The sequence below is a fragment of the Nostoc sp. MS1 genome (assembly GCF_019976755.1).
In the GTDB taxonomy this organism is placed as follows: domain Bacteria; phylum Cyanobacteriota; class Cyanobacteriia; order Cyanobacteriales; family Nostocaceae; genus Trichormus.
In genome coordinates, this window is record NZ_AP023441.1 from 634,385 (window position 1) to 692,055 (window position 57,671).

The 57,671-nt window shown below is 40.6% G+C and carries 53 protein-coding genes and 1 pseudogene (1 of these 54 cut by a window edge); 32 read left to right on the forward strand and 22 right to left on the reverse strand.

All coding sequences use genetic code 11. The annotated features are described in order from the left end of the window. The 5 genes from NSMS1_RS02725 to NSMS1_RS02745 all read right to left on the reverse strand — a co-directional run. A protein-coding gene (locus NSMS1_RS02725; RefSeq protein WP_224090739.1) for an ATP-binding protein crosses the window boundary here: on the reverse strand, positions 1-58 show its start. It extends 392 nt beyond the left edge of the window; only the first 58 of its 450 coding nucleotides appear in the window; its start codon is at positions 56-58; the stop codon falls past the left edge of the window. 26 nt (positions 59-84) lie between these two features. Then, positions 85-1,470 carry a 3' terminal RNA ribose 2'-O-methyltransferase Hen1 gene (locus tag NSMS1_RS02730; protein WP_224090741.1) on the reverse strand — a complete coding sequence of 462 codons (1,386 nt, stop codon included), beginning with the start codon at positions 1,468-1,470 and terminating at the stop codon, positions 85-87. A 140-nt stretch (positions 1,471-1,610) separates the two neighbouring features. Further along, on the reverse strand, positions 1,611-2,180 hold the full coding sequence (locus NSMS1_RS02735; protein WP_224090743.1) for a hypothetical protein: 570 nt from the start codon (positions 2,178-2,180) through the stop codon (positions 1,611-1,613). Beyond that, positions 2,177-2,731, reverse strand: a complete 555-nt coding sequence (locus NSMS1_RS02740) for a restriction endonuclease (RefSeq protein ID WP_224090752.1) — start codon at positions 2,729-2,731, stop codon at positions 2,177-2,179. Before NSMS1_RS02740 ends, NSMS1_RS02735 begins: the two co-directional genes overlap by 4 nt. Positions 2,732-2,816: 85 nt before the next feature. After that, complete coding sequence (locus NSMS1_RS02745) at positions 2,817-4,466, reverse strand: DUF3352 domain-containing protein (protein WP_224090762.1); 1,650 nt, start codon at positions 4,464-4,466, stop codon at positions 2,817-2,819. Positions 4,467-4,598: 132 nt separating this feature from the next. Here NSMS1_RS02745 and NSMS1_RS02750 point away from each other — a divergent pair, with 132 nt between their 5' ends. The 4 genes from NSMS1_RS02750 to NSMS1_RS02765 all read left to right on the forward strand — a co-directional run bounded on the left by NSMS1_RS02750 (position 4,599) and on the right by NSMS1_RS02765 (position 8,282). Beyond that, positions 4,599-4,958 carry a rhodanese-like domain-containing protein gene (locus tag NSMS1_RS02750; RefSeq protein ID WP_224090763.1) on the forward strand — a complete coding sequence of 120 codons (360 nt, stop codon included), beginning with the start codon at positions 4,599-4,601 and terminating at the stop codon, positions 4,956-4,958. 415 nt (positions 4,959-5,373) lie between these two features. After that, positions 5,374-6,447 carry a heat-inducible transcriptional repressor HrcA gene (gene hrcA, locus NSMS1_RS02755; RefSeq protein ID WP_224090764.1) on the forward strand — a complete coding sequence of 358 codons (1,074 nt, stop codon included), beginning with the start codon at positions 5,374-5,376 and terminating at the stop codon, positions 6,445-6,447. Between the two features lie 12 nt (positions 6,448-6,459). Beyond that, positions 6,460-7,131 (forward strand): DUF2834 domain-containing protein, encoded by a 672-nt coding sequence (locus tag NSMS1_RS02760; protein WP_224090768.1) that lies wholly within the window; start codon positions 6,460-6,462, stop codon positions 7,129-7,131. Positions 7,132-7,271: 140 nt separating this feature from the next. After that, a complete protein-coding gene (locus tag NSMS1_RS02765; protein ID WP_224090769.1) occupies positions 7,272-8,282 on the forward strand; it encodes a glutathione S-transferase family protein in 1,011 nt (336 codons plus the stop codon). 7 nt (positions 8,283-8,289) lie between these two features. Here the strand turns inward: NSMS1_RS02765 and NSMS1_RS02770 are convergent, their stop codons facing one another. Continuing rightward, complete coding sequence (locus NSMS1_RS02770) at positions 8,290-8,520, reverse strand: hypothetical protein (protein WP_224090771.1); 231 nt, start codon at positions 8,518-8,520, stop codon at positions 8,290-8,292. A 270-nt stretch (positions 8,521-8,790) separates the two neighbouring features. Here NSMS1_RS02770 and NSMS1_RS02775 point away from each other — a divergent pair, with 270 nt between their 5' ends. After that, positions 8,791-8,994, forward strand: a complete 204-nt coding sequence (locus tag NSMS1_RS02775; RefSeq protein ID WP_224090772.1) for a hypothetical protein — start codon at positions 8,791-8,793, stop codon at positions 8,992-8,994. Positions 8,995-9,048: 54 nt separating this feature from the next. On the opposite strand, the gene NSMS1_RS02780 is transcribed toward NSMS1_RS02775, so the two are convergent. From NSMS1_RS02780 to NSMS1_RS02790, 3 genes are all read right to left on the reverse strand, one after another. Then, positions 9,049-9,600 carry a YsnF/AvaK domain-containing protein gene (locus NSMS1_RS02780; protein WP_224090773.1) on the reverse strand — a complete coding sequence of 184 codons (552 nt, stop codon included), beginning with the start codon at positions 9,598-9,600 and terminating at the stop codon, positions 9,049-9,051. A gap of 134 nt (positions 9,601-9,734) precedes the next feature. Beyond that, a complete protein-coding gene (locus NSMS1_RS02785) occupies positions 9,735-10,700 on the reverse strand; it encodes a DUF2382 domain-containing protein (RefSeq protein ID WP_224090774.1) in 966 nt (321 codons plus the stop codon). Positions 10,701-10,929: 229 nt separating this feature from the next. Continuing rightward, positions 10,930-11,775: a DUF2382 domain-containing protein gene (locus NSMS1_RS02790; RefSeq protein ID WP_224090775.1), complete on the reverse strand. Its 846-nt coding sequence runs from the start codon at positions 11,773-11,775 to the stop codon at positions 10,930-10,932. A 336-nt stretch (positions 11,776-12,111) separates the two neighbouring features. Between NSMS1_RS02790 and bchI the strand changes: the two genes are divergently transcribed. Together bchI and NSMS1_RS02800 are read left to right on the forward strand one after the other, a co-directional pair. Next, a complete protein-coding gene (bchI, locus tag NSMS1_RS02795; RefSeq protein WP_224090776.1) occupies positions 12,112-13,236 on the forward strand; it encodes a magnesium chelatase ATPase subunit I in 1,125 nt (374 codons plus the stop codon). A gap of 129 nt (positions 13,237-13,365) precedes the next feature. Further along, positions 13,366-13,665, forward strand: coding sequence for a hypothetical protein (locus NSMS1_RS02800; protein WP_224090777.1), 300 nt, complete (start codon positions 13,366-13,368; stop codon positions 13,663-13,665). A gap of 62 nt (positions 13,666-13,727) precedes the next feature. Here NSMS1_RS02800 and NSMS1_RS02805 read toward each other — a convergent pair whose 3' ends face one another. Beyond that, complete coding sequence (locus NSMS1_RS02805; protein WP_224090778.1) at positions 13,728-14,825, reverse strand: DNA polymerase beta superfamily protein; 1,098 nt, start codon at positions 14,823-14,825, stop codon at positions 13,728-13,730. 99 nt (positions 14,826-14,924) lie between these two features. Then, complete coding sequence (locus tag NSMS1_RS02810) at positions 14,925-15,170, reverse strand: DUF2281 domain-containing protein (RefSeq protein ID WP_224090780.1); 246 nt, start codon at positions 15,168-15,170, stop codon at positions 14,925-14,927. Between the two features lie 431 nt (positions 15,171-15,601). Here NSMS1_RS02810 and rplU point away from each other — a divergent pair, with 431 nt between their 5' ends. Together rplU and rpmA are read left to right on the forward strand one after the other, a co-directional pair. Next, positions 15,602-16,000 carry a 50S ribosomal protein L21 gene (gene rplU / locus NSMS1_RS02815; RefSeq protein WP_224090782.1) on the forward strand — a complete coding sequence of 133 codons (399 nt, stop codon included), beginning with the start codon at positions 15,602-15,604 and terminating at the stop codon, positions 15,998-16,000. 27 nt (positions 16,001-16,027) lie between these two features. Continuing rightward, positions 16,028-16,306 (forward strand): 50S ribosomal protein L27, encoded by a 279-nt coding sequence (rpmA, locus tag NSMS1_RS02820; protein ID WP_224090786.1) that lies wholly within the window; start codon positions 16,028-16,030, stop codon positions 16,304-16,306. A gap of 51 nt (positions 16,307-16,357) precedes the next feature. Here rpmA and NSMS1_RS02825 read toward each other — a convergent pair whose 3' ends face one another. After that, positions 16,358-16,807, reverse strand: a complete 450-nt coding sequence (locus NSMS1_RS02825) for a hypothetical protein (protein ID WP_224090787.1) — start codon at positions 16,805-16,807, stop codon at positions 16,358-16,360. Positions 16,808-17,171: 364 nt separating this feature from the next. On the opposite strand from NSMS1_RS02825, the gene cruF reads away from it, so the two are divergent. Together cruF and cruG are read left to right on the forward strand one after the other, a co-directional pair. Further along, entirely contained in the window at positions 17,172-18,077 is a 906-nt protein-coding gene (cruF, locus tag NSMS1_RS02830; protein WP_224090788.1) for a gamma-carotene 1'-hydroxylase CruF, read from the forward strand. 273 nt (positions 18,078-18,350) lie between these two features. Next, a complete protein-coding gene (gene cruG, locus NSMS1_RS02835; RefSeq protein ID WP_224090789.1) occupies positions 18,351-19,541 on the forward strand; it encodes a 2'-O-glycosyltransferase CruG in 1,191 nt (396 codons plus the stop codon). Between the two features lie 136 nt (positions 19,542-19,677). On the opposite strand, the gene rnhA is transcribed toward cruG, so the two are convergent. Genes rnhA through NSMS1_RS02855 form a run of 4 tightly spaced genes read right to left on the reverse strand, consistent with a single transcriptional unit; the run spans position 19,678 to position 25,614 of the window. Next, positions 19,678-20,577 (reverse strand): ribonuclease HI, encoded by a 900-nt coding sequence (rnhA, locus tag NSMS1_RS02840; RefSeq protein ID WP_224090794.1) that lies wholly within the window; start codon positions 20,575-20,577, stop codon positions 19,678-19,680. Between the two features lie 33 nt (positions 20,578-20,610). Next, on the reverse strand, positions 20,611-21,963 hold the full coding sequence (locus tag NSMS1_RS02845) for a hypothetical protein (RefSeq protein ID WP_224090796.1): 1,353 nt from the start codon (positions 21,961-21,963) through the stop codon (positions 20,611-20,613). Between the two features lie 37 nt (positions 21,964-22,000). Further along, positions 22,001-22,384 (reverse strand): hypothetical protein, encoded by a 384-nt coding sequence (locus tag NSMS1_RS02850; protein WP_224090798.1) that lies wholly within the window; start codon positions 22,382-22,384, stop codon positions 22,001-22,003. Then, complete coding sequence (locus NSMS1_RS02855) at positions 22,381-25,614, reverse strand: tetratricopeptide repeat protein (RefSeq protein ID WP_224090800.1); 3,234 nt, start codon at positions 25,612-25,614, stop codon at positions 22,381-22,383. Before NSMS1_RS02855 ends, NSMS1_RS02850 begins: the two co-directional genes overlap by 4 nt. Positions 25,615-25,712: 98 nt before the next feature. Here NSMS1_RS02855 and NSMS1_RS02860 point away from each other — a divergent pair, with 98 nt between their 5' ends. The 3 genes from NSMS1_RS02860 to NSMS1_RS02870 are packed head-to-tail and all read left to right on the forward strand — an operon-like array spanning position 25,713 to position 26,494. Then, positions 25,713-25,865 (forward strand): hypothetical protein, encoded by a 153-nt coding sequence (locus NSMS1_RS02860; RefSeq protein WP_224090802.1) that lies wholly within the window; start codon positions 25,713-25,715, stop codon positions 25,863-25,865. Continuing rightward, entirely contained in the window at positions 25,866-26,090 is a 225-nt protein-coding gene (locus tag NSMS1_RS02865; RefSeq protein ID WP_224090804.1) for a hypothetical protein, read from the forward strand. Beyond that, complete coding sequence (locus NSMS1_RS02870; RefSeq protein ID WP_224090806.1) at positions 26,090-26,494, forward strand: type II toxin-antitoxin system VapC family toxin; 405 nt, start codon at positions 26,090-26,092, stop codon at positions 26,492-26,494. The genes NSMS1_RS02865 and NSMS1_RS02870 overlap by 1 nt, the downstream gene beginning before the upstream one ends. Positions 26,495-26,646: 152 nt before the next feature. Here NSMS1_RS02870 and NSMS1_RS02875 read toward each other — a convergent pair whose 3' ends face one another. Next, positions 26,647-32,355: an alpha-2-macroglobulin family protein gene (locus NSMS1_RS02875; RefSeq protein ID WP_224090808.1), complete on the reverse strand. Its 5,709-nt coding sequence runs from the start codon at positions 32,353-32,355 to the stop codon at positions 26,647-26,649. A gap of 247 nt (positions 32,356-32,602) precedes the next feature. On the opposite strand from NSMS1_RS02875, the gene pbpC reads away from it, so the two are divergent. The 13 genes and pseudogenes from pbpC (at position 32,603) to NSMS1_RS02940 (ending at position 46,133) form a co-directional block, all read left to right on the forward strand. After that, positions 32,603-34,993, forward strand: coding sequence for a penicillin-binding protein 1C (gene pbpC, locus NSMS1_RS02880; RefSeq protein ID WP_224090810.1), 2,391 nt, complete (start codon positions 32,603-32,605; stop codon positions 34,991-34,993). 140 nt (positions 34,994-35,133) lie between these two features. Continuing rightward, entirely contained in the window at positions 35,134-36,297 is a 1,164-nt protein-coding gene (locus NSMS1_RS02885) for a DUF58 domain-containing protein (RefSeq protein WP_224090812.1), read from the forward strand. Positions 36,298-36,614: 317 nt separating this feature from the next. Then, positions 36,615-36,980: a ferredoxin thioredoxin reductase catalytic beta subunit gene (locus NSMS1_RS02890; protein WP_224090814.1), complete on the forward strand. Its 366-nt coding sequence runs from the start codon at positions 36,615-36,617 to the stop codon at positions 36,978-36,980. Next, entirely contained in the window at positions 36,977-37,369 is a 393-nt protein-coding gene (locus NSMS1_RS02895; RefSeq protein ID WP_224090816.1) for a DUF309 domain-containing protein, read from the forward strand. The genes NSMS1_RS02890 and NSMS1_RS02895 overlap by 4 nt, the downstream gene beginning before the upstream one ends. Before the next feature lie 351 nt (positions 37,370-37,720). Further along, positions 37,721-38,218: an LptA/OstA family protein gene (locus NSMS1_RS02900; RefSeq protein WP_224090818.1), complete on the forward strand. Its 498-nt coding sequence runs from the start codon at positions 37,721-37,723 to the stop codon at positions 38,216-38,218. 28 nt (positions 38,219-38,246) lie between these two features. Then, a complete protein-coding gene (gene lptB, locus NSMS1_RS02905) occupies positions 38,247-38,975 on the forward strand; it encodes an LPS export ABC transporter ATP-binding protein (protein WP_224090820.1) in 729 nt (242 codons plus the stop codon). A 231-nt stretch (positions 38,976-39,206) separates the two neighbouring features. Next, positions 39,207-40,322, forward strand: coding sequence for an LptF/LptG family permease (locus NSMS1_RS02910; RefSeq protein ID WP_224095044.1), 1,116 nt, complete (start codon positions 39,207-39,209; stop codon positions 40,320-40,322). A 118-nt stretch (positions 40,323-40,440) separates the two neighbouring features. After that, positions 40,441-41,310 carry a glycosyltransferase gene (locus tag NSMS1_RS02915; protein ID WP_224090830.1) on the forward strand — a complete coding sequence of 290 codons (870 nt, stop codon included), beginning with the start codon at positions 40,441-40,443 and terminating at the stop codon, positions 41,308-41,310. 3 nt (positions 41,311-41,313) lie between these two features. Then, positions 41,314-41,613: pseudogene (locus NSMS1_RS02920) on the forward strand (LptF/LptG family permease); the annotation flags it as partial. 239 nt (positions 41,614-41,852) lie between these two features. Continuing rightward, entirely contained in the window at positions 41,853-42,941 is a 1,089-nt protein-coding gene (locus NSMS1_RS02925) for an SMI1/KNR4 family protein (protein ID WP_224090831.1), read from the forward strand. Between the two features lie 210 nt (positions 42,942-43,151). Next, a complete protein-coding gene (locus NSMS1_RS02930; protein ID WP_224090833.1) occupies positions 43,152-44,207 on the forward strand; it encodes an SMI1/KNR4 family protein in 1,056 nt (351 codons plus the stop codon). A 166-nt stretch (positions 44,208-44,373) separates the two neighbouring features. Continuing rightward, a protein-coding gene (locus NSMS1_RS02935; protein ID WP_224085966.1) for an IS630 family transposase occupies positions 44,374-45,428 on the forward strand; the annotation gives its coding sequence in 2 pieces (ribosomal slippage) (positions 44,374-44,766 and positions 44,769-45,428; 1,053 coding nt in all). 60 nt (positions 45,429-45,488) lie between these two features. Next, on the forward strand, positions 45,489-46,133 hold the full coding sequence (locus NSMS1_RS02940) for a hypothetical protein (protein WP_224090834.1): 645 nt from the start codon (positions 45,489-45,491) through the stop codon (positions 46,131-46,133). 220 nt (positions 46,134-46,353) lie between these two features. Here NSMS1_RS02940 and NSMS1_RS02945 read toward each other — a convergent pair whose 3' ends face one another. The 3 genes from NSMS1_RS02945 to NSMS1_RS02955 form a co-directional block, all read right to left on the reverse strand. Then, positions 46,354-47,034, reverse strand: coding sequence for an AMIN domain-containing protein (locus NSMS1_RS02945; RefSeq protein ID WP_224090836.1), 681 nt, complete (start codon positions 47,032-47,034; stop codon positions 46,354-46,356). Positions 47,035-47,115: 81 nt separating this feature from the next. After that, complete coding sequence (locus tag NSMS1_RS02950) at positions 47,116-47,586, reverse strand: hypothetical protein (RefSeq protein ID WP_224090837.1); 471 nt, start codon at positions 47,584-47,586, stop codon at positions 47,116-47,118. Positions 47,587-47,590: 4 nt separating this feature from the next. Further along, positions 47,591-49,753: a cation:proton antiporter gene (locus tag NSMS1_RS02955; protein ID WP_224090839.1), complete on the reverse strand. Its 2,163-nt coding sequence runs from the start codon at positions 49,751-49,753 to the stop codon at positions 47,591-47,593. A 633-nt stretch (positions 49,754-50,386) separates the two neighbouring features. Between NSMS1_RS02955 and ntrB the strand changes: the two genes are divergently transcribed. The 5 genes from ntrB to NSMS1_RS02980 all read left to right on the forward strand — a co-directional run bounded on the left by ntrB (position 50,387) and on the right by NSMS1_RS02980 (position 54,516). Further along, complete coding sequence (gene ntrB / locus NSMS1_RS02960) at positions 50,387-51,208, forward strand: nitrate ABC transporter permease (RefSeq protein WP_224090840.1); 822 nt, start codon at positions 50,387-50,389, stop codon at positions 51,206-51,208. 66 nt (positions 51,209-51,274) lie between these two features. After that, the gene (locus NSMS1_RS02965) at positions 51,275-52,069 is read left to right on the forward strand and encodes an ABC transporter ATP-binding protein (protein WP_224090842.1); all 795 of its coding nucleotides are present in this window, start codon (positions 51,275-51,277) and stop codon (positions 52,067-52,069) included. Between the two features lie 91 nt (positions 52,070-52,160). Beyond that, on the forward strand, positions 52,161-53,465 hold the full coding sequence (locus tag NSMS1_RS02970) for a CmpA/NrtA family ABC transporter substrate-binding protein (protein ID WP_224090851.1): 1,305 nt from the start codon (positions 52,161-52,163) through the stop codon (positions 53,463-53,465). A 32-nt stretch (positions 53,466-53,497) separates the two neighbouring features. Continuing rightward, complete coding sequence (locus NSMS1_RS02975) at positions 53,498-54,007, forward strand: pentapeptide repeat-containing protein (protein ID WP_224090852.1); 510 nt, start codon at positions 53,498-53,500, stop codon at positions 54,005-54,007. A 179-nt stretch (positions 54,008-54,186) separates the two neighbouring features. Then, positions 54,187-54,516 carry a DUF3011 domain-containing protein gene (locus tag NSMS1_RS02980; RefSeq protein WP_224090854.1) on the forward strand — a complete coding sequence of 110 codons (330 nt, stop codon included), beginning with the start codon at positions 54,187-54,189 and terminating at the stop codon, positions 54,514-54,516. 146 nt (positions 54,517-54,662) lie between these two features. Here the strand turns inward: NSMS1_RS02980 and NSMS1_RS02985 are convergent, their stop codons facing one another. Then, on the reverse strand, positions 54,663-56,828 hold the full coding sequence (locus NSMS1_RS02985; protein WP_224090856.1) for a DEAD/DEAH box helicase: 2,166 nt from the start codon (positions 56,826-56,828) through the stop codon (positions 54,663-54,665). 193 nt (positions 56,829-57,021) lie between these two features. After that, complete coding sequence (locus NSMS1_RS02990; RefSeq protein WP_224090857.1) at positions 57,022-57,399, reverse strand: hypothetical protein; 378 nt, start codon at positions 57,397-57,399, stop codon at positions 57,022-57,024. Between the last annotated feature and the right edge of the window lie 272 nt (positions 57,400-57,671).

The window sequence follows — 57,671 nt, forward strand, 5'->3', positions numbered from 1 at the left end:
CTCGATAAAAAGTAGACTTACCTACACCCTGAATACCAATAAAAATAATAGCTTCCATTTTTCATAATTCGTAATTCGTAATTTTTACTTAATTACAAACACTGCCATTTGTGTTGGTGAACCTAGTTCTGGATCTTCTTCTCCTATTGGTTGAAACTGTACATTGTAACTAAAGCGTTCTGTAATTTTATTTGCCCAGGTTTGGAATTGCGATCGCGTCCATTCAAACCTATGGTCTTTATGTCGTAGTTTCCCCGCCGGGAGGTTGACAAATTTGGCGTTATATTCAATATTTGGTGTTGTGACTATCACCGTTTTTGGTCGAGTAAATTCAAATAAAACTCGCTCAAATGCTCCTAAACGTGGTAAATCAAGATGTTCAATTACCTCAATTACTGTAGCTGCGTCGTAACCATGAAAGCGTTTATCTTGATAGGTAAGCGCACTTTGAATTAATTGCAAACGTTCCCATTGATTACGGGGAAGGCGCAAGCGGTCTAATCTTTCTTGAGCAATTTCTAATGACCTGTAGGAAACATCTACACCTGTAATTTGCTCAAAAAAGGCATCATTTAAGAGTATTTTTAATAAATTTCCTTGACCACAACCTAAATCAATTACACGCCTCGCATTACTTTGTTTTAACGCCGCAACTACCGCATTCATACGCTGTTGGTTGAGGCTAATTGGTTTTTCTAGAGCCGCTTCTTCCTGAGCGTGGGTTTCTTCGGTACTATCCGGGTCGGGGTTATCTTCCTCTGCTAACTGCGCTAAAGCTGTACGAGTTAAGCGGTGTTGTCTTTTAAGGTAACGACGAGTAATTTGTTCTCGTGCTGGGTGTTGCGATAACCAACCTTCACCATGACGTAGTAATTTTTCGATTTCTTCTTCGTTTACCCAGTAGTGTTTATCATCATCTAACACGGGAATGAGGACGTAGAGATGACTTAACAAATCACTCAAAGTTATGGTGTGGTGGAGTTCCACTGTAAAATAACGACTATCACCCCAATCTGGGAATTTTTCATCTAAAACATGACCTTGAGCTTTAACAGTGTAACCCAGAGGCTCAAATAATTGTCGCAGAAAACCTTCACCACCACGACAGGGTAAAACTGACAGTTTCGCCACTAAAGGTATAGGCGTTTGTGCTAATTCTGGTCGGTCTTTGCTGCGTCCACCTAAAGCTGTACTAAATACTTGCGCGATCGCAACACTCATAAATGATGATGCCACATAAGGGCGATCGCTCACATATTGTTCCAACGTCGTACCCCTCCCCCGCACCAACTTCACCGGGTCAACATCCAACAACAACGCCGCCGTACAACGTTCGTCATTCGCTTCCGGGTAAAAAACGTGCGCTTTTCCATAAGACAGGGAAAACGAATGGAAACGGTCTGGGTGTTTATGTAGTAAGTAGCCTAACTCTGTTGCTGGGGAGTGGGTGGTGGTGATGGTAAGCAGCATTCACTTAATATTCGTGTCAGTGATTAGTTAATAAATACTGTTCCAAGGTAAACGATTACGGAAAATTCGTCATTGGTAATCTTTTACCGTTTCACCTTCAGGCTTTCTCTCACAGTAGGTTTACTGTTAGGTAATTTTAGTTAAAAATTTACTGTTGCTGTTTCTTGTACAGACTGGAGAAATTTGATTAATTCTTGAATAAAAGGAGCTTGACGTAGAATTTTCAGATTCTCTGTAGTTAATGTTTTGTTGGTTAATAGATTTATAAATTTGGAGTAACTATCATACATGTGAGATTGTAAAAGCAATATTTCTAAGCTTTTACGAGGTTCAAAACCAGCCTGAGTAATTATATCTTGAGATGGTTTGTATTTTAATAGATGCGAAAGTAACCCAATATCCTGAAAAAAAATAATTTCCATTTCAGGTACAGCAGCAATTACTTTAAATGGTATATTTGCTGATACACTTTCAACTAGTTCTTCAATACTTTTGAGGCGTTCTTGAATTATCTCTGGTGCTACTGAATCTGCATCAATAACAATAGCAACTGGTACTTGTCTACGAACAATCAAAGAACGCGCCAGAGATTTGACGGCGGATAGTCCGCCAGCCGCAACAATTTCAACGTTGTTTAATAATTCTTCTGGTAGAACAATTTTAAGTAACTGTACATCTAAATTTCCTTCACAAACAATGTAAGCAATCATAAAATATATTTCTCCCTAACATCATAATCAGGTAGCCCATCTTCTACGCATACTTGATATTTAAGAGTTAACAATTCGCAAATTATTTCTTTCTCTAAAGCATATTTTATTTCTTCTCCAGTCCATAAAAGAATTGTCTGCGGTAATGAAAAATAGGAAAGATGGCGAGCCGGATCAGTAAAACCAGTTCGACTAAATACTAATCCAATTGTACTGGCGGGACGGCGTAAAAGTTGATTACGGAGTTTAGCAATAGGAGCAATATCAACGTTTGTTTTGTCTGCAAAATCCTTACTTTCAACTAGACAAGACAAACCACCGCAGTAAATAACACCATCAATTTGTTCAACTTCTTCCCCAAACAGTTTTACTCTGTATGGCCATCTTACTTTTGCGCCGTCTAGTTGAAATGCTCTTAAAATTAGGTATTCAAATGCTTTACCTGCATCCCATCCGGGAGTGTTACGATTCTCAATGTTATCCCATAGGTTTCGCAATCCATCCCATTGCAGCGATTGAATTATACTTTCGTATTGTGCTGCCCCAGTCAATTCATATCCTCCAAATACTTATACTGTTTCTTGATGTAGCTTGATTCTTCACTGTAGAGACGTTGCAAGTAACGTCTCCACATCATTAGCGTGTAAGTTGGAGAAATACGCCACCTTTCAACGTTCCCGCCTCATCACCGTAACTGCTGAAGGTGAGCGATCGCAAATTTTCAAAGAATGGTTTTCCTACTACTTCTATCAGCTTCAGTATGGGTATTTGTTGCTCTACTAAATTCTGACTTTTTGTCCAATCTACATATATATAACCTTGATTTGGTTGGGGAATAGCAGCAATACTATCTTGAAAATTACGGTTGTTAATGAAAGATTTATCTTTGTTGTTCACAACTTCATAGATGGTTGCTAAGTCAGAGGCAAAGATTTCGTAATTTCCTAAAGTTGTATGTACTCCTTTTACCTTTGCTTCCACTGTGAATGATGGGTTGTTTTTGCTGTCAGTTTTTGCAGTGGTTAATTCTGTCCAGGCGGAGACTTTTTGCTTATCTAAGGTAATTGTATTAATGCTGAATCCTTGTGATGATGCGATCGCATCTAAACGCGCAATTCCTTCTGGTACACTTTCTAGTTTCTCTGTAACAAAAATCCAGTCAGGGTTTGCTTGTCCAACACGGGGAACTAATGCAAGCGCATATTCTCCCTGTACCCAGTTAAATACATCTTGCTTTAAATCGATACCCTGTTGATTCTGCACATCTGCTAAGGGTTGCACTAATCTAGCAATAATATCTGTTCCTGAACCGGAGATGGCTGTTTTTGCTTGTGTCCAAAGTTTGGCTAAACCGCCGTTACCCAAATTATCTAAATGGGAACCGGAAATAACTAAACCTGCTGAAGCGGGAAGATATTGTAATGCGCCTACAGGTTTGGTTAACTGGGAAGATGTTGGTTCAATTTCCAAGTTAGTTAGGAAGTTGGTTTCTGCCAAGATGCCTTTAGAATTTAAGGTGAGGGCGACAATTTCACTATCATATGTTGGTTCTGGTAAGTTTAACCCTTGCCATTGTGCAACTAAAGGAAGATTGAGAAAAGCCGCAGCTAGAGAACCTTTAGGTAACTGTTGAGTAGCTTTTTGGTATTGGGGAGAACTCAACAAGTTTAAGTCAGGAGCCTGGACATTATTAATTGCATCACGTAAAACTTTAGGATTATTGGCGAATAGGACAAAGCCATCTACCACCGCACCCGCTAGAGAATCAGACTCCGGTAGGGAACTATCATAAATAATTTTTGCACCTTCATATTCCTCCGTCTCTAAGTTTGCTCCCGCTAACACCCGTTTGGAGAACAATAACTGGAGAAACTCCTGGCTTTTGGTTGGCTTGTCAGTAGCTAACGCCATCAGATATCCTGGTTGTTTACCGTTGTCCGGGTCACGGTCGATATCTAAGGTAGTAACAGCCAGTGTAATTTCATCTTTGAGCCAAGGTTGGATATCTTGCTTATAATCTATACCACTCTTAGTCAACAAACTATTTTTGAGTTTAGATAGTTCTCCCGAACTGTCGAAAGATTCCAATCTGTCAGGATTCACTAATAGAGAAACCGTCACCGGAGCCAGCTTCGACACAAATACAGCCGCGCTAGATTGAGAAGTAGACGCAACCAAGTTAGCCGGACTTTTAGCAAAGAACCAATAAAAGCTGGCGATCGCCGCTACAATTAATGCGATCGCTCCAGCAATAACAAAACCAGATAATGAGCGTTGTGTAGTCATTAGTTGTTAGTCATTAGTCCATAGTCATTAGTCATTAGTCCATAGTCCATAGTTTTTTCTACTTCCCCATCTCTCCCCACTCCTCCCATTTTCTGCCAACATAAATAATATAAGATTGATGACAAAAACCACATGACAGGCAATACTTCTGGGCAACCGATTACTCAAATTAGTGTAAATGAATTAGCTGAACGTCTGGCTAATAAAGAAGCAAATATTCAGTTCATAGATGTACGTGAACCGCAAGAATTAGCGATCGCGCAAATTGATGGCTTTGTCAATCTACCTTTGAGTGAATATGCTCAATGGTCAGAACAAGTACCAGCTATGTTCGATCCCCAAGCGGAAACTCTGGTATTGTGTCACCACGGAGTTCGTTCCGCTCAGATGTGTCAGTGGCTGGTATCGCAGGGATTTACTAATGTCAAAAATATTGCTGGTGGTATTGATGCTTACTCTGTGCGAGTTGATGCCTCAATTCCTCAGTATTAGTAACTAATTCGCTAAATAAAAGTATCTCTAGCTGGAGTTTAATATTCCAGCTAATTTGTGCTATTGTTGACAAAATTATTGCTAACAAAAATTACATAAATGACAGCCCAAATCTTCAGGTTAAATCTACCTTTAACTAGCATAATAGATGTATATAGTACCCCAGAAAATACGTATCTTACAATACAATTTCTTTGAGATAAATATGCAAAAATACTTAGACAATTAAATAAAACAATATCACATTTTTTCTTTTATCAATCTGGTAAATAGAATAGCAGCCAGAGAAAGTTAATAATAGTTATTACAATAGAAATATAGTTCTTAACTTTTTAATTAACTATTATTAATTTTTGGTTTAAAGCTTCACTTTTTTTAAAACTTACTTAAAATTTGCCTTCTGACAAATACACCTATGCAAGTTCAGTTGACTAATCGACAACAGCATATACTTTGGGCAACGGTACGTCATTATATAGCTACGGCAGAGCCAGTGGGTTCAAAAGCTTTGGTCGAGGAGTTCGGCCTGGGTGTTAGCTCTGCGACAATTCGCAATGTGATGGGCGTACTGGAAAAATCTGGGTTATTGTACCAACCACACACATCAGCCGGACGAGTACCATCTGACTCAGGTTATCGCATTTATGTTGACCAGCTAATTACACCATCGGAAGTGTTAGCCAAAGAGGTAGAGTTAGCCCTACAACAGCGTCTCCAGTGGGAAGATTGGAGCTTAGAGATTCTGTTGCAAGGAGCCGCGCAGATTTTGGCTAGCTTGAGTGGGTGTATTAGCTTGATTACCATGCCACAAACCAACACAGCCACAGTCCGACATCTGCAATTAATGCAGATAGAAGCGGGGCGCATCATGCTGATTTTGGTAACGGATAATTATGAAACTCATTCCAAGCTGTTGGATCTGCCTCCTGGTAGAAGCGAAAAACCCGATGCTGAGGTAATTGACAGGGAATTACAGATAGTTTCTAACTTCTTAAATAGCCACTTACGGGGGCGAAGTGTGCTAGAAATTAGCACCCTTGATTGGAGTCAATTAGACCGAGAATTTCAACGCTATGGCGAGTTTCTCAAAACTTCCGTAGCAGAGTTAGCTAACCGTACTGCTCCACCTGCGGCAACGCAAATTATGGTGCGGGGTGTAGCCGAAGTTTTACGCCAACCAGAATTTTCTCAGCTACAGCAAGTGCAAACCATCATCCAACTCTTGGAAGAAGAACAAGAGCAACTTTGGCGGTTAATATTTGAAGAGCCGGAGCTAGAAGATAGCAATAAATCGAAGGTAACAGTTCGCATCGGCGCAGAAAACCCCCTAGAACCAATTCGTACTTGCTCCCTCATTTCCTCTACCTATCGCCGGGGAGCAGTCCCCTTGGGTAGTGTGGGAGTTTTAGGCCCTACCCGCTTGGATTACGAAAATGCGATCGCAGTTGTAGCGGCGGCGGCTGATTACCTCTCAGAAGCGTTCAGTTAACTAGATGGAATCATGGTCAGAAAAATTGCCTTTGGGGTGCTGTGGTTAGGGTTTACATTTTATGCTTTTGTCCTTGCTCCTCCCAACCAACCAGATACATTCGAGCTAATCAAAGACTTGTCCACCGGACAATGGCAAGGCATTAACCCTCTAGTCATCACCTTATTTAACCTCATGGGCATCTGGCCGATGATTTACAGCGCCGTCTTATTTATTGATGGGAGAGGGCAGAAACTACCAGCTTGGCTATTTGCTAGCGCTTCATTTGGTGTAGGTGCATTTGCGCTGTTACCTTATTTAACTTTACGCAACGCCAATCCTCAATTCCCTGGCACGAAGAACGCCTTTATTAAACTACTAGATTCCCGTATTACTGGTATCATTCTCCTCGTAGGCACAGCAATTTTAGTCGCCTACGGTTTACTACAAGGAGATTGGAGCAATTTTATACAACAGTGGCAAAGCGATCGCTTCATCCATGTCATGAGCCTAGACTTTTGCCTACTTTGTCTATTATTCCCAGCCTTGTTAGGCGATGATATGGCGCGGCGCGGTTGGCAAACAGAATTATTTTGGCTATTCGCTCTAATTCCCCTATTTGGCCCCTTAATTTACTTGTGCTTACGTCCACCATTACCAGAGGAAACAATAAAAGTAGTATCTAAACAACAACTAAACGTATAGATTTCACCTAATGCAGAGGCTCTCCGCGTACCTCCCTCCGGGTTCACCAGTCGCCTGCGGAGGGAAACCCTCCTACAGCGCTGGTTCACCGCGCTAACCTCTGCGCCCCTCTGCGTTTAAAAATCCTCCCCTCAAACCTCATGAAAACACCCAAAAAAGGCAAATCTCTACCCCCCAAACTAATCATCAGCTTGGGCAAATTTGTCTGGACAACCATGTGGCAAATCATGATGTCCCAAATTGCCCCCCGCAGCAAATCAGGAGAGTATATTCGTCCTAGTAGCCAGTTTCGCAACTTCATCAAAACTGGGGAAGATAGCCCCTACCAACCAGCAGCCGGACGTTATACCTTATATGTTGGCTTAGGTTGTCCTTGGGCGCATCGTACCCTAGTTACCCGCACTTTGAAAGGATTAGAAGATGCGATCGCAGTATCTATTGTTGCTCCCTCTGCGACTACAGGCGGTTGGGTATTCAACAATCCAGAAGAAGGTTGTCAGACTCTAGCTGAATTATACACCCTTGCCCAACCAGGGTATACTGGACGCTCCACAGTACCCGTATTGTGGGATAAACAAACTAAGACAATTGTAAATAACGAGAGTGCAGACATCATTGTCATGCTGAACTCCGAATTTAACGAGTTTGCCTTAAATCCTTCGTTGAATCTTTATCCTGAAGAATTAAAAGAAAAAATAGATTGGTGGAACGATAAAATTTACACCAATGTAAATAACGGCGTATATCGTTGCGGTTTCGCGCAAACGCAAGAGGCATATAACAAAGCCTGCGATGAATTATTCACTACTCTAGATGAAATTGACGCAGCATTAGCTAATAGTCCCTACCTTTGTGGTGATAACGTCACCTTAGCTGATGTGCGTCTATTTACAACTTTGTTCCGTTTTGACATTGTTTACTACGGCTTATTTAAGTGTAACCGCCGCAGAATCCAAGACTATGAAAATTTAGGCGCTTATTTGTGTGACTTATATCAACTAAAGGGCGTTGCTAGTACCTGTGATTTAGACAGCATAAAACAAGATTATTATGGTAATTTGTTTCCTTTAAATCCAGGTGGGATTATACCTTCTGGGCCTGATATGGCTTATTTATCAAAAACGAGCGATCGCCCAACATCAGTAAAATAAAATAAGCTTATCCTGCACTCAAATTAGCAGATGTAATTTGGTGGTCTACAACTGTTGGTTGTTCAAAAGTATCATCAAGCCCAGGAATGGGAATATCAACATTTGCATCATCGTGAACAGAATCATTCAAGTCATCATGATTTCCCAAGTTAGCTTCCTGTTGCCAAGATTCCATCACACTTGGATCAGCAGATTCATGAACCGCTAAATGAATTAAATCTTTTGGATCTTGCTCCACTGTTCCTCACTGTGCAAATTGCCTAATTAATTTATCTAAATTATGATTAAGCTAAACAAATAATACTTCTAACAATTGGTATATTTACTAATATAACTATTTTATTTAGAGCATTTTATATTATGAGCAAAAGTAAGATTTTATTATTTAAAATGTATATCTAAAGTTCTGATTATTAAATTATTTATACGAGCCTTACGATAGGTATTACCTAACAGTAAAAGTAACTAAGCTAGGTGTAATTAGATAGCTATAATGAGGTGAAAGATTATGCCCGGTGGACATGCTAGTCATAAAGGAACTGGTGCTAAACCTAATATTAATTCCAATGGAGTAATCAGTGAAGCTGCTGATCAATCTTTAGAACCAGATGAGCTGCTACCTGAAGAGTTGACAAGAACAGAAACTCTCAGAACTGATGAGTACGTCGATTTTCCTCCAGCTACTCAACGTCCAGAGAATAAACCAGAATAATTTGTAATACCAATTCGTAATTCGTAATTATTTTATTAATTACGAATTACGCCTTTATATGAAGTGTTGATTAGAAGTTTCATCCTTGGGTAATTGACCTTGGGAACAACGGTCAAACCATTCTTGGTATTTTTGGCGGTGTTCTTCATCTACCACTGAAATGGTAACTTGTACTTGTAGACAACCTTGGTTGCGTTCTAAAGCGATCGCATTTAATAATAAACTAGCAATCTTAGCAGAGTCAAAGCTACTACTCACAGTTAAACCACTATTTAAACTAGCCAATTTATGATTACCATTTTGAGCTAATTCAATCCCAGGAATTTCCCCTCGGCCTAAATCAATCTCTGCAAGTTGTCTGTATTCTGAGCCTACTTGTTCCACAATCAGCTTTTCTCGTCGCACTGGAACTTGTACCATCTCAGTTTCAATAACCTTACGGACAATTACTTCACCAACTTTCTGCCTAATAGTGTCAACTACTAGCCTTTCTTCCAATAAACGAAAATTCTTATCTATCTCAACTATTTGGTCATGATTCGGCTCAATTGAATTATCAGATAACTGCTGATCAATTGGTGTTTGTGCGGCTAAATAGTCAGACATATAATTTACTTTTTGTACTTATATCTAAAGTTATTACAAATACAGGTAAAGCTGTTATTAATAATCAAAAGCCTTACCTGTAATAGATTAAATTGAGTTATTAGCTATTAATTAATAACTCAATGAATGAAAAATTAGCGTTCTTCGATGGGAAGACCAGAAGCGTTTACGTCTAACTCTTCACGACGAATTTGTTCTTGAGCTTCTACAGTTTCATGCTCAACAACTTTTTGCACTCTGACTTCCTCACGTACAAAGGCTTCTTTGCGAATGTCAGCAGTTTCTTCATGAAGTTCTACACGAGCAACTTCACCTTCACGGAAAGCGGCTGTACCAGGAGCAACAGCAGTACCAGCATCGTCTGGTGTCACTCGTTCAATTACAACACGTTCTCTTTCCACAGGTACTGCAACTCGCGCAGTTTCTGTTTCAATGTGCTTACCAACTGCTACTTCACCAGTTTTCTGACGACGTTTGTTAGCAATTAAGCGTTCTTCATACAGTCTCAAAGTTTGATGATCTTGGTCATTGAGTCCGAACAAAGAAGGTTCGTTGTCGTATTTGTAGGTGTCAGGGGTGTAAGTAGGAGTTGCAGGTACAGCAGGTATATTTGGTCTAACTGCTGGTGTACCTGTTTGATAGCTATTATCTAATGATGCGGAAGTTTCTAGAGGCGTTGCTGCTTCCAGAGGTGCGGAATTATCTAAGGTTGAGGATCTGCCTAAAGTTGTATTAGTGTCACCAGAGTTACGATATACTCCACGTACCCGTTCTTCGTAATCGTAATCAACAGCTAAACGGTCATTAAATTCAGGTAAATTTTCAGCTTGGTCTCTAGTCATACCAATTGCATAAACACGGCCTGCACCATAATCGATGCGAGAACGACCAACTGGTAATAAAACTTTTTTACCAAAAATCCAAAAACCTAAGTCAACAATCAAATAGCGGAAATGACCTTCATCATCCACTAAAACATCGCTGACAGTACCAATTTTCTCATCGCTTCTTTCTGTATAAACACCAAGACCCTTAATGTCGTTACCTTGAAATGAGTCTTGATAATTGGGGTCAAAATCGGCTAATTTGTAAAGTACCATGTGATTTCACCTCAAATATATAAAACATCTCTTAATGACCAATCTAAGAATTTATAACTAAGATTGCCTCTTTCTACCGAGTGAAATGATTTTTAAATCAAAAATCAAAAGTAATAGACAATTTTATTTGTATTTATAAAAAAAATAATAGCAAAGGTACAAATAGAAAATGCTTTTCCATTTGCACCTATCTTGATTATTCAAGAAATCAGAATTACTAAACTATTTATCAAACATTTCCATGTTTTTCGAGATTAGTTTCATTCACAAGTAAATTGCCTTCAGTATCGATATCCAATTCTTCTCTGCGAATTACTTCTTGTGCTTCAACTGTATCTTTCTCGATAATCTTTCTTACCCGGACTTCTTCACGTACAAAAGCTTCCTTACGGATTTCGGGAGTTTCTTCGTACAGTTCTATCCGCGCTACTTCACCTTGTTGAAACTGCAATTGATTTGAATCTACTACTGCATCGGTTGATGTAGGTGAGCTTCTTTCAATGACTACACGTTCCCTTTGAATGGGTACTTCCACCCGCGCAGTTTCTGTTTCAATGTGTTTACCAACTGCTACTTCTCCAGTTTTCACACGTTGCTTATTTGCAATTAATCTTTCTTCGTACAGCTTGAATGTTTCATGATATTGATCATTCAAATTATATAAAGCAGGCTCTTGCTGATAGTCATAGGTTTGACGATCATAAGCTAAATTGCTAGTTTGCTGACGAAATACACCGCGTACTCTCTCTTCGTAATCAGCATCAACTGCTATGTTGTTGTGATATTCAGGTAAGTGTGATACTTGTTCTTTACTCAGTCCATCAACGTAAACACGCTTTGCTGGATAATCAATATGAGATAAACCAATTGGTAGTAAGATTTTTTTGTTAACAGAATCTTCTAAATTGGTATCAATTACTAAATAACGAAAACGACCATCATTATCAACTAATACATCAGAAATTCCACCAACTCTGACACCACTTTGGGTATAGAGTTCTAAAGATTTAACATCATCACCGCCAAAAGTTTCCCGATAGTTAGGGTCAAATTCTTCAAGTTTATAAAGAGGCATACACAGTTACCAATTTCGTAAATAAAATAATCTACCTATCACATTAGAAATGTTTTGTCCGCTTTCCCTCTGGCTGACGACTGAAGTGATATAGAGTCAGATGAGAGATTTTACTGGGTAGTTATTTAGTCATTAGTCATTAGTTATAAGTCAGTTGTTTGTCTCCCTCATCCCCCGGTTGGTGAGCGTAGTCGTTCTCTACGAGAGGCTGCGCCAACGCGGAGCGTCTCGCAGAGAACCACATCTCCCCCGACTCACCAGATTTAATCTTCGCCGACCCCCCACCTGTGGCACAATAAAAAACTGTAATAAGAAAAGTATTGTTAAGGTAATTTAGTGACTCCAACAGCTCAATCCACGGCAAGTGCGCGTCGCGTGGTATTCCCATTTACGGCAATTGTGGGCCAGGAAGAAATGAAACTGGCGCTGCTGTTGAACGTGATTGATCCCAAGATCGGTGGTGTAATGATTATGGGCGATCGCGGCACAGGTAAATCCACAACAATCCGGGCATTGGCTGACCTATTGCCAGAAATCCCTGTGGTTGCCAATGACCCCTTCAACAGTGACCCCAGCGACCCCGAATTGATGAGCGATGAAGTCCGCCAAAAGGCCGCCGCCGGGGCAGAAATTCCCATCGAACTGAAAAAAGTCCAAATGGTGGACTTGCCCTTGGGCGCTACAGAAGACCGGGTATGCGGCACAATCGACATCGAAAAAGCTTTATCTGAAGGTGTCAAAGCCTTTGAACCAGGACTGCTGGCTAAAGCCAACCGGGGTATTCTCTACGTCGATGAAGTAAACCTCCTAGATGACCACCTCGTAGACGTACTCCTCGACTCAGCCGCCAGTGGTTGGAACACTGTAGAACGGGAAGGTATTTCTATCCGTCACCCAGCCCGTTTTGTTCTTGTCGGTTCGGGAAACCCAGAAGAAGGTGAGTTGCGTCCTCAATTACTTGACCGTTTCGGAATGCACGCCGAAATTCACACAGTTAAAGAACCAGCTTTGCGGGTGCAAATTGTGGAACAGAGGTCAGAATTTGACCAAAACCCCCCCTCATTTTTGGAAAAGTATAAAACCGAACAAGAAGCACTACAGCAAAAAATCGTCAATGCCCAAAAGTTATTGCCAGAAGTAAATCTGGACTATGACTTGCGGGTAAAAATTTCTGAAGTTTGTTCAGAGTTAGATGTAGACGGTTTACGTGGTGATATTGTCAGCAACCGCGCCGCCAAAGCCCTCACAGCATTTGAAGGACGCACCGAAGTTACAGTTGATGATATCCGTCGGGTAATTACCCTATGTCTGCGTCATCGTCTGCGTAAAGACCCCCTAGAATCAATCGATTCCGGTTACAAAGTAGAAAAAGTCTTCGGTCGCGTTTTTGGTGTAGAAATACCCGAAGATGATGCTTCACAAAGAAACGGTGCAGGTCAAGTTAAGACGGGTGTCCGGTAATTCCTATCAGTGAACAGTATTAATTAATAACTGTTCACTGAAATATTCAGTTGTCAACAGTCAAAACTCAACAGTCAAAACTCAGCACTCATCGCCCCGCTACCGCTAACATCACTCAGCACTGAAATTATGAGATATTGGAACTCTTGGTTAAATAGCTTGATTTTAGCTAGCCAATATAACCCACCTCGGTTTATAGAATTAGTGATGCTGATGCTAGCGATCGCTATGTTAGCCATTGCGACGATTTTACCAGCAGATAAACCATATATGGTGCTGGGTTTGAGTTTTGTAGTTGGTGCATCCATTTCTATTTTAGTGCGAGAAGCGATCGCTCCCTCCCCCGAACAAAAAGTTGCCCGACTCACAGCCTTACTTGCACTTTTCATCAGCCTGTACGGTTTCGCCGATTTACTCATCACTCTTTAAGTCAACAGTCAATAGTCCACAGTCCATACTGACCTTTAACTTTGTTTTCTAACTAATGACTATTAACTATTACCCCACCCCTCCATTTCCACTAACTCTATACACAAATCATTAATTTGCTCTAAATCAGGTCTATGAGGTAAAGTTGACTGATCATAAATAGCATCCATTTGAGCAACTAAATCATCAGCCATCTGCATCACTTCTTGATAAGAATAGTCACCCCTAAGAATAGCTTTTAAATCATCAACATCACCCGCAACTCTCCTATCTACAGTTATTTCACCCGTTTTTAATATTTCCAAACCACTGCGTAACAAACGAATGCAGTGCATCCCATGTTTTAAATCAAAACCAGACTTTCTTTCCATCTCTGCCCTAGCTGGGTTACGATTTTCTTGCCATGTTAAATAAGACTTCCATTCTCTTAAAGCTATTTGATAACTCTGGCTTTTCTGTAGTAATCGAATAAAATCCTTACGGCTATGAGTTAAATTTTGGGTATATTCTATACTTTTATCAGGTAAAGCATATTGTTTCAAAACACCCTTAAAATCAATATCAGCCGTTAATAACTTATATAATTGCTCCGCTTCTTCCAAAAACTCAATCCGACCTCTAATTAAAATATAGAGATACTCCAAAAAAGCATTTAACTCATCCTTAGTTAAAGGTACTTCATCTTCTATACCATAATCAGATGGGAGTGGTTTCTTCTCAGGTGGATTTAACAACCACTTACGATGAGTTTCCATCTTTTTGATTTGAGCAAAAGCATAACCTGAATAAGTATGTTTAACTTTCTTACTTAAAAATAATTTTCGATGCTGAATTAAATGCTGTCCTATCTCCGTTAAAAAAGGATATTCATTTAACCATAGCAACTCTAAAACATTGGGATTAGCTCCCGCTAACAACTGGAGTATTTTCCTTAATTCATAAATAACCGTGTCCTTATTCCCATCAAGAAAAGGAAATAAACCCGGTTCATCCCAACCACTATCTTTTTGTTCTACATTGTCAAAGCCTAAATAATATCTTTTAGGCGCAATAAATACACCGCGATAATCTAAATCAGAATCAGGACGATTTAACCCGTAACCGTGACTACCAGCTAAACCAACCAGAATAGTTCTTTGTTCAACAACAATTCTTTTCATATTTTCACAATATAAATAATGTATAAATATGACCCAGTTTCCCTACCTTTTCGGGATTTCCTGTTGACCAAATTAGTACATGGGTATCTAAAAGTAATCTCATACTTCACCTTCACCCAACCAAAACTCATCCGGTAAAGGATCATTAAAATCATCACTCATCCAAATTTCCCCTTGGTTTAAGCCTAGCACCCGTTTTTTTGGTGTTTGTTCAGTTTCTTGGGTTTGGGTATATTTCTGTGCTAAAAATTCCACAAAATCTAGCACCTGTTGCAACTTCTCTGGTGGTAGAGTTTGTAACTTGGCGATTAATTCTGACTTAGTATCTACAACTTGGGCAGTCATCTTAACCTTCTCCTAATTGGGTGTCTTAACTTTATGTTAGTCATTAGTCATTAGTCATTAGTCAACAGTCCATAGTCAAAACTTATTCTCCTCTGCTTTCCCCAACTTGCCACTTCTGTCATAAAAAGGGAAAATCTGAGCAAGGAGATTCCGTTGCTCAGACTTGTTGGTGCTGTTCTGTGTCACGATATAACTACATTCAGCACTTTTGGGATTTCGCAAATTCCACAGAAACTAATTGATAAATTCTGGATTTGAAATATTGGCGCTACAAGCTCAGAAATTATAGATATTAACTTGACTTAATACTTGCTCATAAAATAAGATTATAGATTGTCTGTCTAATTACCTGCTCGGATCAGGTAGACATACTGCAAAGGCTGATAAATCAAAATTCAGCTACCTGTACGGCAACCTTTAAGGACAATTTCATGGCATACGCGATTATTGAGACTGGCGGCAAGCAAGTGCGAGTTGAGCCTGGTCGTTTTTACGATATTGAACTCCTCTCTGCCCAACCAGATGAACAAGTTACAATAGATTCTGTATTACTAGTGCAGAATGGTGGTGAAGTCACCATTGGACAGCCTCTAGTAGCTGGGGCAACAGTACAAGGAACAGTTCTGCGGCATCTAAGAGGTCGTAAAGTCCTGGTTTATAAGATGAAGCCTAAGAAGAAAACCCGCAAAAAACGGGGTCATCGCCAGGAAATTACCAGACTTTTAATTGATTCCATTACCCTGAACGGTACAGTGTTCACAGCAGAAGTTGCTGCAACTGCTGAGACTCCTGCTGCTACCCCAGAGACAGAAACGGCGGTTGCTGAATAATAGTAAAGAAGTAATAAAAAGGAAATTATGGCTCACAAGAAAGGAACAGGTAGTACACGTAACGGTCGTGATTCTAATGCCCAACGTTTGGGTGTAAAACGTTTCGGTGGACAAGTAGTCCGCGCTGGCAACATTCTCGTGCGTCAACGTGGAACCAAGTTTCATCCTGGTAATAACGTTGGTATCGGTAGCGATGATACTTTGTTTGCCTTGGTTGATGGTTTAGTTACCTTTGAAAGAAAAGGCAAGTCTCGTAAAAAAGTTAGTGTTTACCCCGCAGCTACTACAGAAGCAGTAGCCAGCTAAATCACTTTTGTAGTAAGAACTTTAGTCCTCTTGTTAGCACTGAAGTACTTACTACAAACTTAGTATGATCCTGTGGGTTAAAAGCATATTGATAAATGCACCTAAGCCAACCCCAGCAATTGAAAAAATCAATATAGCGATAAAAGTTTGCCATTCTGTAAAGCTATCTGATTGCAAGTCAATTCTGGCTAACAGAGCAGCACAAACGATAAGTAGTGCATCAAGAAATACACGAAACCAGGCTATCATCAGAAAAAAGAAAAATGCTCCTGCTACAGCAACAAAGAAACTTCTGATACTAGAAGCAAGCAAAACGTTAGAATAAATGGCAATATCAGAATAGGGAGCAGTGATAGTTCCTATCAAGAAAATTGTAGTTAAAGCAAGAGAAACCCAGGCAAACCAAGGGGCCTGCATATCAGATAAAACCCACCCCAACGTGCTGTAGCTCAACATTAATAGTAGTAGGGTTAGCCAGGGAAGTTTTTTTACAATTGACATGGGTTGGTATAACTGTTAACCACGAGCTTTACTCTGGAAAAATATTTCTTGAGATTTGAGGTTTCATTTCCAGGCAGGGGTAGCTTCGTTATGCTTACCTGACTTGGGAAGGTGAGAAAAACACACCCACCATTGATGCAGCAAAAAATCTGACTTACATGGATAGATTTTGACTGCGATCGCTTAGACTATTAGTTTATCATCCTATTTTTTCTAGTTGTAATCAATAGGTTGTCAAGCTCTGACAAAAGTTTAAACAATTTTTGCAGAGAATTACGGTAAAAACTAGTTAAATATTTAGTAAACATTTGTAAACTATTAGCAGCGAAGTTGCCACGTATCACATCGTGTTCAAGGAATGATCATGAAACAACTTGTTATCGCAGAGCGCGTATGCCTGATTGGCCATATCGTCTCGATGGTGTTTGGATTAGTAGGGATACTTTTAGTTGTACCTAATGCCGAAGTGCTTTTCCATCTCTCTGAGTTTGGCCAGAAAGCCATGCAGTGGAGTATGGCTGGTGGTGGTGTAGTTTACATGATTTTGGGTGCAGCAGCCGTATTTTTATATGCTCTGCGGACGTTGGGTTTGGGCCGTACTTTAGGTTTTATGCTACCTGCGGTATTGATATCCTTAACCAGTGAACTGCTAGGAACCAGCACAGGGTTTCCTTTTGGTCACTACAGTTATTTGAGTGGCTTAGGTTATAAAATTGCCGGGTTAGTACCATTTACAATTCCCTTATCTTGGTTTTATGTAGGATGTTCCTCCTACCTTTTGGGACGCGCTGGTTTAGAAGTAGATAAAAAACCCAGCTTGTTACGTCATTTGGGGGCGATTAGTTTAGGATCGTTACTGCTCACCTCTTGGGATTTTGTACTTGATCCTGCCATGAGCCAAACTTCCCTACCCTTCTGGTATTGGCAACAACCAGGAGCCTTTTTTGGGATGCCTTATCAAAACTTTGCAGGTTGGTTGGGTACAGGTGCAGTATTCATGACAGTGGCGGCTATTTTGTGGAGAAACCAGCCGATCAAATTTGAGCGATCGCAGCTTAATGTACCTTTAGCAGTTTACTTAGGCAACTTTGGTTTTGCTACCGTTATGAGCTTGGCAGCAGGGTTCTCTATTCCTGTAGTGTTGGGCATATTGACAGGTGTAGCCCCAGCTTTATTCCTGTGGTGGAAAGGCTCATCTGCATCAGGTCAAATTAGCGTGGAACCAACTGCACAGGAAGTCTCCATTGCCAGCATTAAAGTTGTTAATTAGTAACTAGGGAGAGATGAGGAAGATGAGGGAGATGAGGAAGATGTAGCTTTAGCTTCTCTTTCCTTCCGGGACACTTTGCGAACAGAGACGCTACGCGAACGCGCAGCGTATCCGCAGAATTCACCCGCAGGGTGGGAGAAATTCTGACTCAGCACGGGCTGAACGCCTCGCTTCCGCTAACATCACTCATCACTCATCACTACTCCATACCCAATTCAACATCAAAAACACTCTTGTTATATTAGCGATTCCCAGTTGCATAGTATTTTTATCGTGGACAACGCTTTGACAGCAGCAAGTGCTTTGGCGCTTCTGTTATTACTCATCCAAGTGCCAGCAACAGCAATTCTGCTGTCTCGTCTATTTAAGGGGCCAAGAAGATTACCGCCAATTCAGCCCCAACAACCAACACCAGAACTTTTAGGTAAGGTGAGCGTTGTCGTTCCTACACTCAATGAAGCCCTGCGTATCAGCCCTTTGTTAGCTGGGTTGAGCCGCCAAAGTTACGAAGTTCGGGAAGTAATTGTGGTAGACAGCAAATCCCAAGATGGGACTCCCGACTTAGTAAAAGCGGCGCAACAGAAAGACCCCCGTTTTCGCCTTATTAATGATGACCCTTTACCCGCCAATTGGGTTGGTAGACCTTGGGCATTGCATAACGGCTTTTTATATAGTTCCGAAGATAGTCAATGGTTTTTAGGGATGGATGCGGATACTCAGCCCCATCCTGGCTTAGTAGCTAGTTTGGTGAAGACAGCCGAGGCGCAGGGATATGACCTAGTTTCCCTTTCCCCCCAGTTCATCCTCCAGTATCCGGGTGAATGCTTACTGCAACCCGCCTTGCTGATGACTCTGCTTTTTCGATTTGACCCCGCAGGCGTGACCACAGACCAGCCAGAAAGGGTCATGGCAAATGGACAATGCTTTTTATGCCGTCGCTCTGTATTAGCGGCTGTGGGTGGCTACAGTAGCGCTAGTAGTTCCTTTTGTGATGATGTTACCCTAGCCCGTCATATTGCTGCCCAAGGGTTTAAGGTGGGTTTTGTAGACGGGGCTAAGGTTTTGAAAGTAAGAATGTATGAGGGGGCGTTAGAGACTTGGAAAGAATGGGGGCGCAGCCTTGACTTAAAAGATGCTTCTTCCCGCGCTCAAATTTGGGGGGATTTATGGTTACTATCAGCCGTGCAAGGTTTACCTCTATTAATCGTACTTGGTTACTTGGGTCTTGGTTCTCTGCCGATACTGTTACCCCTCAAGCTTTTATTCGGGTTAAATGTATTCTTACTGGTAATTCGCTTTGCGATGCTATTGGCGATCGCACCTTCCTATGATCGTAAAACAGCTAAAGGTGGCTGGCTGTTTTGGCTGTCACCCCTAGCCGATCCTCTAGCCGTACTGCGAATCTTCTTATCTGCATTCCGCACCCCCAAGGAATGGCGAGGGAGAAAATATAGTAAAGAGTAGGGAGTGCTGAGTACTGAGTGAGGAGTGTTGAGTGCTGTGTTAGCGGTAGCGGCGCGTTTAGCGCGTGCTGAGGTGAGTAAGAATTTCTTCCTTTTCTCCCTTGTCTCCCTCATCTCCCCCCACTCCCCACTCCCCCTTACTCATCCCCCACGCGATCGCCTCGCTCTAGCTCCCAGAGAATTTGATTACCCTCACGACGTACTCGTGAAACAATCCAGTTACGCCAGCGCCACTGATCCCCACGACTGGTGACAGCGCTGGCGTGGACATCCATTAAGTCTGCTAACTCCGAACTGGTGATGAGATAACCTTTTGCTGCAATTTCGTCCGCAATCCGCAGAGTTTCTACTAAGTTACGGAGTTGTTCTACCCGCTTTTCAGGGGGTTTTTCATCGTTTGTAGCCGCAGCGTGTGCGGTAGATGGTTCCATAGTGTTGATGTTTGACGCAGAAGTACTGATTTCTTGTGTCGTAGTGTGAACTATTGTAGAGTTTGTAACATTATTATGTACTTTTGCTACATCTATTTTGTTGAGATTAGGTAAAGATTTATGAGAATCAGCCTGGGATAGTTGTTGTAAGGATGGAATTTTACCAGTTGCAAAGGAGCGAGCAATCACATCACAACGCTCGTTACCAATGTTACCAGAATGACCGCGAACATGATGCCAATTTACTTTGCGGCTATTGAGTTCATCTAAAGTTTCCAAAAGGTCTTGATTTTGAACTGGGTTTCCATCAGCTTTTTTCCAACCCTTTTTTTTCCAACCTTTTACCCACTTGGTAACGCAGTTAATTAGGTATTCACTATCGGTATAGAGGGTAATTGGTTCAGCTTGTCCAGAGTCGTGCAGGAATTTGAGAGCTGCGATCGCTGCCTGCATCTCCATCTTATTATTAGTGGTATGGCTGGCTGCATCACCCATTTCGTGAACTGAACCATCATTGAAATAGACAACGACACCCCAGCCGCCAGGGCCGGGATTACCAGTACAAGCACCATCGGTGTATATGCTTTCGATTATCTGTTTAGGCATAGTAAAAATATCAAAGCACTGCGCTAATAGCTATTAGCCACGAATTTTTTTGAGCAATATCCAGGCTATTATACTTGTAAGTAATCCAGCGACAACGCTATAGACAAAGGCTTCTGTAAATAAAAATAATCTGTCTGGTTTTGGTGGATGTTGAGTCACCAAGATGGACGATGCGATTTGGCTGACGGCTAAACCAATACCCACACTACCGATGAGGTTTTCTAAATTGCGATCGCCTTTCGTGCGCTCAATCTCGATAATACCTTGTACAGTCTGAATATAATTTTCCATTAATGTTAAACCTGGACTGAAGTTAGCTTGGTCAGTTTCAATTTGTCCGAGAAACTTTTCCTGAGCATAGTTGCTGAAGGTTTCTAAGAATTGCCAATCGCTATGACTATCTAATTTGGTAATTGCCAGGTAACGTTTTTGATAATTTTCTATATTAACATTAATTGTGCGTTTTTGGTCATCTAAATAAGTTAAATTATTAGTATATTTTAATAATATTTCTGGTGTATCTTTAAGAAAATTATCTAATTTATTTATCTGAATACCCGGACTTTGCAAACTAGTATTCAAATTCTTAATTGTAGACTGGGCTAGTTTATCTGCTTGTTTTAAATTGTCTTTAATTTCCCGACTTTGGGAATTAGCCCAGATAATTTTATGACGATACCTAAAAAGCCTAATTAATTGAGGAAATAAAACTGCACTCTTTTCTATAACTGCATCAGTTTTCAGTTGAGAAGGAAACAAACAGATTAAAACATGATAACCATCACTCAATTTTTCCCTTGCTATAGGGAGTCGCCGCAGTTCAAATACAGTCCCGCCGAAAAACTTACCTTGTTGTTTAATAAAATCTTTGTCCCAATTTTGCTGATGGCTAAATTTTAATTGAGCATAACAAGCTTGGGCTGTGGCGAGAGGGTCTTGATTATCTGTAGCTAGTTGACCCCAAATTAACCAACTTTCACCAAGTTTACCATGTTGATGATTGATTTTAGTGAGAATTTCTGTTTGTAATTTCTCAAAACAATCAATCGATTGCGGTGAATATTTATAATCAGTTATATAATTAGCTGTGCAGTCTACTTGTAGGGCGTAAGTATCACCCAATTGGACAGGATAATAATATCCATTTAAAGGGTCTGGAAAACTCTCCTTTTCTTTACTACCTAATAGATGAATATAATCAGAACTATCTGCTTCGGCTTGTGCCAGTTCTGCTAATTTTTTATTATCTAACTTATCACCATAAACTTTTTGCCAAAATAGTTGACGATTTTCTTTTATCTTCGCCTCATCTTGTCCTAAACCTTCCTTGAGGTCATAGAGAAATAAATCCAGCGTAGGGTAAATTAATTGATACTGCTGATTCATAAAAAATGATTGTCTTGGATAACATCTTTTGCTGCTTTTACAGGGTTTTTAAGTCCTGTAAAATTTGCCGAAATAACAATAATAATTTATTCTGATCAACTTCTTGGTCAAACTTGACTAACTCATCTTCAATTTCTCTAGAAACATTTTCAATTTCTGTATTTTCTTGTTCTGGTTCGTATTTAGGTGAGCTTTCAATGCCTTTGCTGCGGTATTTAGACATTGCCGCTATCTTGTCATACACTTGGTAGTATGTTGTTTTTAGGGGAGGATAGCTTTTAGCAATTTCGGCTAGTTCTTCAATATCCCCAGGAAGATTTATTGTGTTTAGCTTTGCCTGGATATCATCAGGTAATGGAGAATTAAGTTGATATAGCGACAAAATAAAGACTTTTAATTCAAAGGCTTCTATTGGTGTCATGATGGAAAAATGCCAGTAATGGTAAACGCTGCCCAGAAATAAGGGTGATTATATAGTTGGTTGCCGGGTTTTTGCTGATTCTTAAGGTTTTCTAAACGGCGTAACCAGAAGCGCCGCAATGCACCTTCTGGCAAATTGTTGATTTCATCTGCATACCATTCTGCTAATTCTGCATTTGTGAGGTTTCGCAACCATTGGATAGTTTCAACCAAAGCCACGGCTGCTGATTTACCTTGCTGTAATAATTGATAAAATCGCATCATCACCACTGCACTAGCTTCAGATTCCACAGTCCATAAGGTACTGAGGACATGAGCCACACCGCAACCCATAAAACCGCTTACCAGTCCCACATATTCTGAAGTGATGGTGTGATTACCTGTAATTGCAGTTTCGCAAGCTGCAAGGCTGACGAGTTGATAGCTTGTCAAATCAAAATTGCGGATATCTGCCAAAGTTAGCCTGTCTTCACCAGCTAAAGCCAAAAACGATAAAGCGGGATTGTGAAAGTTATACTCACCATGCCCTGTAAAGTGGAAAATATTGTAACCTTGGGGCAAAGCATTGAGCAATGCTCGCTTTGTTACTTCCTCAGAACCCATGCGGTGAGGATGGGGAAACATCTGGCTGATGACTTGTGATTCAATTTGGGCAAACTCCAGTGAGGGATAACCTATACTTTCGGGATGTTCTACACTCAATAGAGATGATTCGGGAATTGATTTGAGATTTGTTGGCTGTAATTGTTGTAAATTGATGCCAATTTGAGCGCTAGGTAAATAACTGATTGTGTATTGTGGCGGGAAGATGGCATGGATAGGTAAGCGGTGCAAATCACGATGAGGAATTAAAATTAGCTGCTGAATATCAGGAATTTCCTCAACAATAGCTTTGATATTGAGAATATCAGCTAGGATAGAAAGCATTTGCGGCAAATTATCACGCCAAGTTCCCGCTTCCTCGTCTTTCTTTCCCTTACGATTATCAGTGTATTGTTGATTCCAATTTTTCAGCCAGTCCTCAAAATTCCGTAGGCGTTGCGCTTGTCTGATAACGCCGTTTTCTTCAGTCAACTGAGATTCTTTTAATAAAATTGGTTCTGGTGTGTCGTGTTTGAGGATGAAAGTGTGTAGCGCGTAAAAGCTCAGATGCCAGTAGATAATAGCTGTTGTGGGGTTTAGCAGTTGTCGCATTTGTGAGTAGCTGGGGGAAGAAATCTCATCACTCCACTCATCTAACAACCAACTCAAGCAAGCATTTTTCCCCTGTTCTGCTAATTCCACCGCTTGCAACAACTCCCCAGACTGGACAGCTAAATCAACAGTCAACTGTCGCAGCCATGCAAATTTTAAAGCCAGTTGTTTTTTGCTTTTATCAGAGCGATTTGGTTCATCGAGTAAACGCCGTAAAATATCGGTTGCTTGTCGTTGGAGTTCTGCGGCTTCAGTTGTTTCACCCAAATCAGAATGGACACGAATTAAATTTTGTAAAACTTCCAAATGCAACTCAGGGAAATCAGATGGTGTGAGAGTTTTTAGCGCCTCATTATAACTAGTAACGGCCTTGCGCCAATAACTGCGAGGACGAGAATCTTCTTTTCCTCGAAAGTAATGAGCATTACCTATCGCTTGATGCAACAATCCCCAACCTTCAGGGTATGTGTCTCGCTGACAATACTTCAAACCTTCTTCATAACTTATTAAGCTTCCCTCATAACCACGTTGGTTAAGGTGAGGATTTTGCCTAGCAAAATAATTACACAGAGCTAAAAATTCATTACAACTAACTGAATTTCCTACTGCAACACCCCGATTAATCCAAGTTGCGTGGTCGTCTGCTTTAATACTGAGACTATAATCGTAAGACGCGATTGCTTCTTCCCATTGCCCTAAATGATACAGTGCAATACCCTTGTTTAGCCATGCCTGGTAGTCATCGGATTGAATTTTCAGGGCTTTGTCAAAAGATGCGATCGCTTCTTCCCATTGCCCTAAATCATCCAGTGCATTACCTCGGTTGTGCCATGCTTGGTAGTAGTCTGGTTGAATTTCCAACGCTTTGTCGTAAGATGCGATCTCTTGTTGATATTCCCCTAAATTGCCTAGTGCATTACCCCGGTTGTGCCATGCTTGGTAGTAGTCTGGTTGAATTTCCAACGCTTTGTCGTAAGATGCGATCGCTTGTTCATATTCCTCTAAATTGCCTAGTGCATTACCCCGGTTGTGCCATGCTTGGTAGTAGTCTGGTTGAATTTCCAACGCTTTGTCGTAAGATGCGATCGCTTGTTCATATTCCTCTAAATTGCCTAGTGCATTACCCCGGTTGTGCCATGCTTGGTAGTAGTCTGGTTGAATTTCCAACGCTTTGTCGTAAGATGCGATCGCTTGTTCATATTCCCCTAAATTCTTCAGCGCGACACCCCTGTTGTACCATGCTTGGTAGTAGTCTTGTTGAATATTGAGAGCTTTGTCAAAAGATGAGATCGCTTGTTTATATTGCCCTAAATTGCCCAGTGCTAAACCCAGGTTGAACCAAGTTTTATAGTCATCAGGTTTGATTGTGAATTGTAAGACTTGAGTGAAAGCTGTGTTAAAGGATGCGTTTGCTTCTTCATATCGCCCTAACTGACGCAACGCCACACCGCGATTTTGCCAAGCATCAGAGAAATCGCGTTTAATTTCAATAGCTTTGTCGTAAGATGCGATAGCCTGTTCATATAATCCCAAATTTGCCAACGCCACACCTTGATTAAACCAATCCTCTGCATCCAACTCACCACTATTAAATTGATTATTTGTTTCTCCTTCCTCTGTGTCCTCTGCGTCTGTGTGGTTCCTTTCTCCTCCCTCCTGTAACCGCCTCCCAATCTCACCCGCCACATCTCCCACTTCCCCAACATTCAACACAGCCAACTGCACCATTCGCCGTGCTAACTCATCATTGGGTGTAAGAGAGGCTAACAACCTTTGACCAAAACCCTGCAACCACCCAACCAACGCCGCCTCATTAATGGGCTTTGCATCCAAAAAACCTTGTACCCGTCCTCTACTCCAGCCTTCATCATTCACCCCTGCTAATAGCTGGAGAAATATCGACTCATACTCCGCATCTGTTAGCTGGGGTGCTTCTACTCTCTCCGTTTCCCGCACAGGAGGAGATACAGGTAATTTCTGACTACCCAATAAACGCCGCAACAATCGTTTAAACCACTGCCAAAGCCGCTTGAGCATACACTGTATTATGTATCGCTTTATGCTAAATTTTAGCGGTTTTGAGTTTTCTTGTACGCTTTACTAAATAAAATCAGGAGCGACAAATTGAGTTTTTGATGAGCCAGGGGGTAAGCGGGAGCAAGCAAGAACTGAAGTTACAATTAAATGAACGTGGTGAACTACCAATAGCAACACCAGCAGCGAATAAGAAAGTTGAAATTTCACTGACTGATCACAACTGCTGGGAAGTTAAATCAGGAGATGGTTAGATGAATCTTGAAGAAGCAGTGTTAGAAAGATTACGCCACTTACCTGTGGATAAACAGCAGCAACTATTAGAATTTGCCGAATTTTTGTCTCAAAAAACTACTTTTAAGCCTCCTTTACAGACTGTTAGAGGATTATGTGCTGATTTAAAAGTAGATATTACTGAAGAAGATATCGCTCAAGCGCGTCAAGAAATGTGGGGTAATTTCCCCAGGGATATCGTTTGATGACATCAGTAGTAGCAGATACACATACTTTAATTTGGTACGTTTTTGACTTGCAGAGATTGTCAGCAGCCGCATTAACTGCTTTGGAACAAGCAGTTAATACAGGTAATCCTATTTACGTATCAGCTATCACAATCATAGAAATTGCTTATCTAGTTGAGAAAGGACGTTTTGCTGAAGAGGTATTAGCACGAATTTTAAAAGCTTTGGATGACCCCAATATAGGTATTGTACTTGTACCTCTAGATAGGAATGTTTCAGGGGTAATTCGACAAATTGACCGGGTAGCTGTTCCTGATATGCCTGATAGAATTATTGCGGCTACAGCTTTTTATTTGGGTATTCCTTTAGTTACTCGTGATTTACGGATTCAAGCTTTAACCACTATAAAAACTATTTGGTGAAAAAAAGCCAAAATTCTTGAACTACTAAATCTGAGTTCCCCAAAACGTTTTGAGTATTTTTCGCTGTTGCTCAATTAAAGTGATTTGCTGTGATTTTAGGTACTTATTGATCCCCCCTACACCCCTTTTAAGGGAGATTCAGGGGGATCTAATTAGTTACTCTCCTTCACTTCCAGCGTTGACTCCGCAGTCCTTCCAAATTCTTCTGGTGCATATTGCAGGTGAACCTCTGCACCAGGCCAGGAAAATGTACCAGGGGTAACGGAACGAACTAAATAATGTAAGCTGTAAACTCCTGGTTCTAGGTGGTCGGCATAGGCGATAATGCGATCGCGGTAAATATTGCGATAACCAAGTTCCCAGCTATCGGCTTTGGCTTGTAATGCGGCTGTGGTGGTTTGGAAACTTGTGTCAACGGCTTCTAAACCTGCTGGTAGGGGATCTTTAATTACTAGGTGGTTTACAGGGCGATCGCAAATTATTTCTAAGCCAATATCAAACACTTGTCCAGGGGCTAAAGTCAAGGGTTTATCTAAGGCGTAGATACCTGTTTTTTGTAAAACCTCCTGTGCATTTACTTGACTAATTTCTCTTGTTATGCGTAAGCCGTTAAAGCGTCCTGGTTGGTTTCCTTGCAAACGATAGTTATAAGCCAGCAAATAGTGCAGAGTCCCATTACCCGATTTTTGCAGTGTCACATCATGACGACCACGGGGTAATTGATTCATTGGTACATTTAACTGGAGGCTAGGATTTTGATAGCCTGCAAAGCGATTTTCTCCTAACTTCCTACCAGCTAACTGCACTGTGGCGACAAAATTAGGTGGTGTAGGTTGGAGTTGGCTATATTCTACCAAAGCTGTTAATGCTTGGGCGTTGTCATAATCATTTTGCCATGTGCCATCTCGGCGTAGTGCGAGAAGACTTTGCAGTAATTTATCTATCACTTCCGGCTGGCTTTGTTTGGCAATAAATAAGCGTAAAGCTTGCGCTTGTGCTGTAGTAGATGAACTCATCCATCCCCAACTTGAGGGTAAGGTAATAACGGCTGTGCGTCCAGTTTGGTAAATGTTTTGTTGCAGTTTATTTAGTAATTGCTGAGATTCGTCTTGCCATTCTGGGAATTGAGTTAAGTACCGCGCTAGTTTGATTTGAGTTACTAAATCAAAGTCGTTACGTTGTGCGTAAATATCGGTAAGGAAAGTATTTCGCTTATCTCCCAATTCTGCTAATGCAATTAAAGCCTGAAGTTGTAGTTGTCTTTTACATAGTTGTTGTGTACAAAAGTTGTGCTGTCCAGGGTTTGCTAGAATTTTTTGCAAATAAGTTTCGAGGCGAGATAGCATTCCAGAATCGACTGAATTAGGAAATACCTGACTGGCTTTGACTAAAGATTCAGCCGCATAAGCAGAAACCCAAGGGTCAGATTTTTCTTGTCCGGGGAAAGCAGCAAAACCACCATCGGCTATTTGTAGTTTTTGCAATTGTTCTATTGCTAAATTCGCTTGTTGGTTAGGGTTAAAATCTGCAAATGCCTGTCCATATTTTTGGGCAATCTTTTGTAAATTTGTAGCAATAATTAATTGACTAGCTGCTGGTTCTGTAAATGGTAAATCATTATTAGTTAGTACCTGTTTTGCTGGTGCTTTAATTTCGGGAATTAATGTACTCGCAAGTTGAATATCTAAACCTCCAGCTTCCATAAAGGTATTTTGATCAACATTCAAGGGAATTTTTACCTGCTTTTGGCTGACACCAGTTTCCACTACTTGTTCAGTAATTTCTATTGGCTTCACTTCCAAAGGTACGGCGAAAGCATCGGCGGCTGTACCATTTAACTGAGTGGTGAAGCGGACTGTACCAAGCCCCACCTTATCGGCTACCATTGGGAAACGATAAGCCTGAGTTGCAGATTCAGCTTTGGTTTGTAGGCTAGTAGCTGTGGGATTTTTACTGTTAAACTTGACAGTACCGCTAAGTTCACCGTTAATTTCGAGGTTTCCAGTATTTCCGGTGTTGTTAGTTACCGATAAACCAGCGAGAATGTGATCGCCTGGACGGACAAACTGTGGCAAGATGGCATTAGTTAGCAGTGGTTTGGTAGTGATAAATGTCGCGTCTCCATTGCCAAAACGCAGATTTCCATCGGTAGCCACAGCCATAACTCGCCATGTAGTTAAATCATCGGGTAACTTAAAGGTTATCTGTGCATTGCCGTTAGCGTCGGTAAGTACAGAACCGTTGTAATAAGCTAAAGCTTGAAAGTCCGTGCGGGTGCGAGTATTTGCAGCACCAGAGGAGAAACCACCGCCATAACCCCAACCTTTGGGTTTGGCTATATCTTGTGGTTGTATGATGACTTGGGGACGGTTATCACTAAAGCGGGTGGATATTGGCTGTTCTGCGTAAACTGTATCTACCAAATTCGGCGGACGATAACCAGAAAGCTGTAACACCGCCTCATTTACCACCATAACGGTAAACTGTCCTTTGGTGGAGTTTCCTTGATTATCTTTTAATTCTAGTTGTACTGTTTCCTCTGCACCCGGTTCTAATGATGCTTGCACTGGCTTCACTTGCAATTTTAAATATTTATCTTGCAAGTTGACTTTAAAAGGAGTAAAGCCAATTTTCACCAATTTATCTAAACTACCTACATCTACTTGATTAATAGGTTTACCCTGTCTAACTAACACAGCTTCAACGGCTGCATTAGGTAGCATTTCCGGCGTAACTTGAAACTGAATTTGTGGTGCGCTTCCTTTAACTTTGGTAAGTTGTTGATAAATGGGTTGATCTTTGATTATGGCAAAATATAATTCTGCATCAGGATAGGGAGATTGAATTAAAGCGGTGGCAGTTTCCCCCACTTTAAACTCTTTTTTATCTAGCTTAACTTCTAAGACATTTTTATCTCTATCACCCCAAAATACTTCATTTCCTCCAGTTACCCAAATCTGTGCATCTGTAGCAGTTAATTCTGATTTGGCATCACTAAAATTAACCCTAATACGATATGCACCAGATTCAGTTGGTGTTAAATTTACTGATTGAGGGTTATTTGTAGATGTAATTTCTGTTTGGGCAACTGTTTTATACTCAACTTGATTTTTTGGTGTTTGGCTACCTTCTACCAATTGCGTAACACTGCTATATTTTATCTGTTGTAATTCTACATGTACACGTTGACCTGTGATTGGTTTCCCTGTAGGTTCAGTAACAACCACTTCAATAGGAAAAGCTTTCCCAGCATCAGCGATAAAATTATTTTTTAAGCCAATCAAACGATTACTAGGCAAAGCTGTAAAGGTTTTAGAATTAGCTACAGAAAGATTAGATACATCTGCAACTTGCACATCCACCTGGTAATTCATTGGATAAGGTAAATCCTTAGCCACAGTTACCGCCTGACTACTTTTACCATTAGCATCTAATTGGCTATTAGTTTGTGATACTTCAGTCGGGACAGTAGGAGTTTCTTCCGGCCAAAACCATTGGCGACCAAAAGTAAATTCTTCCCAACCTTTAGGGATAAAATTAGTCTGTTGGCGAGTCACGAAATATTTTGCTTCACCACCCTCTACAGGCGCACCAAATAAATAATTACTTGCTGTACTAATGCCAACTTGATCATCAATATAAGCGAATTGTTTGTCTAAGTTAACCTCGACTTTAAAGTTTGGTGGTTTAAACTCAGCTACGCGAAACTCTCCAGAAATCTCTAGTCCATTTTTGCCCTTAGCTTGAATTGTGTAGTAGCCTAAACGCTGATTTTTGTTAATTGGTAATTCTAGAGAGAATGTCCCGAATTCATTTGTCGTTTGCGTACCTAAATCAGTCTTCTGTCCATCGGTATTGATTAAAGTTAATTGATAAACAGCATTTTTATCTTGTTGAATTACTCCATTTTGTAAATAATCAGCCACCCCAGTAAACCAAGCTTTTTCTCCTGGTTGATATAACTGCCTATCTGAAAAAATTACCCCGCGTGACTCTGGTTTCCCATCTTGCCAACCTGCATCAATACCATATCCATAAATTCCACTATATTCTTCAGTTCTAGTAAAAGCCCAATCTTGATTTTCCTTGGCAATGACTAATAACTCTGGTGCTTTTTTACTAGAATTACATCGCTGCATCTCCTCACGATTAATTCTCAAAGTTCCATTTTCATCAGTTTTACCTACTGCACAAGGTACAGGTTCAGGACGAGATTTTGCTTGTAGGTTTGATTGATAAATTTCAATATTTGCCCCTTTAACTGGCGCACCATCTGTTAAATGATTTACGCGAATTAAACCAGACTCAGGGAACCATTGAGTAAAGACACCCAAATTCGTCAGTTCTACCAAGCCGTAAGTCGTAGGTTCTCGCCAAAGTTCTTTACCATTATCTAGATATTTATTAGTACGTGCTTGCACTCCATAGGCTAACATGCCAGTATTAGCGTTGAGTTTGTCTCGCAGAGGAACAGTCACATCAATTGATTGATTTTTCTTAGCTGCTACTTTGAAGCTTTGCCATTCAGTAGGTTTTGCTAATAAATCATTAGCATAATTAAAATAAACTAAATCTGTAGGGTTAACTACCTGATAAGCAGCTTTATATTTAGATTCAGGTAAATTAACAGTGCTAATATTTAACTGTAAATTCTTACTCGCAGGGAAAATATTCAAGTCTGAGGGAACCCAAATATCCCCAGCTAAATCTCCAGTATCATATTTAAGCGTGATGGGTTTACCCAAAGTTTGCCCAAACTTATCCTTAAGGTTTTCACTTATAGTAATTGTATAACTCTTAGCAGGTTCTAAAACATAAGGATTAATCCCGACAACTCTATCTTCGTCATTTACTCGTAAGATTCTAGAGATATCTTTTGGTACAGGATTAATTTTGATGTTTTCTTTAGCTGAATCTGCCAATAAAATATTATTAAATTCTAATTGCGGACTACCTTTGATAAACCTTCCATAGGTTCCCCCTGCATCCGGTTGTCCGTAAAAGCTGATTTTTTGAAATGCTAAAGGTGAATAAGTCTCCAACTTACTAGCAAATTCTTTCTCTGTGGGTAAATTGCCATAAGCCGGACGAATACCTGGAGAAAATACTAGGCGGTAATTAGTGGCTTTTTCTAAATTTTCTTGGGGAATAAGATTATAAATCCAATTGCGGGCTGAGGGGTCAAGTTTATTTAAAGGTTCTTCATTATCTGAAGGCTTATCTTCCTTGTTTAAGGTAACTTGAAAACGCACACCCTTATTTTTACCTTCCGGTATTAACTGTAAATGTTTTTGTACAGATTGTATATCTAACTCGACATTAGAAGTAAACTGTAATCTTGGTTTGACATCTATAGGTTCAGTATCAGCTTTCTCTATAGGATTCACACCGGGTAAGTTAGTAAGATTGATAGCCTCAGTATTAAAAGTCCAAGATAAATCTTTGTTTAACCGATGATTTTTTAAATCTGCTAAATCTGCTTTGAGAGTAACTTGTAATCGGGTAGCAATTGGCAATGCTTTATCAGCTTGAAATCCCACCATGCGCGGCGTTAAAAAGCGAAATTGCCCTGGTAATGGCGGCCAAAGCGCAAACTTTTGTAATAAATCCTGTTGTTGTGGACTGTCTAAACTTTCAACTGGAATTAAAGCCTCTTGAAAACGAATCCGAATTTGATTAGTTGTTTTAGCTTCCCCAATAGGACTAATTTGTTCAATCCAATCTGGTAATTGTGGTGGTTTCAGTGATAACACTGTTGGTAATTGTTCCCTACCTGAATTAATCCCAAAAAAACTACACCCTCCTATCCCTAACACCAACACCACAACAAAAAAACACCGTATAAAAGCTCTAATAATCATATTTTTATAAACTCTAAAATCCAGCAATTAACTCACACCTTCACTCTCAAACTCCGCGCCCCTCTGCGTTTAAAAAATAAAACTTATTCCCATAGATACCCAATTAAAAGCAGTTGTTCCAAAAACAACTACAATCCTTAACAATGAATTAGTTTTTAACTTTTATAAACAAAATTATTCAGGAATCGAATTATTTCCTGTTGTAGCTATCATTTAAAATCAATGCTCTTAAACAGGGTAGCCCCTGATGTTATTCATATATCGATCGCTCTCTAAAATGCAGCACACTATTAAACTGTTCCTAACTGTGCTGCTAATCTGCCTATTTATCCGCTTAATACCCTATTTTGCACCGATTCGTGCCGCAGATATTGCCCAAAATCAACTGGCAATGCAGTTTAGCGATCGCAATGGGCTACCATTAGGAACAATCCTCACCCGTGATCAAGAGCATACCTCAGTAGTACCACTAAATCAGGTATCCCCCCAATTCATCCAAGCACTGTTATCCGCCGAAGATGGTAGCTTCTACCATCACGGCGCATTAGATTTAAAAGCCATTGTCCGCGCCATCCAACAAGCCATCCACACCAAAAAAGTTGTTTCCGGCGCTTCCACAATTACCATGCAGTTAGCACGGATGTTAGAACCAGTTCCCCGCAACCTGTCGGGGAAAATCCAGGAGATTTGGCTGGCGTGGAAGTTAGCGGCTGGGATGAATAAAGATGAAATCCTCTCCGCATATATCAACCGCCTGCCAATGGGTGGCAATATATATGGTGTAGAAGCAGCCGCCCAAACTTACTTTTCCATCCCCGCCAGTGACTTAAACCTAGCCCAAGCCAGCTTGTTGGCAGCTATCCCCAATAACCCCACCTACTTCAACCCTTACGAACATGGGGAACGCCTCAAACAGCGACAAAAATACGTCCTCAATCGTATGGTACAGGAAGGGTATATCAGTGAGGCGATCGCCAATCGCACACTAAAAGAAAAAGTTGTCTTTCAGTCCAACCAACGCGGAATTATCGCCGCCCCACACTTCCTATTTTGGTTAGCAAATCAAATCTCACCTGACAAAAACGACAATCAATCCCCCCTTTTTAAGGGGGGTGGGGGGGATCAATCAGTTATCCGCACCACCATCAACCGTCCCTTACAACAATTCGTCCAAGCCCAAGTACAACAAGTAATTTCCACCCTCGCCCCCAACAACGTCCACGACGCAGCCGCCCTAGTAATTGACAACCACACAGGCGAAGTTCTCGCTTACGTCGGTTCACCAGATTACTTTAATCAAACCAAACTAGGACGCAACGACGGAGTACAAGCCCTACGCCAACCCGGTTCTACCCTCAAACCCTTCGTCTATGAATTAGCCCTAGAAAAAGGTTTAATTCGCCCTAACACCATCCTGGCAGATATCCCCACCCATTACGCCATCCCTGGCGCACAACTCTACAGTCCAACCGATTATACAGAAAAATTCCTCGGCCCCGTGCGAGTACGCATCGCCTTAGCCAATTCCCTCAACGTTCCAGCCGTTAGGGTATTAGAAAAAGTAGGTGTACCCACTTTCCTAGAACGCCTGCATCAACTAGGATTTACTCACCTCGACCAAACCCCTGAATACTACGGCTTAGGCTTAACCCTTGGTAGCGGTGAAGTTAGCCTCTGGGAACTAGCCCACGCCTACCTCACCATCGCCAGACAAGGACAACCCATTCCCGTAATTACCACCCTCTCCCCTTCTCTACGAGAGGCTGCGCCAACGGGTTCGCAGTCGCCTGCGGAGGGAAACCCTCCTACAGCTCTGTCTCACCACTCCCAACTCCCAACTCCCAACTCCCCGCCTCCCACAAATTGGCAACTAATCACCAACATCCTCAGCGACAACCACGCTCGTGCCACCGCTTTTGGTGTAGACTCAATATTAAACTTGCCCTTCCCCGTCGCTGTTAAAACTGGCACTTCTTCCAACTTTCGTGATACTTGGACAGTCGGCTTTACCAGCGACTACACCGTCGCTACCTGGGTAGGAAACTTCAACGGTGAACCCATGCGCCAAGTCTCCGGCGTAACAGGTGCAGCACCTTTATGGAATCGGATTATGCTGCATCTGCACGAACATGAAGAACCAGCCGCCTTTCCCCCTCCATCTGGTTTAGTAGAACTACCCATTTGTGCAGTTACCGGGTTACGCCCAACACCAGACTGTAACTCAGTAGTGCAAGAATATTTCTATCCAGAAGATAAAGCTAAATACGCACAGGAAACTCAGTTCACTTTGCCATCAGAGTATAACGAGTGGTTAGCCAAGCAACAATCAAGTTTTGTTGGCAACGACTTGAGAATTGTCTCTCCTCATGATGGCGATGTTTTCTTGTTGTATCCCAATGCAGCAGCACAACAATTAGAATTTAAGCTAACAGGAAATAAATCTGCGCCTGTAGAATGGTGGCTGAATGGCGAAAAATTGAATACACAGTCAGATAATTCGTTATTTTGGGCTTTGCGTCCCGGTAACTGGACTTTAGAAGTCAGAAGTGGAGCAACGAGCGATAAACTAAGCTTTCAGGTGAAGTTAGCAAATACTAAACCTACCCGCCAAGGATTTTCTATTGCTGATAAAGGTTAGTTCTTTTAGTTATAGCAGGAGGCAGTTGACAGCTGACAGTTGTTTTTTCTCCCCCCACTCCCACCCTTACGGGAAGCAAGCTACATCTCCCCCAACTCTACCCCTGTGAATTTCTACCAGTGTTGGGTTAAAAAAGAAACATGAAAATCATGAAATCCCTCACTAACTGGTTAGAAACCCATGCTAGCGCCCCTGCATACATCGGCTGGGTACTGGCGGGAGTTGCTGTTTGTTTTTTTGGTGCAGCGATTAATACAATGGCTGGCTGGCTGTATGCCATTAGCGGCGTAAGTTTTGCATTGTTGGGTATAGCTGCGATTTTACCACCGCGATCGCTCACAGGTTTATCTGTAACTCGTCGTCCCATCTCTCCCGTCTCAGCCGGGGATGACTTAATTTTAGAGTTAGAAATTCATAACTCCAGCAAGCAATCTGTTAGTTTGTTGCAAGTTGAGGATATATTACCTTTCGTTTTGAGTAAACCCATCAAACAGGCGATCGATACTATTCCTAGTCAAGAAAGCTACAAATGGGTACATTACCAAACTACCCAGCGTCGGGGTATTTATCGCTGGCACACCGTAGAATTAGGCACGGGTGCGCCTCTAGGTTTATTTTGGGCGCGTCGTCAGCACCAGTGTAATGCTACTGCCATCGTGTATCCGACTGTACTACCACTAACTACCTGTCCCCTGGTTGATGAACTGGGGCAAGAAGAAAGTCAACGGAGTGAGTACCGTGGTAAACCCTTGCAAACAGCCACATCTGGGTTAGTGCGATCGCTACGTCCTTATCGTATTGGCGATCCTACCCGCCTAGTTCACTGGCGCACCAGCGCCCGTTATGGTGAGTTACGGGTACGTGAGTTAGAAATGGTGACAAGTGGACAGGATATTATTATCGCCCTGGATAGTGCGGGCAATTGGGAAGAGGAAAATTTTGAACAGGCAGTAATTACCGCAGCTTCATTGTACTTTTACGCACAAAATCAACAATTGCAAGTGCAGATGTGGACTGCATCAACAGGGTTAGTCAAAGGTGAAAGTGTCGTTTTAGAAACACTAGCAGCCACTAAATATTTAGAAGAACCTACAAATCCAGAACCGGAAAACTCACCTTGTATTTGGTTGGCACAAAACACTCTCACCCTTTCTAATCTGCCTCAAGGTAGTCGTTGGGTCTTATGGCAGGATGTAGCATCATTAAAACAACAAGTAGTAATTAACAAAGATTACCCAGGCATCACCATAGATCAAGAAAAGCCATTGCAACTTCAACTTCAACAATCCTTGCATTCATTGTGAAATTATATTTATAGGATTGAAAATTTCAATGAATATTGACAATCTATCCCATTTTGGATTTTAGATTTTGGATTTTGGATTGTGAAATGGTTTACTGGTGAGCTTTTCAGGAATCCATTTGTCGCAATCATTTTTCAAATTGGTTTTAGTTATTCTTGATGCCTGCCATTTCCTTGATCCCATGCCTTTTGACAACATTCATGTTTGAGAAATTATAAAAAATATTGCAAAAACCAAGTTAGAGAAATTCCTCAGCAATACCTTAGTGACGCTGAGGTACAATGCAAAGATATTTGAATATTTAACCGCCGATCCCCATGATTTCATCAGAAGCTAACTCAAAATCCAGCGAGAAAAGCCTAGAGGCAATGCGCCATTTTTCAGAACAATATGCTAAACGTACAGGTACTTACTTTTGTTCTGAACCATCTGTTACCGCAGTCGTAATTGAAGGATTAGCCAAACATAAAGACGAATTAGGTGCGCCTTTGTGTCCTTGTCGTCACTACGAAGACAAAGAAGCAGAAGTGAAAGCTTCCTACTGGAACTGTCCTTGCGTCCCCATGAGAGAACGCAAAGATTGCCATTGTATGCTATTCCTCACACCAGAGAACGAATTTGCCGGACAAAGCCAAGAAATATCTCTAGATACGATTAAAGAAGTACGAGACAGCATGGGATGAGTGAAACCATGCCCCTGGAGTTTTGGCAAGGTGTAGAACAATTTAACGCTGGCAAGTTCTACGCCTGTCACGACACCTTAGAGGCTTTATGGATTGAAGCCAGTGAACCAGAAAAAACCTTTTATCAAGGGATTTTACAAATCGCCGTTGGTCTTTATCATTTAGGTAATCGTAACTGGCGAGGTGCAGTAATTTTACTAGGGGAAGGCAGCAACCGCCTGCGACGTTATCCTGAAGTTTTTGGAAATATTGATGTATATGAATTACTAAACCAGAGCGCAGGCTTGTTAAAAGCATTACAAGAAATCGGCCCGGAAAACATTAATTACGACAATCTCAACGATAACCCAGACCTAGCCTTTCCAACAATTGCGATCGCCAACGATTAAGAGGAAGCAGAAAGATAGGGGAATGAGAAACTGATTCTTGTTCCCTCTTTTTGTATGGAGACAAGGGAGAGGGGGGAGATAGGGAAGAATAATAACTGTCAACTGTCAACTGTCAATTGTCAACGAAACTTTCACCCTGAGCCTAGCGTCAAGATTTCAGCCTGCAATTATCTCAAATTACTGCCGATAGGAGATTATATTTTTGGAGAATGTAGTTGAGATAATTTAATATATAGCCGTAGTCAGATACGTTAGGACATCTCCAAAGCCTGAATGCTAGAAGTAGTAAGACTTTCCCTCCTGCCTCCTGCCTTCTGCTATACAAGCCACAATCCCAAATACAAACTTGCTATGATACCTAGCTATAAACTGCCTCTTTTAAAAATGCGTCGCCTGGGATTAGCTTTACTGCTACCTGTGGCATTTTTGGGTACTGTAACCCTACCTCACCAATTATCAAGCGTCACAGCACAAACGCCTGCGGCAAATCGTCCGCTTACTATCCGCTCGGATATTCAAGAATACGATTCCAAAAATCAGGTGATTACCGCTCGTGGGAATGTGCAGATGTTATACCCGGCGCGACAAATTCAAGCAACATCGGCTCAAGCTCAGTATTTCAGCAAGGAACGCCGGATTGATTTCATGGGTAATGTCTATATTTTGCAGCAAGGTGGCAATAGTATCCGCGCTGAAAAGGTAACATACTTGATTGATGAAGGACGATTTGTGGCGTTACCACAATCCAATCGTCAGGTAGAATCCGTTTATATGGTGGATGACGCAGAGCTTAATAATCAAGCTAATACACCTGCGCCCAAAACACCAGGGTTACGCCGTTCTAATTAGCATCAACCAACAAGACAACACAGTTATAGTGAAAATTGTTCTAGAAAATATTCACAAGTCTTACGGTAAGCGAGTAATTGTTAATCGCGTTAGTCTTTCTGTGGCTCAGGGGGAAATCGTTGGTTTACTGGGGCCTAACGGTGCTGGTAAAACAACGACATTCTACATTGCCACAGGTTTAGAAAAACCGAATCAAGGGCGAGTCTGGCTGGATAGCTTAGATATTACTGGCTTACCAATGCACAAAAGAGCAAGATTAGGCATCGGCTATTTAGCACAGGAAGCAAGCGTTTTCCGTCAGCTTTCAGTACAAGATAATATTCTTTTAGTATTTGAACAAACTAATGTACCACGTAGGGAGTGGTCAAAGCGGCTGCATACTCTACTGCGAGAGTTCCGCTTAGAAAAAGTCGCCCGAAGTAAAGGGATTCAACTTTCCGGGGGGGAGAGGAGGCGGACAGAATTAGCTAGGGCTATAGCAGCCGGACGAGAAGGGCCAAAATTCTTATTGTTGGATGAACCATTTGCAGGCGTTGATCCCATTGCAGTATTTGAGATTCAGCAAATTATCGCACAACTGCGCGATCGCGGCATGGGCATCTTAATTACAGACCACAACGTCCGCGAAACCCTAGCCATTACTGAACGCGCCTACATCCTCCGCGAAGGCCAAATTCTCGCCTACGGCAATACTGAAGAACTCTACAATAATCCCCTTGTACGGCAATATTATTTAGGTGACAACTTTCAACTTTAGTAATTGTTGTTGACTGTTGACGGTTAACTGTTAACCGCTAACTACGAACTTGTACTGAGCGTAGTCGTACCACTCCGTGGAAGCAAGCTACGCGGAGCGTCTGTCTCCGACACGCTACGCGAACGAAGAGAAGTATTACGAATTACGAATTACGAATTACAAATTATATCTATGGTAGCCAAGAACTTTTCGTCCTTCTATACCTTCAATTCGCTACTGCCTTTGACAATTATGGATCGCTATTTGATCAGCGAATTGCTCCCGACATTTTTATTTGGCGTTGGGGCTTTTTCATCAATTGGCGTGACGATTGATGCTGTATTTGAGCTAGTTAGAAGAGTAGTAGAATCTGGGCTACCTATTAGTATTGCCGTGCAGGTTTTCTTATTAAAGTTGCCTAATTTTATTGTGTTAGCTTTTCCTATGTCTACACTGTTGGCAACTTTGATGACTTACAGTCGCCTTTCTAGCGAAAGCGAATTGATTGCCTTGCGTGGTTGTGGTGTCAGCGTCTATCGTATGGTAATGACTGCGGTAATGTTGAGTTTGGTCGTCACAGGACTAACATTTCTATTTAACGAGCAAATTGCCCCAGCCGCAAATTATCAAGCATCCTTGACTTTAGACAGAGCGTTAAAATCAGATAAACCTACATTTAAACAACAAAATATTTTTTACCCCGAATATCGGGATGGAAAAGACAAGGATGGAACTAAAACCAAGATACTAACGCGCCTATTTTATGCCGACCAGTTTGATGGTAAGCAGATGAGAGGACTAACTATTATAGACCGTTCAGAAGAAGGTTTAAATCAAATAGTGGTGGCAGAATCTGCCGAGTGGAATGGAGCGCAAAGCGTTTGGGATTTTTATAATGGTACTATCTATTTAGTCGCGCCCGATCGCTCTTATCGAAATATTCTCAGGTTTGAAAAGCAACAACTCAAACTACCCCGCACACCCCTAAGCTTGGCAGAACAGAGCCGCGACTATGGGGAAATGAATATTTCCCAAGCTTTGGAACAGTTGAATATTGAACGCTTGGGTGGCGATCGCCAAAAAATCCGTAAACTAGAAGTAAGAATCCAACAGAAATTTGCCTTACCTTTTGTCTGTGTTGTCTTTGGTTTAGTCGGCGCAGCAATGGGAACCATACCCCAACGCACAGGTAAAGCTACTAGTTTCGGTATTAGTGTAATAGTAATTTTTGGCTACTATTTACTCAGTTTTATTACTGGTGCTTTAGCACAAGCTAGAGTTTTTTCTCCCTTCATCGGCGCATGGCTACCCAACTTGATCGGGCTAGGTATAGGAATATTGTTATTAGTGCGTGTCGCTCAACGTTGAGGCATTTCATAATGATTACTGAAAGATATCAATCGTTCTGACTTTTCACGATATTTGCAAAACTACTCTACGTAGGGTAATCAATTATTTTCCAGATTAACCAATTTACATAAAAAATATGAAAAGACCTTTAATACAAAGAATTTTTCAAAAACGTAGTAATTCTATTCTTCAAAAAGTTGTATTTTTAGGCGGTCGGTCTCACTTTCCTAGCGTTCGTGTTCGATGTATTGAAGTAGCTAATGCTATTGGCTGTGATTATATAACTGATGTAGACTCAATTGCTGATATTCCCAAAGATAAAGAAATTTTTATTTGCGTTAAACCTCTCTTTAATAAGGAATGTTTAGCAGATTTACAAAAGCGGGGAATTGTTATTTGGGATATTCACGATAACTACTGTCCACGCGATTTTATTGATTATTATCTTGTAAGTAGTAAAGGTGCTTATCAGAAGTTTTGCTCTTATGGTAAAACCTACATAATACCTCACCATCATTGTAATTTTTCAGGATTTATTAGCCCTAGTAGATTGAGAGGAAAACCTACTTGGATGGGTTCACCAGAATGGATTCCCAGCGATTTAAATTTTGATTTTGAAGTTTACAATAGCAAGGAAATCACTACTGAACAGGTATACGATGTTTACCGTAACTCAACTATCTTGCTGAATATTCGAGCTTCAACTTCGATCACATCAGAATCTGTATCTGAACATATCAGAATTAATCCTGGTATTAAATTGATAAATAGTATTGGTTTTGGAGTTCCATCAATATCTAGTTTAGAACCAGCTTATCTTGAGATTGGCCCAGAATGTACACTATTTGCAAAAGACAGTGAAGATTGTAAAAATTTGGTAATACAGTTGCAACAGGATGATGATTTATATAATCGATTAAGGAATAACTGTATTTTCAAAGCTTCTCAATACAGCCTTGCCAATATTGCACAGAAATATTTGGATCTCTTGACATCCAAGGTATAAAAGGGCGATCGCCAAAAAATTCGTAAACTAGAAGTGAGAATCCAACAGAAATTTGCCCTACCGTTTGTCTGTGTAGTCTTTGGTTTAGTCGGCGCAGCAATGGGAACCATACCCCAACGCACTGGTAGAGCTACTAGTTTTGGTATTAGTATGATAGTGATTTTTGGTTACTATTTACTTGGTTTTATTACTGGTGCATTAGCACAAGCTGGAGTTTTTTCTCCCTTTATCGGCGCATAGCTACCCAACTTTATTGAGTTAGGGATAAGAATAGTGTTATTAGTACGTGTGGCTCAACGCTGAGATATAGCAGAGAACAGATATAACTTCCAAAAGCTCAAAAGTAAGAAAATTCAGTCCTTAATTTCTTACAAGAGTTGTCATAACTGAGCCAGAGCAAGAGTTTTGAGAGCCAATGTGGAGCATCTCTATTATGCGGTCGTGCAAGAGCAGACTGGGGCGGTTGGGGGAGAAAGATATTTCCAAATATTGACCGCAAATCTAATTGTATTTAACATTAATTATTTGTACAGGTCACTTTCATGTCACTTCTGACAGAAACTTTAGAAAGAATCTTTAAGCATCTTCAGCAAAATAGGCCAGAGGTAGCTTCACTTCTAAAACCAGGATTAAAATTTGAAGAGATTCAATCTAAAATTAGAAATTTACCTTTTCGTTTACCAGAAGAAGTTTATGAACTTTATCAGTGGCGCAATGGTATAGAGTATACAAATATTTCGAGAATCAATTTACATCTTGATATTTCTTTTATTCCTCATTTTGATTTTATACCTTTAGAACAAGCCATAGAAGATTCTAAAGAAATTGAGGAGTTTAGGCATGAATATACTTCACTAGAAGATGAGAACTGTCATAAACCTTGGTTCCCAATCTTCGGTTCTGATGATTTAGAGTATTTCCTTGTTTTTGGCAATTCAGACAATAATAATTATTCATCTATAATGCACTGTCATTTAGGAGGTGGAAGTCTACCTAAATTGAAATATCCTAACCTAACAACTTTTATGCTAATAGTAGCAGAATGCTATGAAACAAACACTTATTACCTGACACAGCCTTCAGAAGATAATTATTTTAGAGTATTCTTAGAAGAAAATCCAAAACAATTCGCTGAAATTGAACGTAAATATTTTCTTGAAGAGTTAGAAGAATTAATAAAAGCAATATCTCAACCTAAATGTTTACTATCAAACAATATATTTAATAGCTTATGTCGCTTTAAAGATCCAAGATTTGTAGAACCAATGATTCACATCCTTCATTTACCTTTATCTGAAGTGGATAATGAAGAAGAAAACATCTCAATTCGTATAAGTGCAGCTATAATTCTTGGAGAAATTGGAGATTTGAGAGCAGTAGAACCTTTAATGAGAGCATTAGAATCTCGGTTGAAAGAAGACCGGGGATACTCTGTAGCAAATAATGCAGCAGAAGCACTCAGAAAATTAGGAGATCCCAGAGCTATTGAACCGTTGAAACGATTTGTGCAAAATAATCAGCAGTATCTTCCAACTTTCATACCTTCACCTTCATGGCTTGAGCGAATTGCTCTTCAAGAAGCCTTAGAGCAAGCAAATTGGGCAATCAAAGAACTTGAGAAAATAATTTGAACAACTTTTAATTAGCAAGTAATGTTTTTTAGCCTCGACTTCGCAATCAAGGTGCGCGGTCGTGCCTACGAAAACCTTTACAAGTCAAGCTTTTGAGTAAGGTAAGAAAATTTTTATTATTTCTTTCTTAGTTACTTACAATTTCATTTGCTTGTTAGGTTGCTAACTGTTTAAGGGTAATACTAGGGTGTTAGTAGAAGAAAAAACACCATGACAATACTACTTGAAACTCTAAACGAAATTAAGAAATGGCATCAACAGAACAATCCTGAATTTAGCAATCTTTGGCAGCCAGGATTAACAAAATATGAAATTGAGGAAATAATAAAAGTTTTACCCTTTCGGCTATCCAAAGAATTGTATGAACTCTACGAGTGGGGTAATGGAGGTTATTTGTACTTTCCATTGGAAGTCGCTGTGCAAGAGTATTACAAGATGGAAAACAGTTTTTACCCACAATGGAATCCTTACTGGTTGCCAATCACTGATGACCTTGGTAGCGGCTATCCAACAGAAGACCTAAAAGGCTACAGTGTTGTTGTTGGAGATAAGGAAATCCAAGATACTTCCCTAATGCTTTATATTGATTTTCAATCTCCAGAACCAGACGTTTGGTATCCCAGTATTACTAATATGATGTTAGCAATTTTAGACAAGTATCAAATGGGTTCACAGAGAAATGATATTGAATACTATGTACAATACCGTTCTATGATTGATGACCTGCAAGCTAGTCTTGAGCAGTGTGAAGAACCAACAAAAGATTGGCAACACTTAGCATTGGATCTTACCCGCAACTTGATTCAGCAAGCGAACACAGGAATAGATCAATACTTAAGAGGACTATCTACTGAAGAAATAGAGATTTATGCTCAAGGTTCTGTACATAAAAAATATAACCCAGGTGGAAACTACCTGTCCATTTGGCATCACAGGAAAGAGGTAGTCGAACGCCCTGATGGTTCAAAGGTTGAGACTAGATATGATCCTGACACAGGAATGATATCAGGTATCGAAATTCACAGCCCTACGGGAGAAACAAAAGAATTAACCTATTACTATGCTGGGAAACCTGCTTACCGAACAACACATAGTTACGAAAGATCCGACTGCTACCACTATATTCGGGTAGAGAATTGGTTTGGTGTTCATGATGTCGAAGAAACTATAACGGTTATGTGCAAAGACGGTTGGGTCAGAACTAAAACAGTGCGCCGTTATATCGATGATAATCTTGTCAAAGAAATTAACTATGCAGTTGATTAACTCACAGAAATAACAAAATGAAAACATAATTAGGATATCCTATTTTACCTGCCTCAGCACCTTATCTCCTCCAATGTCGGTTAACCCATAAGTAGAACAAGGTGAAAAAACCAAAGTGTGTAAAGATAAGTAAATACATAAATGTGTCTACCAAGGTAACAGGGATATGGGCAGCCGTTTAAGGGTATTTCTGACTCCTAAGCAAGATAAAATTTTGTTCAACCTGAGAACGGCAGATGTACCCCAGAAAGTGAAAGACCGAGCCGAAGTGATCAGATTAAGCGCACATGGTTGGTACGTAGAGAAGATAGCAGATCACTTTGACTGGACTGCCCAAACAGTAAGAGAAGTTTTGCATAGATGGGAAAAACAAGGTCTAGAAGGACTGTGGGAGAAAGCAGGGCGGGGAGGAAAATCAAGGTGGGCAGAAGCTGACATGGCGTTCTTAGAAAAATGCTTGGAGCAAGAACCACGTACATATAATAGTGTTCAATTAGCCCAAAAATTAGAGCAAGAACGCTCCGTGAAATTGAGTCCTGACTGGTTAAGGCAGGTACTCAAAAAAAGGGGGTCATTTGGAAGCGAACTAGAAAAAGCCACAAAGGAAAGCAAGACAAAGTATTGCAGCAAATCAAACAGGCAGACTTAGAGATGTTGGAATTATCTGCTGCTGCTGGAGAAATCGATTTAAAGTATATGGATGAATCAGGGTTTTGTGCCTGGAGTGAACCCAGTTACAGTTACTACTTCCGAGGTCAGCAAAAACGCCTGGAGCAGAGTAAGCGTCGGGGTCGAAGGTTAAGTATTATTGGGTTTCTTCAACCCCTAATTAGTTTTGTGTACGGTCTAGTGATTGGTGGCGTTTCACGCAAATCCTATATTCAAATGATGGAGCTTGAAGCACTTGAAGCCCAAAAAGCAGGTCGTATCAGAGTCATCGTTCAGGACAACGGCCCGATACATCGGTGCAAAGAAGTTCAGCAATTATGGACAAAGTGGGAAGAGATGGGTTTGTACATCTTCTTTTTACCTAAATATTGCTCAGAGATGAATCCAATTGAATTGGAGTGGCAACACCTGAAAAAAAATGAACTAGCTTCTCAAAGTTTTGAGGATGAATTAGACCTTGCCTATGCTGTCATTGATGGAGTTCAAAATAGAGGAGAAAAGGGAAACTACAGTACGCAACGTGTAAAATTTAACTCTTATTCTTCTGCTTAATTCTTTGTTACATACTTATAAATTTTCTCCACGACTTACTTACGACCAAGAATTAAGTTAATGACTGCCCAAATCAGCAATAGGGTCTTATATCATCAAAAATTTTGTGACATTACTGGTATCAATGGTTCTGGCTTATTTGAACCACTACAGTATGGTGTTAAGCCAGTAATGATTTCTTCTGCTTGCTGGCGGGGTTATTACTGTACTTATGAGGTTGCTGATAAATCTCTGTTTCTTACACAACTCAATATCGGGCTAAGTGAAGCGGATCAGTTGAAGGCAGAACAAGGAGATGGGCTGAAGCTGTTTGGTAAAACACCTGCTCGATATACAGAGTATGGACAGCGTATTCATTTGACAAGCAATAAAACCGAGACTCACTGGGAGTCATCAGACTTTAAAATAGATGGTATAAGGGAGTTGATTCCCTTTACTGGTGGTTTGTTACTGGGAAACGACTTCATCCGCCAGATGTATGTTCACATGGGCTTTCACCCTGCATACAAGTTCAGAACTGTTTATGAGTTAATCTTTGATCATGGGCAACTTGTAGAAGAACATGACCGTTCCTCGCAGATGGCACAGTTGAGAGAGATGTTACCTATTGATACACTAAAGCCAGGAGTTAGTGCATCCCGCAACGAAATTAAGCAATGGCTCAAGCAGTGTTTTAGTTTAGAGTACAAAGGATTTTCTACTTAATACATAACTGTAGTAAGCAAATAGTTAAGCCACGACCGAGCAAGGAAGTTAGGTAGCATTGGCTCCTCAAAAGCTTATAAATACTGCTTTTCAATGAAACTAATTAAATTTTCTTAACTGATTTTCTTACTTGCACCAATTTTATAAGTCGGTAATTGGTCATCGGTAATGGTAACTAACTAATTACCTATCGGCTATCATCAATGACCAATTATTATTGTTAACGGGATTTAGGTAGAGGTTGACCAAACTCGATTACTGGGTAATTGGGTAGAGTTGGGACTGGAGAATTAGAGGAATTAGCGTTATTAAAATTACTGGCTTGAGGAGCCTGATTATTAGCGTTGAGGGGCGGTACACTAACAAAAGGCTGCATCCCAGTTATTGGTGGTAGAGTGCTAGGTAATTGTAGATAGTTAACATTTGCTGGTTGTGGGTTGTTTGGTTTTGCGGCAACTTTGATAATTGCGGGACGTAGAACCCAGCGAGTGGTGTTTTTGCGGGAAACTGGTTGTAGTTGTACTTTTTCACTATCTACAGCCGAGCCTGGGGCTAAATCTAAGACAATACGAGTAACATTAGCACTCATTTGCGAAACACGAACTCTCTGCACAGAACCAGTATATTTTTGTTGGGTGGCAACATTACCTAATTGGGTATCGGGAATATCTACAACTAGTCTTGGCGGTTCGTTGAGATAGAAATATTGTGGTGTTTTACCTGATGAAAGGTTAATTTCTAGCTTTTTTGTGTCTGGGTAGAAGCGCCAACTATTCAGCTTCGCCATTTGCTCACCAGCCGCAAGACTACTACCTGCAAATAATGTAATAGCAACACATAAACTGATGCTCAATAATTGTTTGCGTCCCTGGATGTTATTACTCATGATTGCCTTAGACATCACTATTTATCCCTTGTGTGTTTAGCCATCAGGCTGGGTAATCATTGATCACCCGTTGATTGTAAGCCATCGCTGACTATGCTAATGGCTAGAAGAATTTTCCGGTTTGACCTGGGCTGCTTCAGGTGTAGCATTAAATTTTAAAGTTTGCGAGATGGTACTGATAATTAATTGCCCTTGCAGATTGCCTTGAGGAGCCGATCGCATTTGTATTTCAACGGTTTGAGGTGCAGGAAAATTGCAGAAATTAGTTTGATTAATTTTTCCAAATAAAGTTAACTTTTGATTTTGCCAAATACCCGTAAGCGCCACGGGTTTTTCACTACTAGCTCTTAGTAGTGAAGCATTCAAGTAAATTCCCGACTGTTGAATGTTGAGTTTCTCAGGGCAGTTAGGCACATTGTCTGCCCAGGTGAGGCGATAATTATTATTGAGAACTGGAGATGCTTGGAGATGTTTTTCTCCAAAAGCAGTAACAATTTTAAACAAAACCAGCACTAGGCTGATGGCAATTCCATAAAATGCTAGAGATTTTGGATTGAAATGGTTCATGATTTCAGCTGCTGACGGTGGGTTCTTGGTGAGTATCTGGTAAGACAGATGTCAGATGAGAGGTGAGTTGACTGTAGCGACGAGTAATTAGCAGCGAAGAACGGCACTGAATGGCTAGTGCATCTGTGTACCTGCCTAGTGTTTGCCTCTCAATACCCCAGGCGCGGCTAGTACCAGCAATTGTTAAGTCTACGGTTTCTGAGGCTGCAACTACAGCTTGGATTGGCTCTGGCGCTTGGATAATGTTAATGTGAATGCGATCGCGCACACTATCAGGTAATTTTTCCATCATGGCGTGCAGTTCATAACTCAATTCATCCTGAATTTGCTGTTGGGGGATCACTTGTAATATCTGCAAAGTACAAGTCTCTCGATTAAGTAACAGTCTCAGCGCCAGTATCAGTGCCAAGTCATCATGAATATTTGCTGAGTAGGGAACTAATATACTTTCTAATCTCTCCCCTCCTTTATCTACAAATACCGCCACATCCACAGGTACAGTACCAAGAATTTGCCCGACTCGTCCACCCAAGCGATTAGTACTAAAAGCTGGACGATGCCAGCCTACTAAAATTAAATCAGCTGCTTCCATTGTGGCGATTTGTGCGGTTTCTCTGGCTACATTATTGGAGACGCGCACAACAGGATGGATAAAGGGTTGCGTTGGCGGTTCTAAGGTACTAATTAACTCTTCTAGCTGTTGGCGGCGCTGGACAATTAAACGGTTAGCTTCATTTGGGGTACTTTCAAAACTATAGTCTTCTTCTAATTGAATCAAGCTGAGGAGATTGACTATTGCTGGTTGGCGGTAGTTAATACCAATGGCTACTGCTAACCGGAGTAAGCCTTTCTGGGTGCTGGGATTAGCTACTGGTACTAAAATTCGGTAAGGCTTGGCTGTAATATCTACATTTATCTCGGCTTCTGGTTCTACTAGGTCTAACTTGATTAACTTTTTGGGATAAGTCCACTCTAGTAAGGGCGAAGTCATAAATGTTGTTACCAACGCCATAATTACCAGCATGGTAAATAATAAGGGTGAAATCACCCCTAATTCCAAACCGATATTTAAAACGATTAACTCAGTTAAACCGCGAGTATTCATTAACCAACCAAGGGCTGAGGCTTCCCGCTTATCAATTCCACTGACACGGGCTGCTACATAAGTACCAATATACTTGCCTGCGATCGCTACTATTAAAACTGCGGCACATAATAACCATAATTCGGGGCGATTGAGTAAACCAATTTGTGTCCGCAAGCCACTATAAGCAAAGAACACTGGCAGCAGAAATATTAAAACAAAATCTTCAGTTTTGATTGCTAATTCGCGGACTAATTCTGCATTCTTAGGCATAGCTGCACCTAATAGGAATGCGCCGAAAATTAGATGAATCCCAATCAGTTCTGTAATTAAGGCGGAAGCCACTACTGCTACATAAATTCCCGCTAGCATAAATTGACTCAGCCTACCTGTGCGGCGGTAGTAAGTAGCCAACCGTTCGAGAAACCAGCGCCCCACCGTTAATATAAAAGCGATGTAAACTATACTCTCAATAATTGTGGGGAATGCTCCTCCAATATTACCAGTACGAGCCACTGCGATCGCTACCGCGAGTAAACACCATGCCGTAACATCATCTACTGCTGCACAAGTTAAAGCCAATGTCCCTAAACGTGTACCTTGCAAATTATTTTCGGTAATAATTCTCGCTAATACAGGAAAAGCCGTAATCGACATCGCCGCACCTAAAAATAAGGCAAAGGCAGTAAAAGAAACACTAGCATTAGAAACTAAAGGATATAGAATTAATGCCAGTGTTGTTCCTAAAGAAAAAGGTACTAAAATGCTGACATGAGAAGTTAAAACAGCTACTTCTAACTGACCACTCAGATATTTAGGATTGAGTTCTAACCCAATCAAAAACATGAAAAATATTAGCCCTATCTGAGATAAGACATTAAGAAAAGGTAGCGTTTCCGGGGGGAACAAGGTAGCTACTAAATCAGGAGCTATTAGTCCAAATAATGACGGCCCAAGCATAATTCCCGCCACAATCTCACCAATTACTAAAGGTTGTTTGATTGATTTGAATGCCAGCCCTACCAGTCGTGACAATCCAATGACAATCAACACCTCAACTAGAACAAGAATAACTGTGTGCATAATTTCCTCAACAGTGACTACCTTGTTTCTCTAAGATGATTCTTTAAATGAGGGTAAAATGTCAACCTTATATAGAACAATTAAGGTTAGTTCATACTGCTTACTAATAATTTTTTGGTAGAAATACCGCCTTACATCAACTCTAATTTTAAATGAATTATTCAGCTTATTCGCCCATAACTGACAAAATATCGCAATGATTACCACAAGTAATTTGACTAGCTAAAATTTGTCAAAATCATGCTGAAACTTGAGAAAAAGTTAGTTACCAATTACCCATATTTTACAGCCTAGACGATATTTATCTATATTTTGCGTAATTTCTGCAAAAGAGAGTGTTTATAAGTTATGAGATGTTACTTTTATTTTCTACTTATCTTTTGAACACTCAATAAACTCAGGTAATCAGGCTTTTATGAGGGCATCTTCCGCATTATGTAAATTTTTGTATTAATTAGCATAAGAAATGTTAACCAATTAATATCATATATTTTTTATAACTATAAAAGTAAGTATTATCACTTAATCAAACTTGGGCTAAACAGCGATCGCAATTTTATGCGTAAGTGATGGCAAAACTTGCTTACCCTTAGTCTTTTAGGTTAATTATAATTAGTTACTTAGGCTACTCAAATGCACATACAAGCCACAGAGCAAAATTTACCCCAGCAAATAACAAACATCTTCGCTCAAAGACTAAAGCAGTTATTACCCTCCATTTTTGGCATTTTTATATTTTTAACTGTCTGGCATTTTTTAAGCTTACGCCCGAATACGACTTTACCTTCACCCTTTACAGTTTTCACTGATACGTGGGATTTAATTAAAGACCCTTTTTTCCAAAAAGGGGGTAACAATAAGGGTTTCTTCTGGCTAATTCTCGCCAGTCTCAGGAGAGTAGTAGCTGGTTATTCTTTGGCGATACTCATAGGTATTCCCATTGGTTTTATTATTAGCCTCAATAGTTTCTGTAGACAAGCTATAGACCCACTAATCCAATTATTGCGCCCCGTTGCACCTTTGGCTTGGCTACCTTTAGCACAAGCTGTATTTTTGAAACCTAATCCTTCAGCTATTTTTGTCATTGCTATCACTGCCATTTGGCCAATTATTCTCAATACAGCATTGGGCGTAAAACTGATACCAAAAGATTACATTAATGTTTCTAAGCTAGTAGGTTTATCACCCTTGGAAAACTTCTATAAAATTCTTTTACCTGCCACTTTACCTTATATCTTCACTGGATTAAGAATCGCTATCGGCTTATCATGGTTAGCAGTTGTCGCCGCCGAAATGTTACTTTCTGATGATGGAATTGGCTTTTTTATTGTTGATGCTTACAACAATGCCAATATTGAGGAAATGATTTTAGCAATTCTTTACTTGGGTGGGGTTGGCTTGGTGTTAGATAAAATTATGGCTTTTATTTCCGAAAAAGTGACACCTCAAGAGTAGTAATAATTCAAAATTCAAAATTCAAAATTCAAAAGTAATAACCGCTTACTCAGCACTATAAACACTATGTCTAGTTTCGTAGAAATCAGAGATATCAACAAGGAATTTGTGCAGAATGGGAACAGAAATGTTGTTCTCAAAGATATCAACTTGGAAATTCAGCAAGGAAATTTTGTATCTTTGATAGGACATTCTGGCTGTGGTAAATCTACGTTGTTAAATATTGTTGCTGGTTTAGAGAAACCAACTCACGGTCAGGTGCGAGTGGATGGTCAAATAGTGAAAAGACCATACCGCGATCGCATGGTAGTCTTTCAGAATTATTCCCTGTTACCTTGGCTGACTGCTTGGGAAAATGTGGCTTTGTTCGTTGATAAAGCCATGCCTCGAACATCTAAAAACGAACGCCGTGAGGTTATTTCCTCTCATTTAGAGATGGTGGGTTTAAAAGATGCAGCCCACAAAAAACCATCACAACTATCAGGCGGGATGAAACAACGTGTAGCTTTAGCCCGTGCTTTGGCAGTTCAACCCAAATTACTTTTACTTGATGAACCATTTGGTGCATTAGATGCCCTCACCCGTGGTTCATTGCAAGTAGAGTTAATGCGTATCTGTGACATCTACCACATCACAACCATCATGGTGACTCATGACGTAGACGAAGCATTATTACTCTCAGATCAAGTGGTGATGTTAAACAATGGCCCAGCCGCCACCATTGGACAAGTTTTAGATATTCCCTTTGAACATCCCCGTTCCTTAGAAATTAGAGATACTGACAAGTATCACTACTTACGCCAAGAGTTGATGGAGTTTCTAGAAGGGCAAGAGATGAGGGAGACAAGGGAGATGAGGTAGATGAGAAGGAAAGTAAGTACTCAGCGCTTCCCACTCCCCACTCCTCAAGGTATGAAAAAGATTAACAGACGACATCCCCACTTTTCAAAGTATGAAAAAGATTAACAGACGACAATTTATCACAGCTGCTAGTGCCACAGTCCTCGCTCACACCCTCAGCAATTCTACCAACTCCACTATTGCCAAAACTCCACTCAAACCTGGTGTCTACGCTGGTAATAATGATGCCCCGGAAGTGACAACTGCCACTCTGGGTTTTGTACCTGTCACTAGTAGCTGTCCTTTAATTATTGCCAAAGCCAAAGGCTTTTTCGCTAAACACGGTTTGCCCGATATTCGTGTTCTCAAACAACCTTCATGGGCTGTGATGCGCGACAAACTGATGTTAGGCGCGGCTGATGAAGGCTTAGATGGTGGACATCTTTTGTTTCCTATGGTTTACCTCATGAATACGGGGGAAATTACTTATGGGCGCAAAATACCGATGTATATTATGGCGCGGATGAATGTCAATGGTCAGGGGATATCTATTGCTAAAACCTACAAAAACTTAAACTTGAGCTTAGATAGTTCTACCTTAAAACCCGCCTTTGCCCAAAAAACCAAAGCAGGGGAAACTGTGCGTTGTGCAGTTCCCTATCGCCGGGTGACTGGTGATTTCTTTATGCGCTGGTGGTTGGCTTACGGTGGTATTGACCCTGACCGTGATTTGTCAATTATCGTTATTGCACCCCCACAGATGGTTGCAAGTATGCGTAGTGGGAGTATGGAAGCCTTTTGTGTGGTTGACCCTTGGCATCAACGCCTGATAAAACAAGGTCTTGGTTATTCGGCTGTGACAACTGGAGAGTTGTGGAATAATCACCCGGAGAAAGCCTTTACAATGCGTGCTGAGTGGGTTGATAAATATCCCAAGGCGGCGAAAGCCATGCTGGCGGCATTTTTAGAGGCACAAATATGGTGTGACAAACCTGAGAATAAAGAAGAATTATTGGAGATTGTCTCACAACGGCAATGGATTGGGGTGAAAAAAGAATTGATCCGCGATCGCCTTTTGGGTAAATTTGATTATGGTAATGGGCGGGTAGTGGAAAACAGCCCTCACGCTATCAAGTATTGGCGTGACAGTGCTTCCTATCCTTACAAAAGCCACGATTTATGGTTTTTAACTGAAGATATGCGTTGGGGTTATCGTTCCCCTGACTTTGAAACCAAACCCCTAATTGATGCTGTCAACCGGGAGGATATGTGGCGAGAAGCTGCTAAATTAATTGGTCAAGAGTCAGCAATTCCCCCCAGTACATCACGGGGTGTAGAGAAATTCTTCAACGGCTTAGAATTTGACCCAGAAAATCCCCAAGCTTACCTCAATGCCCCCAAGATCAGGATAATGTGATGGTGGAGGGTTCGCCATTAGGTAAAAGTAGCATGATGAAATTTAAGATTCCACAACTTAGCCTCAGCATACTTAGCATATTACTTTGGGGTGTAATTGGGATAATTGCGATCGCACCTTTCACACCCCCAGCTTTAGCACTTGATTACAACAAAGAAATTTTAATTGAAGCCGACTTCTCAGGACGAGATTTAACAGACTCTAGTTTCACCAAAGCCAACCTACGCCAGAGCAACTTTAGCAACTCCGATTTAACTGGTGTCAGCTTCTTCGCCGCCAACCTAGAGTCAGCCAACCTAGAGGGAACAAACCTCACAAACTCCACCCTAGACTCAGCTCGTCTCATCAAAGCCAACTTAACCAACGCCATATTAGAAGGAGCCTTCGCCGCTAACGCCAAATTTGACGGTGCAATTATTGACGGCGCAGACTTCACCGATGTCCTCTTACGTCCAGATGAGCAGAAAAAACTATGTAAGGTTGCTAAAGGGACTAACCCGACCACAGGACGAGAAACCCGCGATACATTGTATTGTCCGTAGTTGGAAAATAGATGCTAACAGTATGGTGGCAAATATCCACCATACTCCTCATAGCAAAATATGACTTTATTCATAGTAATATTCATTACTTTTAGCCTATCTGCTCATATCCTGCTCAGTTTTATGATTAATTTGGTTAGATTTAGCGTACCTTAATTAATACGGAGCATAAATTTACTATGGTTGCTCATATTTCAAAAATCGTTACTAGTTTAGCGATCGCTAGTATTAGCATCAGTAGCATTTTGGGTATGGCTCCCCCAGCTTCGGCTCAACAAATAATCACCTGTGAAAGCCAAAATAATCGCAGAACCAATTGTGCCATACCCCCAACAGGCAGAGTCAGGTTGATTAGGCAATTGTCTGATGCTAGTTGTAGAGGAAATTGGGGCTATACCCGAAATCGTGTTTTCGTGAGAAATGGTTGTCGCGCTCAGTTTGCGATCGGCAATTCTCGATTTAATAGAGATAGGAGATACGAAAGAAATCGCAGGTATAATGGATACTAGTCTTCCATCAAGTTCTGCTAATTACAGATAATATGTTGGGTTACTTGGTAATAGGTAATAGCTAATGGGTAATTGGCTTTTGAAAGTACCTATTAGTTATTCCTAAAAACCAAAGATATCATGTAGCAGTCGAATGATAGATGAAGTCAACTTATCCAATGTTCTCTAAGTTCATCCATATCAAGATGATCATAAATAAAAGCCTTGCGTAAAAGCGGATACGGAATAAACTCATCATACTTTTGCATTTCTGGCGCTTCCGCATAACTTACCAAGGCTTCACTGATAATTCTCTGCTCACACAAAGACACAATTTCTTGGTGTAAATATTGACCTTTACCCTTACCTAACTTAACCGTCAAATAATAAGGATTCACTCCACCAATACTACTAATTTCTAAAGATTCCCGGCAAAAAGTATTGAGTAACCGTTCCAAAGTACGGTAAGACACAGTACCCATCCAAGGGAAAATAAAACATTTATTTTTTTCTAACTGCAAAACTTGCTGTTTATCCAGCCCTACTTTTTTTACTAATTCCCGTACCTTGCATAAACGTAGCAGAGCATTTTTTTGTAAATAACTATATTCTGTATCTTCAAATAAAACCTGGCGCATTCTTTGCAAAACTTTCGTGTGAATCGTTCCACCACCACCACGCCAATAACTTGTAGCTTTACCTTCCACTTGCTTAACTATAATAACTCTTTTTTTAAAGTCAACTTCCGTTACTTCCCAAGTCATCCCCGCCAAAGCAAATTGACTGCCAACAACAGGTGGTGTAACAACGCTACCAATTTCTTTTGTACCTTGCTTGACTGTATATTCTTTATTTTCTGCAAAGACAGCATAAAACTGAAATTTGTTAACTATTCTTTCCCCTGCCAAACCTAAAATTAACTTATTTTCTTCAGTATGCTGAATATGACCAATATCAATTAAATAGCGTAATAATAACTTATAATCTTCCTGAGAAATAGCAGCAAAAGAAGACAGACTTAAAACTTGTTTAGCTAAAGCAGCCGGAGAAATTGCTCCCTCTGCTACTAAGATACTCATCGTTTGATGATACAACAAACTCAAAGGATATTTAATTGGCTCAATTGGTTCAATCCAGCGTTCTTCCAAATATAGTTGAATAATTGCTATACACTGCAAAAGTTGCCAAGGAATTTGCTCTGGTAGAGGTGCTTCTAACGAAACTTCATTCTCAGCACAAACAAAGCGCATATCAGCAGCCTCATCCCTTCTTCCCGCACGCCCTAACCTTTGTAAAAAACTCGCAACAGATAGAGGCGATTCTAATTGAATCACTCGTTGCAAATGGCCGATATCTATACCTAATTCTAAAGTTAGAGTAGCCGCAGTCACCGCCGGATTGTTGGGTTCACGCATGGCATTTTCTGCGGCTTGTCGTAAGCTAGCAGATATACTGCCATGATGAACATGATATATATCTGGCTGTGCTTTTTGGTTAGCAATTCGTCTTAAACTTGCAATGATTGATTCAGTTTGTGTACGATTGTTTGCGAATATTAAACATTTACGTGATTCACTCAGATTAAAAATATATTGCTCGTAAGCTGTAGCTTCTGATTCATCTACATCTTGCTTAATATAAAAGTGTTCTAAAGCTAATTTAATTTGCCGTTTTCCTGCCTCAACCTTTGGCGTGATCACCTGTTTATCAGTTCCAGAACGCAGCCAATCTTCCGCCATTGAATAATCACCTAAAGTAGCAGATAAACCAATGCGGCGGGGTTGGGTTTTCGTCAAATGTGCCAAACGCTCCAACTGGCAAAGAATTTGACAACCGCGTTCAGTACCCATAAAAGCGTGAATCTCATCAATAACCACAAACCTTAAATCACCAAATAATCGTAATATTTCTTTATGCTTATTAACCAATAAACTTTCCAAAGATTCTGGTGTAATTTGCAGAATCCCTTGAGGATTTTGTAAAACTTTATTTTTGCGGCTTTGCGCCACATCACCGTGCCAATGGTACACAGGAATATTAGCTGATTTTAATAAATCGTTGAGCCGTTCAAATTGGTCATTAATTAAAGCTTTGATAGGCCCTATATATAATGCACCTATACTAGTTGCCGGCTGGTTATGTAACACAGTTAAAACAGGTAAAAAAGCAGCTTCTGTTTTTCCCGCAGCCGTAGCCGCAGCAATTAATAAATGAGCATCCGTGTCAAACACCACGTCACAAGCCGCAGTTTGCACAGGTCTTAATTCAGTCCATTGATGATGATAAATATATTCTTGAATAAAAGGTGCAAGTCTGTTAAAGGCGTTAGTCATTGGTTATTAGTCATTAGTCATTAGTCATTAGTCCATAGTCCATAGTCCATAGTTATTCTTCCCCCTCTCTCTCATCTCCCTCATCTCCCTACTCCCCACTCCCTACTCCCCACTCCCTACTCCCTAATTTACGCATGAAAAAACCCGGCTTAACCGGGCAGATGTACTGTTTGTCGAATTTGTGGTTAGAAATCTATAGTTTGATGTCGCAAGTTAAAGGACAAGCGGCGTAAACGCTGGTGCTTTGCAATTGTTCTTCTTCTCCGTGCAACCAACTTAACCATTTAATTTCTGTGGGGTGTACTCCTTTAAATGTCAACACACCAGCAGCTATTAAAACTGCCATGACGTTAAACATAATTAAGCCACCTGCTACTAATAAAACTGCACTAACAGGCATTACAGATTGCAACACAATTGACAACAGACATCCGACCGTAGCCATCAAAACCACTAATGGAAAACCCACAACCAACAAGCACACTGCCAGTGTAAAAGTCCATATCAAGAAGCTCTTGATAACTAACAAGGAGTAGGTTTTTTCGAGATTAGCACTCTGAGCCGAAACCATGACTTTTCCTCCTAAATTCACAGCAAGTCCGTGATTCAGTAATATTTCGCTTATATAAAATAAACTGAATACTTCAATGAAGCTTCAGTATATAAAACCCATCTGAGAAAATGAGCATTTAGTTATTAAACTTTACAATTAATTTTTTGCAATGCTAAATGTAAACACATATTTACATTTCCTGATTTATCTAGCTTTTGGTATCTGTCTTGAGGAATAGGACACAAAAACTATAGTCCAAAAAGTTTACTGCAAACTCTTTACTTAGAGTT

Bases quoted from the DNA above. Each gene is read 5' to 3' on its own strand.
- NSMS1_RS02730 (WP_224090741.1), bottom strand. From the start codon at position 1,470: ATGCTGCTTACCATCACCACCACCCACTCCCCAGCAACAGAGTTAGGC.
- NSMS1_RS02735 (WP_224090743.1), bottom strand. From the start codon at position 2,180: ATGATTGCTTACATTGTTTGTGAAGGAAATTTAGATGTACAGTTACTT.
- NSMS1_RS02745 (WP_224090762.1), bottom strand. From the start codon at position 4,466: ATGACTACACAACGCTCATTATCTGGTTTTGTTATTGCTGGAGCGATC.
- NSMS1_RS02750 (WP_224090763.1), top strand. From the start codon at position 4,599: ATGACAGGCAATACTTCTGGGCAACCGATTACTCAAATTAGTGTAAAT.
- hrcA (WP_224090764.1), top strand. From the start codon at position 5,374: ATGCAAGTTCAGTTGACTAATCGACAACAGCATATACTTTGGGCAACG.
- NSMS1_RS02760 (WP_224090768.1), top strand. From the start codon at position 6,460: ATGGTCAGAAAAATTGCCTTTGGGGTGCTGTGGTTAGGGTTTACATTT.
- NSMS1_RS02765 (WP_224090769.1), top strand. From the start codon at position 7,272: ATGAAAACACCCAAAAAAGGCAAATCTCTACCCCCCAAACTAATCATC.
- NSMS1_RS02775 (WP_224090772.1), top strand. From the start codon at position 8,791: ATGCCCGGTGGACATGCTAGTCATAAAGGAACTGGTGCTAAACCTAAT.
- NSMS1_RS02780 (WP_224090773.1), bottom strand. From the start codon at position 9,600: ATGTCTGACTATTTAGCCGCACAAACACCAATTGATCAGCAGTTATCT.
- NSMS1_RS02785 (WP_224090774.1), bottom strand. From the start codon at position 10,700: ATGGTACTTTACAAATTAGCCGATTTTGACCCCAATTATCAAGACTCA.
- NSMS1_RS02790 (WP_224090775.1), bottom strand. From the start codon at position 11,775: ATGCCTCTTTATAAACTTGAAGAATTTGACCCTAACTATCGGGAAACT.
- NSMS1_RS02800 (WP_224090777.1), top strand. From the start codon at position 13,366: ATGAGATATTGGAACTCTTGGTTAAATAGCTTGATTTTAGCTAGCCAA.
- NSMS1_RS02805 (WP_224090778.1), bottom strand. From the start codon at position 14,825: ATGAAAAGAATTGTTGTTGAACAAAGAACTATTCTGGTTGGTTTAGCT.
- NSMS1_RS02810 (WP_224090780.1), bottom strand. From the start codon at position 15,170: ATGACTGCCCAAGTTGTAGATACTAAGTCAGAATTAATCGCCAAGTTA.
- rplU (WP_224090782.1), top strand. From the start codon at position 15,602: ATGGCATACGCGATTATTGAGACTGGCGGCAAGCAAGTGCGAGTTGAG.
- rpmA (WP_224090786.1), top strand. From the start codon at position 16,028: ATGGCTCACAAGAAAGGAACAGGTAGTACACGTAACGGTCGTGATTCT.
- NSMS1_RS02825 (WP_224090787.1), bottom strand. From the start codon at position 16,807: ATGTCAATTGTAAAAAAACTTCCCTGGCTAACCCTACTACTATTAATG.
- cruF (WP_224090788.1), top strand. From the start codon at position 17,172: ATGAAACAACTTGTTATCGCAGAGCGCGTATGCCTGATTGGCCATATC.
- rnhA (WP_224090794.1), bottom strand. From the start codon at position 20,577: ATGCCTAAACAGATAATCGAAAGCATATACACCGATGGTGCTTGTACT.
- NSMS1_RS02845 (WP_224090796.1), bottom strand. From the start codon at position 21,963: ATGAATCAGCAGTATCAATTAATTTACCCTACGCTGGATTTATTTCTC.
- NSMS1_RS02850 (WP_224090798.1), bottom strand. From the start codon at position 22,384: ATGACACCAATAGAAGCCTTTGAATTAAAAGTCTTTATTTTGTCGCTA.
- NSMS1_RS02855 (WP_224090800.1), bottom strand. From the start codon at position 25,614: ATGCTCAAGCGGCTTTGGCAGTGGTTTAAACGATTGTTGCGGCGTTTA.
- NSMS1_RS02860 (WP_224090802.1), top strand. From the start codon at position 25,713: ATGAGCCAGGGGGTAAGCGGGAGCAAGCAAGAACTGAAGTTACAATTA.
- NSMS1_RS02865 (WP_224090804.1), top strand. From the start codon at position 25,866: ATGAATCTTGAAGAAGCAGTGTTAGAAAGATTACGCCACTTACCTGTG.
- NSMS1_RS02870 (WP_224090806.1), top strand. From the start codon at position 26,090: ATGACATCAGTAGTAGCAGATACACATACTTTAATTTGGTACGTTTTT.
- NSMS1_RS02875 (WP_224090808.1), bottom strand. From the start codon at position 32,355: ATGATTATTAGAGCTTTTATACGGTGTTTTTTTGTTGTGGTGTTGGTG.
- pbpC (WP_224090810.1), top strand. From the start codon at position 32,603: ATGTTATTCATATATCGATCGCTCTCTAAAATGCAGCACACTATTAAA.
- NSMS1_RS02885 (WP_224090812.1), top strand. From the start codon at position 35,134: ATGAAAATCATGAAATCCCTCACTAACTGGTTAGAAACCCATGCTAGC.
- NSMS1_RS02890 (WP_224090814.1), top strand. From the start codon at position 36,615: ATGATTTCATCAGAAGCTAACTCAAAATCCAGCGAGAAAAGCCTAGAG.
- NSMS1_RS02895 (WP_224090816.1), top strand. From the start codon at position 36,977: ATGAGTGAAACCATGCCCCTGGAGTTTTGGCAAGGTGTAGAACAATTT.
- NSMS1_RS02900 (WP_224090818.1), top strand. From the start codon at position 37,721: ATGATACCTAGCTATAAACTGCCTCTTTTAAAAATGCGTCGCCTGGGA.
- NSMS1_RS02910 (WP_224095044.1), top strand. From the start codon at position 39,207: ATGGATCGCTATTTGATCAGCGAATTGCTCCCGACATTTTTATTTGGC.
- NSMS1_RS02915 (WP_224090830.1), top strand. From the start codon at position 40,441: ATGAAAAGACCTTTAATACAAAGAATTTTTCAAAAACGTAGTAATTCT.
- NSMS1_RS02925 (WP_224090831.1), top strand. From the start codon at position 41,853: ATGTCACTTCTGACAGAAACTTTAGAAAGAATCTTTAAGCATCTTCAG.
- NSMS1_RS02930 (WP_224090833.1), top strand. From the start codon at position 43,152: ATGACAATACTACTTGAAACTCTAAACGAAATTAAGAAATGGCATCAA.
- NSMS1_RS02940 (WP_224090834.1), top strand. From the start codon at position 45,489: ATGACTGCCCAAATCAGCAATAGGGTCTTATATCATCAAAAATTTTGT.
- NSMS1_RS02945 (WP_224090836.1), bottom strand. From the start codon at position 47,034: ATGTCTAAGGCAATCATGAGTAATAACATCCAGGGACGCAAACAATTA.
- NSMS1_RS02950 (WP_224090837.1), bottom strand. From the start codon at position 47,586: ATGAACCATTTCAATCCAAAATCTCTAGCATTTTATGGAATTGCCATC.
- NSMS1_RS02955 (WP_224090839.1), bottom strand. From the start codon at position 49,753: ATGCACACAGTTATTCTTGTTCTAGTTGAGGTGTTGATTGTCATTGGA.
- ntrB (WP_224090840.1), top strand. From the start codon at position 50,387: ATGCACATACAAGCCACAGAGCAAAATTTACCCCAGCAAATAACAAAC.
- NSMS1_RS02965 (WP_224090842.1), top strand. From the start codon at position 51,275: ATGTCTAGTTTCGTAGAAATCAGAGATATCAACAAGGAATTTGTGCAG.
- NSMS1_RS02970 (WP_224090851.1), top strand. From the start codon at position 52,161: ATGAAAAAGATTAACAGACGACAATTTATCACAGCTGCTAGTGCCACA.
- NSMS1_RS02975 (WP_224090852.1), top strand. From the start codon at position 53,498: ATGATGAAATTTAAGATTCCACAACTTAGCCTCAGCATACTTAGCATA.
- NSMS1_RS02980 (WP_224090854.1), top strand. From the start codon at position 54,187: ATGGTTGCTCATATTTCAAAAATCGTTACTAGTTTAGCGATCGCTAGT.
- NSMS1_RS02985 (WP_224090856.1), bottom strand. From the start codon at position 56,828: ATGACTAACGCCTTTAACAGACTTGCACCTTTTATTCAAGAATATATT.
- NSMS1_RS02990 (WP_224090857.1), bottom strand. From the start codon at position 57,399: ATGGTTTCGGCTCAGAGTGCTAATCTCGAAAAAACCTACTCCTTGTTA.